The organism is Niastella yeongjuensis (assembly GCF_900110245.1).
In the GTDB taxonomy this organism is placed as follows: domain Bacteria; phylum Bacteroidota; class Bacteroidia; order Chitinophagales; family Chitinophagaceae; genus Niastella; species Niastella yeongjuensis.
In genome coordinates this window covers 57,672-115,342 of the sequence record NZ_FOCZ01000008.1, presented here as the reverse complement: position 1 = coordinate 115,342, position 57,671 = coordinate 57,672, and the positions used below count along the sequence as shown (strand labels likewise).

General features: G+C 41.4%; 37 protein-coding genes and 1 other RNA gene (2 of these 38 cut by a window edge). 15 read left to right on the top strand and 23 right to left on the bottom strand.

Annotated features, from left to right (window positions below):
* The 5 genes from BMX95_RS21740 to BMX95_RS21715 form a co-directional block, all read right to left on the bottom strand.
* A protein-coding gene (locus BMX95_RS21740; RefSeq protein ID WP_081200515.1) for a mechanosensitive ion channel family protein crosses the window boundary here: on the bottom strand, window positions 1-579 show its 5' portion. It extends 1,896 nt beyond the left edge of the window; the window shows 579 of its 2,475 coding nt (coding positions 1-579); it begins with the start codon at window positions 577-579; the stop codon falls past the left edge of the window.
* Between the two features lie 397 nt (window positions 580-976).
* Window positions 977-2,392, bottom strand: coding sequence for an OmpA family protein (locus tag BMX95_RS21730; RefSeq protein WP_081200513.1), 1,416 nt, complete (start codon window positions 2,390-2,392; stop codon window positions 977-979).
* Window positions 2,393-2,768: 376 nt separating this feature from the next.
* Window positions 2,769-2,963 (bottom strand): hypothetical protein, encoded by a 195-nt coding sequence (locus BMX95_RS21725; RefSeq protein ID WP_081200512.1) that lies wholly within the window; start codon window positions 2,961-2,963, stop codon window positions 2,769-2,771.
* A 333-nt stretch (window positions 2,964-3,296) separates the two neighbouring features.
* Entirely contained in the window at window positions 3,297-4,304 is a 1,008-nt protein-coding gene (locus tag BMX95_RS21720) for a DUF481 domain-containing protein (RefSeq protein ID WP_081200511.1), read from the bottom strand.
* 700 nt (window positions 4,305-5,004) lie between these two features.
* Complete coding sequence (locus BMX95_RS21715; protein ID WP_081200510.1) at window positions 5,005-5,574, bottom strand: TetR/AcrR family transcriptional regulator; 570 nt, start codon at window positions 5,572-5,574, stop codon at window positions 5,005-5,007.
* A gap of 201 nt (window positions 5,575-5,775) precedes the next feature.
* Here BMX95_RS21715 and BMX95_RS21710 point away from each other — a divergent pair, with 201 nt between their 5' ends.
* The 4 genes from BMX95_RS21710 (at window position 5,776) to BMX95_RS21690 (ending at window position 11,058) form a co-directional block, all read left to right on the top strand.
* The gene (locus BMX95_RS21710; RefSeq protein WP_207631582.1) at window positions 5,776-6,696 is read left to right on the top strand and encodes an SDR family NAD(P)-dependent oxidoreductase; all 921 of its coding nucleotides are present in this window, start codon (window positions 5,776-5,778) and stop codon (window positions 6,694-6,696) included.
* 72 nt (window positions 6,697-6,768) lie between these two features.
* On the top strand, window positions 6,769-7,587 hold the full coding sequence (locus BMX95_RS21705) for an SDR family NAD(P)-dependent oxidoreductase (protein ID WP_081200509.1): 819 nt from the start codon (window positions 6,769-6,771) through the stop codon (window positions 7,585-7,587).
* Window positions 7,588-7,796: 209 nt separating this feature from the next.
* Entirely contained in the window at window positions 7,797-8,927 is a 1,131-nt protein-coding gene (locus BMX95_RS21695) for an alkene reductase (RefSeq protein WP_081200507.1), read from the top strand.
* A 496-nt stretch (window positions 8,928-9,423) separates the two neighbouring features.
* Window positions 9,424-11,058, top strand: coding sequence for a PDDEXK nuclease domain-containing protein (locus BMX95_RS21690; protein WP_081200506.1), 1,635 nt, complete (start codon window positions 9,424-9,426; stop codon window positions 11,056-11,058).
* Between the two features lie 427 nt (window positions 11,059-11,485).
* Here BMX95_RS21690 and BMX95_RS35025 read toward each other — a convergent pair whose 3' ends face one another.
* From BMX95_RS35025 to BMX95_RS34590, 3 genes are all read right to left on the bottom strand, one after another.
* Window positions 11,486-11,752 (bottom strand): hypothetical protein, encoded by a 267-nt coding sequence (locus tag BMX95_RS35025; RefSeq protein ID WP_177193708.1) that lies wholly within the window; start codon window positions 11,750-11,752, stop codon window positions 11,486-11,488.
* A 175-nt stretch (window positions 11,753-11,927) separates the two neighbouring features.
* The gene (locus tag BMX95_RS21675) at window positions 11,928-13,040 is read right to left on the bottom strand and encodes a hypothetical protein (RefSeq protein ID WP_081200503.1); all 1,113 of its coding nucleotides are present in this window, start codon (window positions 13,038-13,040) and stop codon (window positions 11,928-11,930) included.
* A 96-nt stretch (window positions 13,041-13,136) separates the two neighbouring features.
* Complete coding sequence (locus BMX95_RS34590; RefSeq protein ID WP_081200502.1) at window positions 13,137-13,418, bottom strand: hypothetical protein; 282 nt, start codon at window positions 13,416-13,418, stop codon at window positions 13,137-13,139.
* A gap of 148 nt (window positions 13,419-13,566) precedes the next feature.
* Between BMX95_RS34590 and BMX95_RS21670 the strand changes: the two genes are divergently transcribed.
* Window positions 13,567-16,941 (top strand): DEAD/DEAH box helicase, encoded by a 3,375-nt coding sequence (locus tag BMX95_RS21670; RefSeq protein WP_081200501.1) that lies wholly within the window; start codon window positions 13,567-13,569, stop codon window positions 16,939-16,941.
* Window positions 16,942-17,810: 869 nt separating this feature from the next.
* A complete protein-coding gene (locus BMX95_RS21665; protein WP_081200500.1) occupies window positions 17,811-18,209 on the top strand; it encodes a hypothetical protein in 399 nt (132 codons plus the stop codon).
* Window positions 18,210-18,274: 65 nt separating this feature from the next.
* Here BMX95_RS21665 and BMX95_RS21660 read toward each other — a convergent pair whose 3' ends face one another.
* Complete coding sequence (locus BMX95_RS21660; protein ID WP_081200499.1) at window positions 18,275-20,629, bottom strand: hypothetical protein; 2,355 nt, start codon at window positions 20,627-20,629, stop codon at window positions 18,275-18,277.
* A gap of 11 nt (window positions 20,630-20,640) precedes the next feature.
* The gene (locus BMX95_RS21655; RefSeq protein WP_081200498.1) at window positions 20,641-21,840 is read right to left on the bottom strand and encodes a hypothetical protein; all 1,200 of its coding nucleotides are present in this window, start codon (window positions 21,838-21,840) and stop codon (window positions 20,641-20,643) included.
* Window positions 21,841-22,406: 566 nt separating this feature from the next.
* Here BMX95_RS21655 and BMX95_RS21650 point away from each other — a divergent pair.
* From BMX95_RS21650 to BMX95_RS21640, 3 genes are all read left to right on the top strand, one after another.
* Window positions 22,407-23,408: an AAA family ATPase gene (locus BMX95_RS21650; protein WP_081200497.1), complete on the top strand. Its 1,002-nt coding sequence runs from the start codon at window positions 22,407-22,409 to the stop codon at window positions 23,406-23,408.
* A 1-nt stretch (window position 23,409) separates the two neighbouring features.
* A complete protein-coding gene (locus BMX95_RS21645) occupies window positions 23,410-25,995 on the top strand; it encodes a S8 family peptidase (RefSeq protein WP_081200496.1) in 2,586 nt (861 codons plus the stop codon).
* Between the two features lie 431 nt (window positions 25,996-26,426).
* Window positions 26,427-28,094 (top strand): recombinase family protein, encoded by a 1,668-nt coding sequence (locus tag BMX95_RS21640; RefSeq protein WP_081200495.1) that lies wholly within the window; start codon window positions 26,427-26,429, stop codon window positions 28,092-28,094.
* Between the two features lie 294 nt (window positions 28,095-28,388).
* On the opposite strand, the gene ssrA is transcribed toward BMX95_RS21640, so the two are convergent.
* The 4 genes from ssrA to BMX95_RS21620 all read right to left on the bottom strand — a co-directional run bounded on the left by ssrA (window position 28,389) and on the right by BMX95_RS21620 (window position 33,464).
* Window positions 28,389-28,761, bottom strand: a transfer-messenger RNA (tmRNA) gene (gene ssrA, locus BMX95_RS21635).
* A gap of 453 nt (window positions 28,762-29,214) precedes the next feature.
* The gene (rseP, locus tag BMX95_RS21630) at window positions 29,215-30,573 is read right to left on the bottom strand and encodes an RIP metalloprotease RseP (protein WP_081200494.1); all 1,359 of its coding nucleotides are present in this window, start codon (window positions 30,571-30,573) and stop codon (window positions 29,215-29,217) included.
* 171 nt (window positions 30,574-30,744) lie between these two features.
* Window positions 30,745-31,914, bottom strand: coding sequence for a 1-deoxy-D-xylulose-5-phosphate reductoisomerase (locus BMX95_RS21625; RefSeq protein ID WP_081200493.1), 1,170 nt, complete (start codon window positions 31,912-31,914; stop codon window positions 30,745-30,747).
* 56 nt (window positions 31,915-31,970) lie between these two features.
* Window positions 31,971-33,464 (bottom strand): GH3 auxin-responsive promoter family protein, encoded by a 1,494-nt coding sequence (locus BMX95_RS21620; RefSeq protein ID WP_081200492.1) that lies wholly within the window; start codon window positions 33,462-33,464, stop codon window positions 31,971-31,973.
* 401 nt (window positions 33,465-33,865) lie between these two features.
* On the opposite strand from BMX95_RS21620, the gene rplU reads away from it, so the two are divergent.
* The 5 genes from rplU to BMX95_RS21590 all read left to right on the top strand — a co-directional run bounded on the left by rplU (window position 33,866) and on the right by BMX95_RS21590 (window position 41,128).
* On the top strand, window positions 33,866-34,168 hold the full coding sequence (rplU, locus tag BMX95_RS21615; RefSeq protein ID WP_014216885.1) for a 50S ribosomal protein L21: 303 nt from the start codon (window positions 33,866-33,868) through the stop codon (window positions 34,166-34,168).
* Between the two features lie 143 nt (window positions 34,169-34,311).
* Window positions 34,312-34,569 carry a 50S ribosomal protein L27 gene (gene rpmA, locus BMX95_RS21610; protein ID WP_081200491.1) on the top strand — a complete coding sequence of 86 codons (258 nt, stop codon included), beginning with the start codon at window positions 34,312-34,314 and terminating at the stop codon, window positions 34,567-34,569.
* Window positions 34,570-35,338: 769 nt separating this feature from the next.
* Window positions 35,339-38,767: a pyruvate carboxylase gene (locus BMX95_RS21600; RefSeq protein ID WP_081200490.1), complete on the top strand. Its 3,429-nt coding sequence runs from the start codon at window positions 35,339-35,341 to the stop codon at window positions 38,765-38,767.
* 144 nt (window positions 38,768-38,911) lie between these two features.
* Window positions 38,912-39,271, top strand: coding sequence for a four helix bundle protein (locus BMX95_RS21595; protein ID WP_081200489.1), 360 nt, complete (start codon window positions 38,912-38,914; stop codon window positions 39,269-39,271).
* Between the two features lie 183 nt (window positions 39,272-39,454).
* Window positions 39,455-41,128: a DNA polymerase/3'-5' exonuclease PolX gene (locus BMX95_RS21590; RefSeq protein ID WP_081200488.1), complete on the top strand. Its 1,674-nt coding sequence runs from the start codon at window positions 39,455-39,457 to the stop codon at window positions 41,126-41,128.
* A 90-nt stretch (window positions 41,129-41,218) separates the two neighbouring features.
* Here the strand turns inward: BMX95_RS21590 and BMX95_RS21585 are convergent, their stop codons facing one another.
* The 3 genes from BMX95_RS21585 to BMX95_RS21575 are packed head-to-tail and all read right to left on the bottom strand — an operon-like array spanning window position 41,219 to window position 46,916.
* The gene (locus BMX95_RS21585) at window positions 41,219-45,004 is read right to left on the bottom strand and encodes a sensor histidine kinase (protein WP_081200487.1); all 3,786 of its coding nucleotides are present in this window, start codon (window positions 45,002-45,004) and stop codon (window positions 41,219-41,221) included.
* Complete coding sequence (mazG, locus tag BMX95_RS21580; protein ID WP_081200486.1) at window positions 45,001-45,789, bottom strand: nucleoside triphosphate pyrophosphohydrolase; 789 nt, start codon at window positions 45,787-45,789, stop codon at window positions 45,001-45,003. The genes BMX95_RS21585 and mazG overlap by 4 nt, the downstream gene beginning before the upstream one ends.
* Before the next feature lie 14 nt (window positions 45,790-45,803).
* Window positions 45,804-46,916, bottom strand: coding sequence for a DUF3667 domain-containing protein (locus BMX95_RS21575; RefSeq protein ID WP_081200485.1), 1,113 nt, complete (start codon window positions 46,914-46,916; stop codon window positions 45,804-45,806).
* A gap of 121 nt (window positions 46,917-47,037) precedes the next feature.
* Here BMX95_RS21575 and BMX95_RS21570 point away from each other — a divergent pair, with 121 nt between their 5' ends.
* Entirely contained in the window at window positions 47,038-47,862 is an 825-nt protein-coding gene (locus tag BMX95_RS21570) for a hypothetical protein (RefSeq protein WP_133053910.1), read from the top strand.
* A 107-nt stretch (window positions 47,863-47,969) separates the two neighbouring features.
* Here the strand turns inward: BMX95_RS21570 and BMX95_RS21565 are convergent, their stop codons facing one another.
* From BMX95_RS21565 to BMX95_RS21540, 6 genes are all read right to left on the bottom strand, one after another.
* Entirely contained in the window at window positions 47,970-50,531 is a 2,562-nt protein-coding gene (locus BMX95_RS21565) for a sodium:solute symporter family protein (protein WP_081200483.1), read from the bottom strand.
* 118 nt (window positions 50,532-50,649) lie between these two features.
* A complete protein-coding gene (locus BMX95_RS21560) occupies window positions 50,650-51,591 on the bottom strand; it encodes a dihydrodipicolinate synthase family protein (protein ID WP_081200482.1) in 942 nt (313 codons plus the stop codon).
* Between the two features lie 11 nt (window positions 51,592-51,602).
* Window positions 51,603-52,775, bottom strand: a complete 1,173-nt coding sequence (locus tag BMX95_RS21555) for a sialidase family protein (RefSeq protein ID WP_081200481.1) — start codon at window positions 52,773-52,775, stop codon at window positions 51,603-51,605.
* Entirely contained in the window at window positions 52,763-53,722 is a 960-nt protein-coding gene (locus BMX95_RS21550; RefSeq protein WP_081200480.1) for a dihydrodipicolinate synthase family protein, read from the bottom strand. The genes BMX95_RS21555 and BMX95_RS21550 overlap by 13 nt, the downstream gene beginning before the upstream one ends.
* Before the next feature lie 9 nt (window positions 53,723-53,731).
* Window positions 53,732-55,201, bottom strand: a complete 1,470-nt coding sequence (locus tag BMX95_RS21545) for a RagB/SusD family nutrient uptake outer membrane protein (protein ID WP_081200479.1) — start codon at window positions 55,199-55,201, stop codon at window positions 53,732-53,734.
* Between the two features lie 34 nt (window positions 55,202-55,235).
* A protein-coding gene (locus BMX95_RS21540; protein ID WP_081200478.1) for a SusC/RagA family TonB-linked outer membrane protein crosses the window boundary here: on the bottom strand, window positions 55,236-57,671 show its 3' portion. 897 nt of this gene lie beyond the right edge of the window; the window shows 2,436 of its 3,333 coding nt (coding positions 898-3,333); the start codon falls outside the window, past its right edge; the stop codon is at window positions 55,236-55,238.

Here is a 57,671-nt window from a genome sequence, read left to right as displayed (position 1 = left end):
CGCGGAATCGGAAGAAAACCTGTATAATATTTCTTGTTGATAAAGAGAATCTATTTCATTTCTAAAATTTGCCAAACTTTTATAATAATTATCCAGTGACAATTTCCTTGCTGTGGTCCGGATCAACAATTCCCTTATAATCTTATAAGATGTTTCCAGATTTCGATGGGTTTGTATGGAACCTGTATTGATGAATACTCCGTCGCTTGTAATTTCGTACCACAGCCTGATCCTTTTTAATTCATCAGTCAATCCAGTTGTGTCGATGCCATTCTCCAGATAGCTCTGCGCCTCCAAAGTCAGTTTTTTTATTAATTCAATAGTTTCATCCTGCCTTGTTGCTATGGTATCTTCACTATATTCAAGAAGATTTTTCCTTCGCTCACTGTCGCCAAAAATTTTAATGTAATTAAACAGCCTGTTTGTAGCCGAATCGTGTTTGATTTCTATAGAGTCATAAACTGGCTGTATGGAGTCATACGCTGGTTTTTTCCCGGCTGAATCGTTCTGAGAAAAGCAGGCTTCCCTTACCAATAAAAAAAGAATAATTATTGCAGGATATTTCAAGCTGCTTCGCATAATCTTTTGTTCAATTTTCTCCCTGATAAGGAAAAAGTACGAATTGTTTTAAATAGAAATATGACTTAACAGTTAAACATAATGCGGCACCTGCAAAGCCCTGATAGCAGCTTTACTATATATAGAACAGGATAAAACTGATGAAGAAAGCTGCACAAACTGAATTTACTTAATCGTTCTCTAAAAAAATTATGAGGTTTCGAGTAGATTCGTCGGAGGCAGACAAGGAGGGCAGAAACTGTTCGATGGCTGCAACACTTATAGCCTGGCGGTAATAAAAATGCATACCAACCCATTGAACATTTTCGTAGTAGAAACTCGTTTTATTATAGCCTCCCGTATTTGGTTCTTTGTGCATTTAATAGGAAACGGCTTTTGTATATACCATGTCCCGAAATTACTGAATAGTCACTTCTACTCTTCTGTTTAACGTTTTGCCAGCTTTTGTTTTGTTCGAAGCCACAGGCTCTGATGAACCATGTCCTTCAGTTGCGATCCTTGATTGATCAATACCTTTTGAAACGAGATATGCTTTTGCTGCATCGGCCCTTGCCTGCGAGAGTGGTACGTTTATCTTATCAGAACCGGTGCTGTCCGTATGGCCAACGAGGCTGATCTTCAGTCCTTCCGGCGCACGTTGGATAAAAGCAATGACTATATCCAGTTCCTTTTTACCCTGCGGCGTCAGCACTGATTTGCCAGTAGCAAATGTAACCCTGTTTGCTTCAAATTTTTCTATTGCCTTACAGCCTTTCATTTCAGGAACACCTGGTTCATTAGGGCAACGGTCTTCTTCATCATTAATGCCATCTCCATCACTGTCAGGTATCGGGCAACCCTGGTATTTTTCTAAACCAGCCTGATTTGGACATTTGTCCACATCATCTTTAACACCATCACCATCAGTATCTGGGATCGGGCAACCCTGGTAGTCTGCTACGCCTGCCTGATTGGGACATTTATCCTGTTCATCATTTATACCGTCGCCATCCGTGTCAGGTATAGGACAACCCTGGTACTTGGCCAGCCCCGTCTGGTTTGGACATTTATCCTGCTCATCATTTACACCGTCGCCATCTGTGTCAGGTATAGGACAACCATTGTATCGCGTTAAACCAACTACACCAGGACACTTATCATCTTTGTCTTTAATCCCATCACCATCTGTGTCAGCCAGTATATGCTTTCCGAATAGTTTGAATTTTAACCCAGCTTGCACACCCTGATTATAAAATTCGCCAACCGTATTTGAATTGTCAGCATCGTTCATGTCCGTGAATCCATGAAAATAACGGACATAAACAGAAAACCTTCCATGTGGAAATAATTCTAATCCTGCTGTACCGTTAATGCTTGTGTTCGTGATGTCTTCCTTATCATAGGTATTATTGTCGTCTTCAACTTTGGTTGCGAAATCAAATTCAGGACCTAATAATAATGCCAGGTTGCGCCCAAAATGAAATTTAAAAAGCACGGGCACTGATATATAATCAACGGTGCCATTATTAAAAAATGCAGTCTCATCACTTTTATATTCTAATGATTTATAAGCCACTTGCGGCTCGATGGAAAAATTATTCGATACAGAAAAATTTACCCATAAACCTGCTGCCCATCCTGACCGCCAGTCATACTTCACGTTATCATTATCAGAAACACGCAACTGACTATAATTATAGGCTCCTAACAATCCCCCGGATACAGTATAATGTTCTTTAACCGGAACAGGATTTATAGCAGTATTCTGTGACTGGCCCATGGCAATTGCTGATATCAACACCCAACCTGTAAAACAACTAAATGATTTTTTCATACCTTATAATTTTATATCATGCTGTTGATCAAGAGTTATCGCAAAAAATAGCGATTCCATCCACCCGTATAACAGTTAATAGTACTTTATCAAGTCTTATTTGAATACATATTAGAGACACGACCGACGAGTGCTTCCCACCATTCTGCACATCAAAAAAAAGGATGCTGAATTACAATACTGCATCCCGGTTGAGTTACTTCGAGAGCCTTCAGTCTATTAATAACTCGTTCAATACGAGAGATAGAACATCGGTTAAACTAACCATTGTATCTGAAGACCTCGAAGATGAGGACCTGATGATAATGCTCAACGCGAGCATTATCAACAATAGTAGTTGATGACTGAAAGACAAAAATGTGGGCTCAGATCTTGCCTATATAAGAGTGAATGATATTTCAGCACGGAGTGGAGGGTACATCGGTTGTGCTTTCTGTAAAAACAGTCCTTTAATCAAAGCCGAATTAAATGATTTTTCTCCGTTTCTGACCTTTTCGGCCTGATGCCCTAAAAACGCCAAATATTCGACCAGGTCGAGCCGTTTGACCAACTCACAATTTAATTTTTCCATACTCACAGGTTTAAGTTTGCAATTAGTCACCCATAAACAAAAAAGGCCCGCAAAGCATTGGGTGTTAAACCGCAATCTTTGCTAGCCTAGTTAAGTCACCTAAAAATTTATTGGAAATTGTATCAACGGGGTCACGAAAGAAGTTTCTCGATATTCGGGAAGCTTTTTTTATGCCCGTAGCTCAATTGTATGAGCACTGAAACGGTTTCATTTAGTCGGGCGCTCGAACTCCAAATCCGTAAATTGTCAAATTTTCGGGATATCTCGAACCAATTATTTCCCGCTTCTTTACAATGTCACCGTTTTTGTATAGGCGCTCAACTGGGTGATATTTTACAATTGCCAGCCAATGGTAAATTGAACTACATAGTCAAATTCCTTTCCGGCAACTGCAGGCTCATTGTCATAATTGACAGTCGTTCCGGCTTTAAAGTAAAAGTTTTTTAAGAACGCATATTTGGCATCGAGTTGAAAATCTGAGCGCCATCGCCCGGATTCTGTTAGCGAAGGATATACGTACCAGTTAGATAATAGCGAGAAGTCGCCGATATCAAATAAATTCAGTTCAGTACCAAAATATGCTTCAAGGCTGTTTCTTCCCGTAGTTTCATTTGTGAAGCTTTCGTTGTTAAAAGACAAACCCGTTCCGATACCCCAATATGTTTTATTAGTATGTACAATTAGTTTACCGGCACCTAACTTGCCCGTTGTTCGAAGTTTCAATGCCTGTTCTGTATTGGACAGGAAACTTATAGAGGTTCCAAGGAACCAATCGTGCTGTAGAAAATATTTGTAATAGATAGCCGCATCAGTTCTTTTAGTATCAGTTATGCTATCTTGTTTTGAATTGAGGGTATTAAAATTTGCATCAAGCTGCCAACGATCTGCAAGGTAGCCCACCGCACTACGGCCAGAAAACTGTTTCAAATTATTGGCTTTGGTAAAACTTACACCGATATCTATACTCGCTTTAAATCGACTCCAAAATGCTGATTTCAAACCGGTAAAAGAAACGATATCATCCAATTTTATTGTCAGGTCAGACATTCCTTCATCGCTTATGATTACCTGAGTTCCGTCAGCATTGCTTTGGATTCTGCCATTTATGCGACGGCCATCTTTCAATGTCAACAACAATCTTGTGTTTGACATTATCTTATAAATTTCCAACCACTTGATAGTAAAATCATTTTTCGAATAACCAGTCCGAACTGTAAGAACCCCGTTTTGCAATGATTTCATTTCACCAATCATAGTATTTCCATTCCTGAAAATAATGGAATCATTTTGGGCATTGACTACAAGCGGCATTAGAAACGTTAACAATAAATAATATTTCATAAAACAATTTAGCCCTTGCTGCTGCCAGCTTTACAATCGCATACGCTTTTACTATGTAGCACCCAATTATGACCAGAACAATTCGTCCGTAATAGGTGGCCCATTGGCTTCCGTATTAGACAAATATCAATCGGAGGAACTAAATTGTTTGCTGTTTTATAAGTTAAGTTCTCCCACATTTTAATTGAAATTAATTGTGTATATGCAAGGTTTAATTATTTTATCACGCTATCCAAAATAATAGCAGCTTATATTGCTAAAATTTATAATTTCTAGCAGCCTTTAAGTAAAAGGCGAATGTTTAATAATTAAATTCAGTTTGTCCAGAGCAAGCCAAATACCCGTAGGCAATTAAACAAAAAAGCAACACTACAACAGCTTAACACCTTTGCAGGTGCCGCTAATACATTTAGGATAGCAAACCGACCAAGCTATGATTCCTTATAAAAATGCATACCAACCCATTGAACATTTTCGTAGTAGACGACGATGAAGATGACTCGACCAAAAACGTGAGATATATTTTTGACAATCAAGATATTCCTAAAACAAAAAAAGCAAGTGATCAGACCTGACCATTCGCTTGGGACTTCCATCGAATCCTTTGTTGATTTTTTGTTCTTTATTGAAAATATAAAACAGCCTTAAATTAACATTTTAAGATATATTCTGTGGGTTAACAGATGAAACTACCATAATATTAGCAATCTGAATCTAATGTCATTTTCAGATTTTTTAGTATTTGTCTGAAATACCCAGCCCCACGGATCCGACCGATCTGTATAGCGCCCGTAAGCGTTGCCACCCAAAAATCGGCAAGATCCTTAGCAGTTCCCTTAAATTTAAAATGACCAGATTTACGTCCTGACTCAAATGTAGTGATGAGCCATTTATTTACAAGCTCAAGGTAATCTTTTGCACCTTTCTGTATCTTTTCCGGAATTTCATTGTAGGCAGAACTAAATGTACCTATAATACATATTTTGTTGCCATCGTTAAAGTAATCATAGTAAATCTTAAATAAAGCCTCAATTTTTTCCATTGGGATTTTATCTTCTACACGTTTGTTCATCTGCTCAAAATACTGCTTGTCTTTTTCAATTACTGCAAGGCCCAGATCTTCTTTAGATGGATAATAATGATGTATGGCAGCGTTCTTAATATTAAGCTCAGTGGCAATCTGCTTATAATTAAATTGATGATACCCTCCATGTTGAATAAATCCTCTACCCAGTTCCACTATTTTTTCTTTCGTTGTATTAGCTAACATGCTCCAAAATATTATTCCACAAAGTTACCTACCTACAGGTAAGTAGTCAAATGGATTTGTTTTATAAATGTAAGTATCTACAAATCAAGACACTGCCTTATAAATTATAGATAATATTCTCCCAAAATCAACTTAATATACAATTGCTAATAAAAGTTTAACACAGAAAATAAGTTGCTACTTACATGTAAGTAAGTACATTTGCGCTACCAATTGCTTCCGCATGATTCCAACAAAGCCCTGATCGAACTTATAGATTGTCATCAGTTCGTTCCGGATAAAATTGTATTAAATCTTAAACAAAATAAAATGAAAGAAGGTAAAAATGTGGGTACTGCTGTGGTAACAGGAGCCTCATCAGGATTGGGTGAAGTATTTGCAGCAAGATTGGCAGAAAGAGGTTACGATCTGCAGCTTATTGCCCGCCGGGGTGATCGCCTGGAATCACTTGCAGCAAAAATCCGTAACCAATTTGGTGTGAACGTTACTACAATTATCGCAGATCTCGCATCAGCGGCAGAGTTGGAATCCGTTGCAAACCGGCTGGTTAATGACCTTGACATAACATTGCTGATCAATAACGCGGGCACATCAACAATGAACAGATTTACAGATACGCCAGCTGAAAAACAACTGGCAATGATCGACGTAAACATCGTTGCTTTGACTGTATTGTCTAATGCCGTTCTACCTGGTTTTAAAAGCCGTAATAAAGGGACGTTGATCAATATTGCTTCAGTACTTGGTTATCATACTCTTCCCATAAGTGCTATTTATAGTGGCACAAAAGCCTTTGTTGTACAGTTTACCAATGGCCTGCAACAAGAATTTAAGGATACTAATGTTACTATTCAGTTAGCCCTTCCGGCAAGCACAGCAACCGAGATATGGGAAGTAGGCGGTGTTCCGATATCTTCTCTTAATCCGGAATCTGTAATGACAATTGAAAATTGCGTGGATGCAATACTGGCAGGTCTCGACCTTAAAGAATCGGTAACCTGGCCATCAGTTGAAGATAAGAGACTTTACGAAGTCTATGAGGACGCACGGTTAAAGCTTTTCAGTGCAACACAGACAAAAAAGCCGGCCTCCAGATATGGTGTTCCGGTAACTACTGAATAAAGAATAATTGATATAAGTGCTCTTACTGGTTTCCCAATAATTTCTATGTCGTAAATTTTTAAATTCATTCAAATGTCAAAGACGATTTTTATTACAGGTGCTTCCAAAGGCTTTGGAAAAATCTGGGCAAAAGCCTTATTAGAGCAGGGAAATAAAGTTGCAGCCACTGCAAGAAACCTGGCTGCATTGAAAGATCTAACTGGCGCTTATGGCAACTCTGTTTTACCCATTGAACTTGATGTCAATGATCATGATGCCTGTTTTGCAGCGGTAAAGCAAGCCAAAGAACACTTTGGTTCTATAGATGTTCTTATTAATAATGCAGGTTATGGCTTGTTTGGTACAATTGAAGAAACCACTGAACAAGAGGCACGGGATCAAATTGAAACCAATGTTTTCGGTTTATTGTGGGTGACACAAGCAATCATCCCTATCATGCGGGAGCAAGGTTATGGCCATATTATTCAGGTATCAAGCGTACTGGGAGTTGTATCCCCTCCTGTTCTCGGCTTATATAATGCATCCAAATTTGCGGTTGAAGCCATCAGCGAAAGCTTATCAGCGGAGGTGAAGGGATTTGGAATTAACGTCACGATTATTGAACCTAATACTTTTGGCACCGATTGGAGTGGCGCATCTGCGGTTCATACTAAAGCTAATCCAGTTTATGACGAGCTGAAAAAGGCATTTTTTGGCTCATTAACTGAAGATGCGATTGGAATACCTGAAGCTACGCGCGAAGCAATATTGAAATTAATTGATTCAAAAAACCCGCCACTGCGCTTGACACTTGGTAAAGTCGCTTATCCATGGATAAAGCAGGTCTATGAACAACGGCTGGCTACATGGGAAGAATGGAAAGATGTATCTGCAAAAGCACATGGTAAATAGCAATATAACAGATTTAAGTATCCCCATTTCTGATGGGGATACATTTTAATAACCTATCGTGATCCTAGTTGGTCCGCATCTCTGAAGTTGCCTGTCAGCTTGAATTGAGAATCCCCAAACTTCTCCCGACTTTTTTAAGAAGAGTTGGCTTAGCTCCAACGTGCCATACTTGCCAGCTAACTTAACAGTGATCTTAACATTAAATAAAAATGATTGAACAACCTTTACTGGAAACATTTGATTTAAATGGACTTCAGCTTAAAAACAGGGTCGTAATGGCTCCTATGACACGTACCAGATCGGATAATCCCGGTAACATGGCAACGGAACTTACAGCTAAATATTATGAACAAAGAGCCTCCGCCGGATTGATCATAACAGAGGGAACATATATTAGCAGAGAAGCCATTGGTTTCATCAATGTACCTGGTATTTATACAGACCTACAGGTGGAAGGATGGAAATTGGTTACTGATGCCGTTCACGCAAAGGCCGGTAAAATTTTTGCACAATTGTGGCATGTTGGGCGTATGTCTCATCCAGATCTGCTGGACGGAAACCTGCCTCTGGCCCCATCAGCGCTTAACCCATATGATAAAGCATATGGCGCTAATGGTTTTCTGGATACTTTAACAGCAAGGGAAATGAGTTTCGATGATATTCACAGGACGATTGCTGATTTTAAACAGGGTGCAAAGAATGCGATCGCTGCTGGATTCGATGGTATTGAGTTACATGCCGCTAACGGTTATTTATTACATCAGTTCTTTAATCTGTATTCCAATAAGCGTTCTGATATTTATGGGGGTACTATTGAAAACAGGGCGAGAATCCTTTTTGAAATCTTGGAAGAATTGAAAGAAGTAATCAGTTTGCAAAAAGTAGGTGTAAGGCTTAACCCATCCCTGCATAATGCACAAGGAATGATGCTGGACGAAGAAAGTATCACTGTACACGAATATATCGTTCGCGAACTGAATTCTTATGATTTGGCTTATATTCACTTGACAGAGCCATATACACAAGTAGCAGATCATCCTTTTGCCGTTGCTGAAATTGCAAAACATTTCAGGCCCTTATACAATGGGAACATAATCATTAATAAAGGATTCTCCAGGGAAACCGGTAATGTAGTTATCAAAGATAATCTCGCTGACCTTGTTGCTTTTGGCGCTCCTTTTATCGCAAACCCCGATCTGGTAGAGCGCTTTAAGACGGATGCACCACTCAATGCTCCGGATCCTTCCACATTTTATGGCGTTGGCCCGAAAGGGTATACCGACTATCCATCGCTTAGTGATATAATAGATATAACAAAGGATGATGTAAAAAAGAAGTGAAAAGATCAAACGACTGCACGGTAGCTATTTTATTTAATTCGGTTTACCATTCCATTTATCTTACGGCTTCGTATGCGCTAATATTCAATCAGGTTCGATAGCAAGCCCACTAAAAACTAATAAGCCACTGATTTTCAGTGGCTTATATCCCGTGGAGTCGAGGGGAGTACTATCGAACCCCTACTCGATTTCTTGTCGTTTGTTGAATCAATAAAATTTGTATAATCTTCTCTGTTCGAAAATTTTCGCCTATTGCCAATTTTGGAGTTATCAAGAGATTTAATATCTTTTATATAATTGGATATCATCAAGTTATCCTTCCTTTTATTTATTCCGACGCAAAATACCTTTGCGCTTTTTAGTCAAAAGGTAGTCCTGAATTGTTTCTACTATACGGCCGTATTACAATTTGCATTTTGTCTTGGTACATATTGATGAGACTTTCCCTCTCCTTAATATAGATCTTTAATCGCTCTTATATTAATCACCACAGATTATGGGTATTCAAAAGATTACAGGACCAGAATATAACCAGTGGCTGACCGAACTGAAGGATAAGATCAGAGTCAGACAATTGAATGCTGCTCTAAAAGTTAACTCAGAAATGATTTGTTTGTACTGGGATCTGGGAAAAGCCATCACCGAAAAAGTAGCAAATTCTAATTGGGGAGAAAAAATCATTTCCCAACTGGCGGAAGATTTAAAGTCGGAATTTAGGGCAAATAATGGATTTTCAAGATCTAACCTATTCAATATCTGCAAGTTCTACAAGTTTTATACTAACCATTCTAAATTAGTCCAACAGCCTGTTGGACAACTTGCATCAGATTTGACAACCTCATTTATCCAACAACCTGTTGGACTATCTCCTGCAATGCTGGGATTAATTCCATGGGGACACCATATCCAAATATTTACCAAATGTAAATCCATGGAGGAAGCACTTTTTTATGTTCAACAAACTGCTGCACATAACTGGGCAAGATCATTACTCATTTACCACATGGATACTGATTTATATAACAAGCAAGGCAAGGTTAACAACAATTTCCAAACCGCTTTACCTAAACCTCAATCTGACCTGGCTTCCGATCTATTGAAAAACCCATATAATTTTGGATTTCTGATGTTATCCGAAGATGCGTCAGAAAGAGAACTGGAGAATGCGCTCATAAACAATCTAAAAAAGTTTCTTCAGGAATTAGGTCACGACTTTGGCTTCATTGATCAACAATACCACTTACAAGTTAGTGATCAAGATTATTATATCGATCTATTGTTTTATCATACAGCATTACATTGCTATTTTGTAATCGAGTTAAAGGTTAATTCTTTCAAACCTGAATATGCTGGCAAAATGGAATTCTATATAACTGCAATCGATAAACAATTAAGAAAAGAGGGCGATAATCCAACAATCGGGTTGTTGCTTTGCAAGGATGTAGATAAAATTATCGTTGAATATACATTGCAAAGCAAATCAAAACCAATGGGAGTTGCGAAATACAAATACACACATGTTGTTCCTGATGAGTGGAAAGAATTTTTACCCAATGAGGATACGATTAAAGAAGAATTCAGTAAACAAATAAGCTTACCTGTAAAACCTGTTGATGAAAAAATGAAACGCTTAAAGGGGTTATTGGAAAAAATATCTACAGAAGAAGCTGACTTGTCCAAAAATCGTAACATAATAAGAAATGTCTTTTCAAACATTCTACAGGCATTAATTGAGCTTATTAACGAAAAACTAATTGAACTAGAACCTTTATTCAACGCCATAACTGTTGACACATGGTATAATGGGAAAAGTCATGGAGATAACATGACCGAAACCGATCTTGGAAATTTTCTTTCAAAAGAAGGGGATATATGGTCGCTTGGTGTTCAATTCAATCTGGATGGTTTTAAAAAAGTGGGTATTAAGGCTTTTAATATAGGATATAGATTGGAAATAAATTTAGACAAATACAAATATTCTATCGGGTTAGGAACCGGCAATTTATGGGATGAAAGGGTTTATCGTCAGCTTCATACAACTGAAGAACTTGAAGTGTTTGCAGAAAAATACATTGAAAAAATTTTAGACGACATAAATCAACGAGTTGAGGCATTGGTAAAAAATGTCTGAAAAAAAGCTGCATGGCAGTTTAAAAGCACGATCAAAGTAACCCATGATGCGGGAATAAGATAAAAGTGTCTGCGAACATCAGAAATCCAACAAAAAGGCTACCTATACTATGATGTACCCCCTCAATATCTACCTTCCCATAATGATATAGCAAGATCCCGGTAAAAGCCAGGCAAAAGTTCATTAATCCCACTAAAACATAGATCAACACTTGGTTATTTTTTAACATCTTTACCATTCGCAGCAATAGTAAGATAACTCCACTTCCCAACGCCAGGTAATACGTAAAAATTAATGTTACTGATAAACTATAGAGAATGCCGCCATCCTTATTGTCAGGAACAAATAGGAGGATGTTCAAACTTAAATACCCTATAACTATTAAAAAAGAAAAGAAGAGGTTCTTAAATTTCCGCTGGGCTCTCATTTACTCAATTTTAGGGTTAAATAACTCATCCAGGTCTTTTGTGATCAATTTATGCCATTTCTCACGGTGCTTTTCCAATAATTCATAGTAGCGATTTGAATGGGAGTCATAAAGAAACCCACCATAATTACTGAAGATCACCTTTCGCAATTCATGGTCGGCTGTTTGATAAGTGGCAATGTAAAATCCCTGCCAGGCCGCGTATTTCTCTTTAGGTAGCAGTTTGGCGTGAGAAAGTAGAAAAATGACAGCACTGTCTCCGAGCATTATATGCCTAATTTGCGAAAGTGTATCCACAGAATACGATAGGGCGGCTGATCTATTTAATGCATAAATTTTCCAGTCATGGGTCTGTTTCCAGTTAATCGCCTGTGCTTGGGTCGTAGAGATAAACAGTAGGAACAAAAACAACATTTTTAATCGTCTCATACTTTAAAATATTTTAAACACAACTACCCTGGTTAGGGTGTGACTGATATTTCGTTAGTAAGGTCATATTGGATGTTAATGTTAATTCACGAAGATCTTCTCCAAAATCACCAGGATTTAACCCACTGCCATTTGTCCAATGTCCGGTCGTCCTGGGAAGGATAATATTGCCCTCGCGCAATGCATTGATGATAAAAGTCGTACAGTTATTAGAATTCAAATTATACAGGTATCCTTTGAGGTTAGCCCTTGATAAATAGGATAACACTTGGGTAAACTGATGACTGGTAGTAGTAATCCGTAAAGCAATATTGAATTCATGATAGGAATCATCATTGAGCATTCCCTTTGCAGATGGTCCCAAAGGCCAGACGAAACTGGAAGGATAGAATCCGGCATTTCTGACTACCGTTTTCATCGGCGTCTTTTCGGTTGCCACAAGAAACGTGTGACCCACATCAACTGGATTACCAACCCCTCTAGCAACAAAACCCCAGGGGCTTCGCGTACCAGGCTCCGGTTGCATCACACAAACCAAAAAATCATAAACATGATCACTACTCGGATTATTATCGAAACATTTCAAATAGTCTTTTATATCGCTGATCTTTTCATTTCCATAATTCAGTCCCAAGGTGTTATCAGGCTCCTCCTTTAATACCCTATCAGGTATTAGCGCTGGCTTTGAACTTTCGCTAAACGCAACGTCCGCCATCAAAGCGCCGCAATGCGGGCGCTGCAGGGAATTGACCAACCAGGGATCTGGTATAATGCTTCCTGTGAGTCCAGTTGGGCTATCCGTAAGAAGGATGACCGATTCAGTATTGTATTCTCCTGCCATATTCCTACTAATCATGATTGTTCTATTATAACCCAATTGCGGATATTCACTTCTTGATTGCCCTCTTATCGAATGCGGGTCACGTATAGGGAGTATCACTGCGAGTACTCCAGCGACATTTATTGTATATGCATTAATCCAGTTTTTGGGGTCATTTAATAATTGAATGGCAAGAAAGTTCTTATTTGCAACGCCATAAGCATCTCTGGCATTTTTGGTATAATATTCCTGGCATTCATTGATAAGCCCCCAAAAAGCGCTTATACTTTTAGTGAATTTCCTCATCGAAATAAGGTTTGTGATTATCACGAAGATTACCTCACAATAATCAAGAATTGATCTCTATTAAATTGTGGGTTTGGGGTTAAGAACAGAGCCTGTTCATTCTGATAAATAGCATAGAAGCCTGTAAGGATTCCTGTTTGCTAATTTAATAAAAAAAACTCCTTGTACACTCTTATTAGTTTCTGCGTGAATTTTTAAGAAGCGAGCCTGTTCTTCTTTGACAATTGACCTACTTTCGAATTCTCTTTTAACAGTTGGATTTGAGCCAAAGCCTTGGCAAAGGAGATTTCTGATTGCTGTGCAATGATCTTCTTGCTCTTCAAGGAGAGTTCCGCTAATGATATTTTGAAGTTTTTGCCGGATTTCATCGTCGATCATCTAGACAATAATAAGAAAAATTGCCCAATACAAACAAAACTGCAAGCAAACTACTAATAATCAAACACTTACAAAATAAACAGCACCACATAAGGGCACATTAATAGTTTACATTAAATTTAGCCGAAAAGTATTTACGAACTAAGTAATGATTACACCATCAGCAAATGAATCATTGAATGTTTTCATGTCTCTTTTTAAAGGTAGACAAGATGTGTTTGCCATTCGCTGGGAAAGAGATGGCCGAAGTGGTTATACGCCCGTTTATGATTTGAATTGGGATGAATATGCCACCTATAAAGCGAAAGGCGGTACGCTGAAAGATTTTCCTAACAAGTCCTATTCCTTGTTAACCGAACAAAGATTATTAAATCACCTATCGGGCAAAGAAGTGATTGGTCTTTATCCGCTTTTAGCAGATAATTCTTCCTTTTTCATCGCAGCCGACTTTGATGAAACTGAATCTGGAAAAATAAGCTGGCAGGATGAAGTGAAGTTGTTTATTGATGCCTGTGAAAAATATAAGCTACCGGTATATCTTGAACGCTCTAGAAGCGGACGAGGAGGCCACGTATGGATGTTTTTTGAAAACAGCTATCCTGCCTTTAAAAGCAGGAAGATCATGCTTCACATTCTAGAATCAACAGGCATCATTTCCCCATTCGATAAAAATTCTAATTATGACCGGTTATTCCCTAATCAGGATTCACATTCTGGCAAAGGGCTAGGCAATCTGATCGCATTACCATTGCAAAAGAAATCGCTGGAGAATAATAATTCTTGTTTTGTAGATCCGGATAAGTATATGCCTTATCCAGACCAATGGTCATTTTTGCGAACTATAAAGAAAGTGGGTATCCACCAATTGGAAGAGGTATACAATTCCTTGACAGGCTCAGATCATACTCAAATACAAACGGTTACATCAAATCCAGGAGTCCTCCAAATCACGTTAAACAACATTATTAAAATCCCGCGAGCACAATTAGATTCAGGCCTGATAAATTTTTTAAGAGATAACCTCAATTTCGTTAATTCTGAATATATCATAAAAAAGAAGCTGGGTAAAAATACATTTGGCACAGAGTCCTACTTCAGAATGCTTGAAGAACGTGATGGTTATATTTTTATTCCTAGAGGGTTTGTTAGAGAACTACTTCTTTATTGCAAAGAAAAGCGCATTTCTTATCAATTAAATGACGAACGAAAAAAACTTACAGAATTAAAGTATTCATTTAAAGCATTATTGTATGATTATCAGAAAGCGGCGGTCGATACAGCAATAAAAAAAGAGATGGGAATTATAGTAGCCCCGCCCGGTTCAGGAAAAACCATTATTGGCCTATCAATTATAGCTCAAAAAAAGCAACCTGCACTGATAATTGTACATCGCAAGCAGCTTTTTGATCAATGGATTGAGCGTATTCAGTCATTTCTGGGAATTGCAGAACCCTTCATTGGCAAAATTGTACAAGGGCAACAAAAAATAGGCGCACATATAACCGTTGCTATGATTCAAAGCGTTGCAGGTATAAATGCGTCCAATGATATTTTTAACTCCTTTGGCGCCATTATTATCGACGAATGCCATCATGTACCTGCGAAAACATTCAGACAAGTAATATCAAATTTCCACTGCTATTACTTGTATGGATTAACAGCTACGCCCATCAGAAAGAATAATGATGAGAAGTTAATATTCATTCATATTGGGGAGGTAATTCATGAAATGAAATTACCCACCCAAAACAACACGCCTGTCAAAAAAGTTTCGATAATAATTCGGGAAACGGAATTATTGGTTCCATTTGATTACAAGACTGATAAAGCAGAAACATTGCTCCAGATACTTATTCACGATTCATCAAGGAATCGCCTTATCATAGATGATATCATAAGCGAATTAAATACCGGAAAGAAAGTCCTGGTATTAACCGAACGGAAAGCACATATCAATACACTCCACCAATACCTTAAAAATAAATTCGAGGTCATTACTATTTCAGGTGAAGATCCCGAATCGGCAAAGAAAACCAAGTTCAGCCAAATCAACTCCGGAAATTTTCAGGTACTAATTTCCACCGGACAATTTTTGGGTGAAGGAGCAGATATACCAAACCTGGGTTGTTTAGTGTTAGCATATCCATTTTCATTTGAGGGAAAAATGATTCAATATCTTGGCAGGGTTCAACGCACAGAAGCTACTCCGATTATTTATGATTACAGGGACAAACATGTGGATTACTTAGAAAAGTTATTCAGGAATAGAAGCCGGTATTATCAAAGACTTTTACATACCGGCCAAATACAGCGGTTGGATGAATTGATGCTGGTTTTCAATGAGGATAAAGTTTTCATAAATACGGATGCAACTATATTACAGATAGATCAACTTGATCTCCCTATACAAGTAGAAAAGTTTAAAACAGAGGTCGCATGGAAAATAAGAGTGCTGAATTATGATGAGGAAAATGGTGAGATCAAGGCAGAAATAATAGACTATGCCGCCAATCCGGAAATCAACACCGGCAATCAAATTTCCCTGCAATTCCAGCCTATCGATAAAATAAGATTTCGATCTATTGATACAGCCAGGCTATTAACTGGTGTTGAACTTAAGAGATTTACTACAACACCTAAAATATCTGAAGAACCCAGCGACGATGTTCCACATCAAGTTTTTAAACCAGTAACAAAACCAGCTGAATGGGTAATTAAGAAAATCATGAAAGTACCCTTTCTAAAGATTCAATTCTCAAATGCCTGTGTAGTTTTTAATATATTTATTGAAGAACTAAGGCAGGATATCTTATTTGAAGTTGAAAATCCGGATATACGACCCGAGTTTGAAGCGGTCAAAGACTACTTTATAAAAATTCTGAAGAAAAAATTGATCACCACTGAAATTGAAATTCGTTACAACGAACATCAGATATTATCTGCAACGGCATCCTCCGAGGACATCAACAAAATAAATAGTAGTATTATCGATAGCGTTCGTTTTGAATTTGTAAAAAAGAAAATCCTGCCATTTAAAGGGTACAACGATGAAAGCCCAATCCTAAATACGAGCGACACATTGCTAGATCACCCCTCATTAAAAGGAATGTTTAAATCTGACAAGGATTTACTTGATGATATCTTAAATGTAAAAGACTCTAAACATTACCACCATCTTAAATTCCTCGCTACACAACACCTTTCATCGGTATTAAAAATAAGATTTGTATTGCAGCCTTTTTCATTCTTGTTTCTATTGCAGGGTGACAAGAAATATCACATTGTATGGGAAACGCTAAATAGTGAAGAAGCTACTTATATATGGCATTTTGAAAAAACAATGGATGCATTGCGAAACGGATTGAAGGATATTGAGGATGTGTTAACTGAGATGAGGAACACAGGCAAACAGAGCTACCTCAGAAAAGATCACCTGAATTTCAGCAGAATTATTCATGATTATTCCAGCGCCAAACAAGGATTTACAGCATGGAAAGGTTTATTGGAGCAAAGATTAGTATAGTGTCATTATCATAAAATATTAATGAAGTTCAATATGAGGCAAAACGAACCGAGGAAACAACCCATAATAAACAAAAAAAGCGAATGATCAGATCTGACCATTCGCTTACGTGGAGGTGACCAGAGTCCCATCGAACCCCTTACCGACTTTCTTAATTTTATTAAATTTATTGAATCTGCTTAGAATCAATATTTTAAGTTGATAAATCTATAAAATCGCATATACAAACTTTTTATAACATCATTTTGGCGATTGCGAGGCCAAATACAGTAGCAAATCCATCCTCCTCACAATAGCTACGAGAACCTGACAAAATTTGTAACCTGATTAATAGCCGGTAATACAAGAATTCATATATACCCAAAATGAAAATAATTTATTTGGAAAATTCATATCCCATTGATGTTATCGGAAGTTTTCGCTCCCTGCCCTATCTTATCATCTTCGCTTTACTCACCCATCTAGACTTTCCATATTTAGTTACATATCAATAATTTTACACATTATACTGGCATTTTTAAGGAAGAAAGAACCAATTTAGAAATGACTCAACCATTAAAACACCCTAAGTCGCGCAGCACACTATTATACTTCGCATATTACCCATCATTAGATTATTGATTTAAATCAATCATAAAACAACAATTTAGGTCACAATTTGTGAACAATTAGCGCATCTATGTAACAGAGAGAGGTTACTTTCATAGTTAGGCTGATACAGTAAGTCAAAACTCACTAGTCACCCCTTTTGTGCATAATTATATTAATAGATGCAGGAAATTAGAAGTATATGAGCTATCCAAATTACAACCTACTTATTTCAACAATCTTTTTTAATAAAATCAAAAGCCCTATACTTGCAGACCGATATGGACAAAACTAATCAAACCCAAAAATCTAATATTGTCCCAATTAACGACGATAGGCCAACTGTGCCAATTAAACCTAAAAAGGAAGAAAAACATATTGTGATTAGCATTGGAACTTTTCTTGCAATTCTTGCAATTATAGGTTCGTCAATTGCGGGCGCCTATGCTTTCGGTAAAGAAATCGGCTATAATAAATTCGATTCAGAAAAGAACAGCATGCATGATTCACTAAATGTTCTCAATCAACAGTTGAAAAAAGCAAATACTCGGTTTGCTGATTATAAAGATTCGTTAGAAAATGACGAAGTAATAAAACAAATAGATGAAGCTGTTACTCATCAGGCGATACCTGCGTGGGAGAAATTAAAGAAAAATTTGCATAAAAAACATGAATATTAAATAGTAATATTTTTAATAGTTATTTTTTAAAATCAATCCTACTAAGAGCTGAAGAAATTATTTCGTTATAAAAGATCATAGTTGACTTTATAATTTTTTACCGCTTCTGGGTCTTTTTCTACTTGGATTAAACTAATATAGGCACAAAGAACCATGACAATTTTATTATCCTTGCATTGTTCTCTAACAAAAGCCAAAAGTTCTTTTAAAACTTCTTGCTCAAGCCGTAGTTTCCTAATGCAGATAGCATACAAAAATTCAAGCAAGGCTTCGCCATAATGATCCCTTGCGTGTAATACAATCGGCCTAAAAATGTTTAAAAATTTTTTACTTATCTCTTTATCGATTTCGTAAGCAAGTTCCGAAGGCCTCGCAGCACGAAGGATACAAGCTTGGATAATGCCGTCATTAAAGCGTGAAAAATTCTCAGGATCAATCAGATTTCGAACATATTCCGTTTGATGTAAGCGGTGGGAAGGATCTTTAGAGTGTCTTAGCTTATTAATTATAGTTGATATTGTAAAGTAGATATCCGCCTGGCTAACCTGTTGATCATAACCTGTAAACTTGTAGAACGCGAAATTTTTATTAATTCGCAAAGGATTTCCATGGTAAGCATTTGCGTAAAAAAGGCCATCAGGAAGCCCTCTTTTATCCAGCCTTTTAGACTCAGCAAGAATACTTAGCCTCTTCTTAAAATGATCAATAACATATGCTTTATCATCACCTCCATAAGTTTCACTAAAAAGTAAAAAACTTCTTATAAAATCCTCTTCAATTATCCAAGAAGTATTCCTGTAGTCATTGTTGCAATGAATAATTTCGACGCTGTAAAAGGAGTTTGTATCAGTTCCTCGTTCCCCCTGTGTCAAATTCTTTTTGATAAACGAAAAGTAGTCTTCACTTTCAGTACGGGAGAAACCGATAAGATAGATCAAAGATAATTTATCATACTTGCGCATTTCTTTGCTTACAAATATCAAATTACCGCCAGACACCATTGAAGAGCAAATAATTAATGCAGCACCTTCTTTATTCTCATCCATTTTACCAATTTCACTCATCGGCACCAGCTCAGGAATAAATTCATCTTTAACGACACTTCCTATTTTCTCTTTCAAGTAACGAGCGAATAGCTCTGACCCTGTATCATTTAGATGAATAAGATATCGCGTATTCGAGGGCACATATTGGTGTATATACCGATCCAACTTATCTTTAAATCCACTGTACATTTTCCCACCTTTAGCAAGATCCTCAAACACGGCCTGAATGTCAAAAAAAACTTCATACCCAAACTGCACAGATCCGCTGCTACTAACAGAACTCTCAAAGTAGTTGGCCTTAATAAAATGGACACCGAACGTATTCTTATGGTGGTAGGTCTCCATAAATTCTGATAAATTCCTTGGAGCATCATTAGTTCTAAAAATCACTTTATTTACTAAAGGTTTTTCTAACAGGAAAACATCTCCTTGAATGGCTACAGGCATTGACCCAGAATCACACAATTCACATTTCTCATTAAATCCATAAGATTTAAATGGTTCAATGCCTTGTTGATTAATTTGATCTTTTTGAAGATCACACATCACCAATTTTTCATACTTTTTAGGAGCAAGGCAAAACACCAAAACAATCCTATCCTCATCCACATATCTATCTTTCAACCTATCAATAATATTTGCAGATGTTGAAGAAGAAATTAAGAAAAGTGCTTTATGTCTATCGACAAACTCACTCTCCTCAAACCCTTTATAAGAACCATAACTTTCAATATGTGGGCATACAAAATTATTACTTAACCTCCGCTTAAGTTCAACAAGAGCAAATGCCAATGAATTAATGGATGAAGTATCACAATAAATGATACTGTATTCATTTTTATATTTATTCAATAGATTAAATGCGATAAAATAGATGTCTTGGCTTTTTATCAAAACATTACCGGTCCTTAAAAATTTGTCACAATGTTTACCAGAAGGAAATACAAAATGATGGGATTCCTGTGCGCTTATAAGTCCACCTTTATTGAATATCTGGGTTAACCCAATCCTAAATAAATTTGAAAAAAGCCTGCCATCCTTTACTTTATATCCATTAAATAATCTCAATTCGCCAAACTCGTTAAACAAATAAATGCCTACAAATTTTGTAAACATATTATCCTGGTGATAACGCGTAGGAATGATATCTTTTAACGCCTGTTCTTCTTTTATAAATTCAATAAATTGATCGCGGGTATTTTCCCCAGCAATAATTAAAACGTGATCCGGAATTATATGCTCTTGAAGATAAATTTTTAAGTCGTTCAAAACCTTATCAAAAGCAATCTTCTGATGTGGTATGAAGACTAAAGTGTAGTTTTTAATAGCTGATCCATTTGGCAAAGCGGCGCTGTACATTAAAAGCTCGGACATGAAGCAAGGGTTTATTTATTATAGCTTACAGCATCTAGGGGTAGGATTATCGTAATAACACTTCCCTTTGTATTATAATATGGGGTAAATTGATTATCAAGCAAGGTTTTCCAATCATAAAGCTTAATAGTCCCGGCATCAGAACTGGCCACATATTGGTCCTGTACCATATCTCTAAACACGTGTACTTTATTTGTCCTGATTCTTAAAAATCCACGCTCATTAATAGTTTGGAGTACCCTATCAAGGCCCATTCCTTTTATAATACCTTTTTTACCGTCTTCCTTGGTCTGATATTTGGTTAAACAGCGCTTAACAATATCAACCTCTTCATCAATTGATGTATTTTCTGTATAATTTTCACCAAGCCACCTCCCAATAAAACCATCACCACTATCAAATATTGAAATCTCAATAAAGGATATCTTATTTTCCTCATCGGCCTTATAAATAGGATGCATAAAATACCGGTTCAGGGAAGCATTTTTCTCTGAATACTCTTCTATTTTATCTATATAATTTTTATAGTAACGAAAATAAAGCCCTCGTACGCTTGGTTCAATTGGATTACCAAATCTGTCCTTTGTAGCCCAGTCATCCGTATTTTTGAATAATTCATAAATAATGGCATTTAGTGGTTTCAATAATGGATGTAGCTGCCCGATTACTTGTCGGTTAATTTTAGTAGCAAGATTGACAATGATCTGGTTTACATATTGCTCCACCATAACTTCGTCAACCATCATGAAACTTGATGGTTGATAGAACATTTTTACCAAGCCCACATTCCTGGGAAGATGGTCAAAACAAGTCAACATAAATGAATGGCCAATAGGTTTGTAGTTTCTCATTAACTCATTGACTTGCCTGTTTACATCCCGTACATCATCTTTTACTGATTCGCCATTAAGATATTCAAACCTATTCAGCCAGTGCAGGCAGGCACATACGTACCACAAGTATGATTTTGCCGCATCCATAAGTCCCTGCTTTTCCTCATCATTTTTAAATCGCGTCTTTAAGACTTCTAACTTATGATCTCGAATAACAGTTGCGATAAATTGAATTAATGAGGGTAAAACGCCAATGGTTTCTTCCTGGAAATCATTGGGTAATTGAATATCAACAAGGTTTTTAGCACTTTCGTTTCCATATTGCTCATACAACCCTTCGATATCTGCCAAATCCATTTTTTTTTGGATGACTATCATTCCCTGACTAGTGTTTAATTTCTGTAATTTAAAAAAGGTATATTAATAAAGGAATACAAAATGACGACTCCAACAACTAACTCTGGGTTGTTATGCACAAATTCACAATATAGCGTTTATATTCATTAAAGTCAATTCAAAATCAATATTATACCCATTATTCGCGCCGGTGATTCTCAGGCTTTCACTTATGAATCGATACATCGCATAAATTACGTAAATTTCAATGCAAGGGCTTTTTGGAGAAGATAAAAGTCGTCTAAACTTTTCTTCTCCAATAATTTTCCCCAGGCCGAGGGGAGAAAAAACTAATGTTAAATCTGCTGGAAAGACGAAACATGTTAATTTGAAATGTCACTCACCAATGCCCGAAGAACTACCAGTAACTGTACTTTAAACACATTAAATAAAATAAAATATTACTATATGAATGACCAAGAATTGAATACCATGCCACGATTAGAACTCTTTCCCTTTAAAAAATGTCTCCGAAAACCATGGAAATCTTTATTTTGCAAATAAAGATGCTTTTGCAAGATTTTTGAACTCCTTTATTAAATTTTAGCATGAATCAAGAATTATTAGTAAGACTTTTCCGATCCATTGAGGGAGAGCCAACAGAAGATATAGTTCTTGTTGCTGAAAAGATCATTGAAGATGAAACAAAAAAAGGGCATATCAAACTGGCCAATAAGCTAAGTGAAATACTAAAAAAGAATATCAAGAATTACACCTCTTTTAGGAGTGAATTGAAGACCTTGTTACCCCAAGGAATTTCTATTCCGAAGGACAAAAGGTATAATATACCGCTGGCTACCCATGTCGATAGAGATTCACTTAGGCACTATATGGTACTTCCCTTGGACGTAGAAGGAAAAATTCAAAGAATTGAGAAGGAGTTTGCAGCCAAAGATAGATTGGGGCACTATGGTTTATCACCTAAACAAAAAATATTATTATATGGCGCACCTGGCTGCGGTAAAAGCATGGCTGCCGAACGGATTGCATGGACTATAGGGCTTCCTTTTTTGAAGGTGAGATTTGAAGCAATTATATCATCATATCTTGGGGAATCAGCTTCAAACCTTAACCAACTGTTTGAATCAATAAAGTCATTTCCATGTGTGTTATTACTCGATGAATTTGATTTCATTGCTAAAGCAAGATCAACCACCGGGCAGGATGTCGGCGAAATGCACAGGCTTGTAAACCTACTTCTTAATTTATTGGAAGACTATAAGGCTCCTGGGATATTGGTGGCTACAACAAATTTTGAAGGAATAATAGACCATGCTTTATTCCGCCGGTTTGATGAAATAATAGAAATGCCAAAACCTAGCGAAGATCAGATATCAAAGATCCTAATTCAGACACTTTCAGCGGTCTCCCTCTCGAAACACATAAACTGGCATAACATCATAAATTCTTTAATTGGTGCATCAGCAGCCACAGTTGTCAAAATTGCAAACGATGCCGCAAAATTCGCAATAATAAAAGGCGAAAAAGTGGTGGAAGAAGAATATCTGATCACCGCTTTAAGGGAGAATGCTATTTTAATTAAGAAATAATATGCCTGAGTTTCAACACCTAAACCTGGTTCAGGTTGTAGAAAAAAAGCCTTTCATTGGATTTGGAGGGGGCCCCAAAAAGGCCCAGCAAACACAATATAATATTGAGCATCGACAGGAACATTTTGATAAACTGACTGCACAGTTACAATCTGTAAAAGAATCTTGGGAGCTAAATCTTCAAGAAAGAGAGGAAAGCGGCCTACCTGAGATTTCTGATAAAAAAACAATTCCGATTTTTCTTCATATAGATTTAGCAAAAGACGTAGAATCACTAAAAAGTTTTGGAATTGAAGTTATTTCAGAAGAAGAAGAAGGTTTTATACTTGGAGCGAATAGTGACGACCTCAAGACATTTTCTGATCGCCTAGAACAGTTTTTGAACCAAAGCAATAAAAAGTTTAAAGATTCCGCTGCAGGCATATTTGACTTGATAACCGAACCCACTGAAAGGTTAAAGAGAATATTGTCCGCTAATCTATTGGCCAAATGGGAGAGATTACAAGAGGAAAGGGAAATAGTAGTATACATCGCAATATCGAGTTACCTAAAAATTCCTGATTATCCAACACAGGGGGGTAACCAACCAGACGACTCATATAACTCGTCAGTGGCGCGTTGGAAAGACCGAAATCAAGAATGGCAGGTTGCAAAAGACGAATTGTGCATGGAAAGACAGACGGCCTTCGAAAATTTCATCAGGCCCCATAATGGAGTTTTTGTTAGCCTGGTAAGCCAGTATGCCGAATTTGACGATGGCTTTGGATGTAAAATACGTATAAGTGGTGTTGGCTTGAAAGACTTAGCCTTAAATTTTCCGTTCATATTTAACATATTGGAGCATGATCCCCTATTAAGTTTTCAAGGGACTACTGAGCTTGAAAGACTACTTGAAATAGAAGTAGCAGCCCCCGATGAGAATTTTCCGAAAGTTTGTGTTATTGATAGCGGTATTCAAGAAGGTCACCGATTACTAGCTCCCGCTATTGATGGAACTTTATCTATCTCATATGTACCCAATGATCTAGACACGTTTGATAAGGTTTCAAACGGTGGCCATGGAACAAGAGTTGCAGGAGCTGTGTTGTTTCCAATTGGATTACCGTCAAATGGTACCCATGTAAAAGCACCCTTCTGGATACAAAACGCGAGAATTTTAGATGATGAAAATCTGTTGAGCAGCAGCCTTAATGAATCGGATTTAATGAAAATGATTGTTGACCGATTCAAGCCTACAAGGATATTTAATCTTTCTGTTTCCAATGGCCGACCGGAAAACTACATTCATATGCCGCTGTGGTCTGCTACAATAGACAAGTTAATTTGGGAAAATGATATCCTTTTTTGCATAGCCGCGGGCAATATTTCTCAACACTCGAATAATCCTGAAATTCCCGGTGTATTAAATTATTTAACAGATGGTGTTGTATATCCTGCATTTTTGAAACATGGGAAGAGCAAGATAACAAATCCGGGATATAGTTGCTTTGCATTAACCGTAGGATCAATTTCTGATTCAGAGTTTGAAGATGAAGTTTTTAAATGCATTGGTTCTCGAGATTTACCTTCTGCTTTTTCTAGATCAGGACTTGGCTTATGGGGAATGATTAAACCCGACGTTGTTGAATATGGAGGCGATTTTGTAATAAACAAACCCACCGGGGACAACGTAATTGCCCATACCGAATCATCTCCGAATCTAATAAGGTCAACCCGGGATAACGGTCCAGCAGTTGGACGAGATGTCGTTGGGACATCATTTACAACTCCTAAGGTCACTCATATAGTAGCATCTTTACAAAACTTATATCCGCATGAGACAACTTTATTGTACCGGGCATTGGTTGTTCAATCAGCTCGAATACCTTCTGCAGCAGAAAAAATTGAGGAATTTATCAGCCACTACGGCTATGGCATACCAAACATTGAAAGAGCAATTTCCAATTCCACAAGGAGAGTTACTCTTTATGCATCCGGACTTGTAAATCCGAAAAATTCTGATTTATACCTTGTAAAACTTCCTAACGAAATTACCAGACCCGGCTATGATTATGATGTATTAATAGAAATAACACTTTCCTTTAAAGCAGAGCCCCGCATTACTAGACGTAAGACCAATTCTTATCTTTCCGCGTGGCTTGATTGGGAAACCTCGCGAAAAGGAGAAACACAAAAAACTTTTTCCGAAAGAATACTCGCAGCAAATAACGAGACTCAAGAAGACTTTGAAGAACCGAATCTTGATGAAGAAAATACAGATAATGTTGATGATCTCAAACCAGAATCATTTAAGTGGACTATTGGATCAAAAGGCAAAGACGGAGAGTTAAAAGGTGTCAAACGCCAAGATAGCACTGTTCAAAAAGACTGGTGCATTGAAAAATCCAATCAACTTCCAAAAGAATTTCTTATAGCTGTAAAAGGGCATAAAGGCTGGGAAAAAAATTTAGATAAAGAAATTCCCTATTCTATAGTTGTAAGTTTTGAAGTTCTTAATACAGAAATTGAAGTTGACATCTACAACCTTGTGAGAATTGAAAATCAGGTAGAAGTTGAATCGCAGCAAGAAATTCAAATAACCACATAAACGGAATTCCTAAGTTGAGTATATCTGCAGCCGCAATTGGCTACCATACATGAGTCATGAAATTTTCGCGTTTTTCCAATATCGCCCGGCATCTTTTTCAGCAACCCAATCTTTTCGCTTTTGGACTTTTACAATTAATGCCTCGTAAAACTTTTCATTTTTTCTAAAACTTCAACATATTTATCTATTAAATTGAAACATAACCTTAGTAATCGAAAGTTCTGTCGATTTTCATCATAATATCTCCACTGATTCATTTCAGCAGTTATCGCCAAGAATTTTGTTAACACATGCAATAATACTACCCCAAAATTTGTCTAATAAATAATAGCACTACGATTCAGAAACAGCAGTTACTCAAAAAAGGTGGCCACGTATTTAACAAAGTGCTGTTTTGATTAAAATGTCTTTCCTCACTATAAATCTGTATAATGACAAAAATTGCAGATTTATATATTAGAGTTAGCACCAAGGAACAAAAACTAACTGGTTTTTCTCAGGGTTATCAGGAGGATGTGTTAAAAACCTACTGTACTATCAACTCCTTAGAAATAGGCAAAATTGTCTTCGAGGATTATTCAGCAAAAACTTTTAATAGACCAGCCTGGAACAGACTATTTGCAGAATATAAAAGTAAAAAACTCACCACACCAAGGCTCTTATTGGTAACCAAATGGGATCGTTTCAGCAGAAACACAGGTGATGCCTATTATATGATCAGACAATTGGCCCTTCTTTGCATTGAGGTCCTGGCTATTGAACAGCCTTTGGATACAAGAATTCCGGAAAGCAAAATTATGATGGCTTTTTTCTTGGCATTGCCTCAGGTGGAAAACGAAAGAAGGGGATTAAATATCAAACAAGGACTTGAAAAAGGAATTAAGGAAGGCAGATGGATGGGACTTGCACCTGTAGGCTATATTAATAAAATAACTAAAGAGGGATCCAAATATATTGAACCTATTGAGCCCTATGCAACCTTAATGAAGATGGCGTTCAATGAAATTGCAAAGGGTATTCTCCCTGTTTCACAGATATATCAAACATTAACAAAGTCAGGTTTTACTAAGGGTTCTAATTGCTTCTGGCGTGCTATCCGAAACCCGGTATATTGTGGGAAGATTTTGTTAAAGCAGAAAGGTGCTGCAAAACCGGTTTATATATTGGGGCAACATCGCGCTATCATTTCGGAGTCGTTATTTTTAAGGGTGCAACAAGTTTTGGTATTAAGAAAAAAACACCAGAGAAATAGTAGCGGTAATGATCATTTTCCACTGCGTGGTTTCTTAGGATGCCCTATATGCAGTAAGTTCATGACAGGAAGTGGATCTACTGGTAAGAGAAAGATTGTATACTATTATTATCATTGCCAAACAAGCCGACATCCAAGAATTCGAATAGAGCAAGTGCATCAGCAATTCAAATCCTTTTTGGAACAGCTTATCCCTATAGATTATTTTGACAAGATTTACCAAAAAGTGCTTGCCGAAGTAGTTAGCAATATCCTTAAGGAAGCGTGGAATAAAAAAGTGAAATTGACCAGCAAGATTGAAATTCTATCTTATAAGATTGATAAAATCAAATCTCTTCTCTTATCAGATAGTATAGACGTTGCGGATTATAGGTCTATGAAAAATGAATGTGATGTGCAAAAGACAATATTAGAAGAGGCTCTTATAACTACAAATAATGCGATCAATAGAATTATGGATACGGTAAAGCATGGAATATTTAATATATCCAAAATAAGTGAATTATATGAGATGCTTTCCACTAACGAAAAAAAGGAGATAATAAATTACTTGTTTCCTCACGGTATCATATACGACGAATCGTGCTTCAGCCTTACAAATATTTCCTCAAGCCTTCAATTAATCTACACAGAGCCCGATCCGTTTGACCGCCAACTTCAGACGCTTGCTCCATCAAAAAAACAAATACCAGAATCAGCGCTTATAGATGAAGTACCCTTCTTCAAAGAACTAATAACCTTCATCATTAGCGATAATCTTTTTATCACATTCAAACAAGCCAAAGAAATTATAAACTTTTTCAACAGAATTGCAGAACTCTCTTTACGTGTCATTGACATCTATTAAACATTAGATCGGTGGATTATGCTTTTTAATGGGTTCGATGTACGTGATTTTGTGTTCGAATACTCCATAAAAGGGGTTCGATGTCTGTTCAGCTATAGCCAACTTTTTGTCACATGAATTTTAATTACAATGCATAACTATACTCAATGAGGACTGATGCTTTTATATACCCACGAAATAGCCATGTGCTATCTGCAATGATTATCAATATGATGGATAATATAACATAGATTGGAAGAAACAAAAAATGGATAACCTTTCGCAAAGTTATCCATTAATATAATTACACATTCGAAGTGGAGTCGAGGGGACTCGAACCCCTGTCCAAACATATCCTCCAAAAGCTTTCTACATGTTTATTCCGGCATTACTTGTCGGGAAACAACAGGAGACGGACGAACCAATTGCTTCCTTAGCTGGATAGTCTTTTGTAACCGGCACAGCCTACGGTCACAGCATTCTGTATTTGTTTTGAGTCGGCGGCGGGGATTGGTAACAGAACAACCTTCCCGGCGGCCCTAATGACTACTTAATCACTGATTAGGCAGCCATGGCAAATTGTGTATTGCCATTTGAGTTTTGAATATTCAGATTAACGTGCTAATTATCCAACGCACGACATGCTTACACCTTCAAAGATCTACGCTGTCAAAACCAAAGCGACCCCATGATTAAACAACGAACCACAAATTTATAATTTTTCCCCGTCATTACCAATCATTTACCACTATTGATCCAGCAATATGGTGCCGGAATGGAGGGTAATGGCGTGGGTATAGCCTGAGAATGGCCTAACCATTGCCTGGGCATTGCCTTACAGCTAAGGGGAGTTCCAGGGAGACCGCAGGCAGTCCCCAGGCAATATCCAGGCCATCTGACTACCATTCCAGTACCATTACGGTACCATTCGAATGCTTATTATATGGCTGGCGCCCGGGATACCCAAACCAAACAGCAACATTACCCGGACCTAATCCGGATAAACTCCCTTCCTGGTCCCTGTTTGGTCCCTGTCATGTCCTTGTGAGGTCCTTGTCAGGTGATTTTCAAACTGGAATATGGGCCATAAAAAAAGCCCCGACTGTACCGTCGGGGCTTTTTTATCAATATCTTATAAATGCTAGTGTTTGAACAAATAGCGCCAGAAGTCGAGGCCCAGCGCGTAGGCCATAACGCCCAGCAACAGGATCATACCCGCCATTTGCGCATATTCCATGAATTTATCGCTTGGCTTGCGGCCGGTGATCATTTCGTACAGGGTAAACAGTACGTGACCGCCATCCAGGGCCGGAATAGGTAGAATGTTCATGAACGCCAGCACAATGCTTAACAGGGCTGTCATCGTCCAGAAGCGTTCCCAATCCCATTGGGCCCCAAACATGTTACCGATGGTCAAAAAGCTACCCAGCGATTCGCTGGCTTTTACTTCCTTGCTGGTGAACAGCAGTTTGAAGTTCTGCACGTTCATCACCAGGGTATTCCAGCCTTTTTTCACCCCTGCCGGCAGGGAAGCCAGGAAGGAATATTTTTTTGTTTCAAATTTCAGGAACTTATCGGGCGGACGTGGATAAAAACCAATGCTGGCATCGGCTGCCAGTGTCACCTTTACGGCCACTGTATCGGCGCCACGCAGTACGGTCAATGCAATTTCTTTATCCTTATAGTTCTTTTTTATATCGCTCAGCTCATAAAACGAACCAATAGGCTGGTCGTTGAATGCGATGATCTGATCGTCTTTCTGTAAAGCTCCTGCCGTGAATTTAGCGCTGTTGTTAACGCTGTCTACCACTGCCGGGAACCGGGGATAGGCAAGCGGATCGCCTTTACGTTTGATCAGTGCACTGATGGTGCCCTCAGGTATGGATAAATCCATATTCTGTCCATCGCGTACGATCTGAATGGTTTTTGCTTCATTCAGGATGATATCGGTGCTCAAACGGCTGAAGTTCTCGATCTCCTTTCCGTTCACCGCCATGATCTTGTCGCCATCCTTCAAACCAATGCTTTTACCCAGGCTATCTACATATACACCATAAGTTACATTTTTAGCGGGCAGGTATTCTTCTCCATAATGCCAAAGGATCATGGCAAACAAAAAGAAACCGAGTATAAGGTTAACCGTAACACCACCGATCATGATTATCAAACGCTGCCAGGGTTTCTTACTGCGGAACTCATAAGGCTCTGGTGGCAGCTTCATCTGCTCTTTATCCATGCTTTCGTCGATCATCCCGGAGATCTTTACATAACCGCCGAGGGGCAACCAACCTATTCCATATACTGTTTCTCCTACCTGCTTTTTAAACAGGGAAAACCAGGGATCAAAGAACAGATAAAATTTTTCTACCCTGCATTTAAACCATTTGGCGGGCAAAAAGTGGCCCATCTCATGCAAGATGACCAGTATGGATAAGCATAATATTAATTGTCCGGCTTTAATACCTACTACAGCCCAGTCTATTGCTAACAATGTGATCATATGATTGCTAAAACGCGGTGTGTTTATTTTAAATTACGCTCAAAATATTGAATTATCCCGCAAATCCCTTAACCGCTTAAAAAAATTAACTGAAAAACAGCTATCAGCTTATGCTTTAAGCAGTAAGCGGCACTGTATGAACAACACGTAAAACGCCTTCCGGTTCAATATTTACAGCTTAATAAGAGAGGCGGCAAAATTACGGGCCTCCCCATCGCTTTCAAAATATTCTTCCAGTGTGGGTTTTTCTATAACCGGCACGTATTGCAGGGTTCGTTCTATGAGGTCGGTCATATCCAAAAAGCCGATACGATTGCGTAAGAATGCAAATACGGCAATTTCATTGGCGGCATTCAGCACACAGGGCTGGTTTCCACCCCTGAACAGGGCATCGGTGGCCAGTTGCAGGTTGCGGAATGTTTTGGTATCGGGTTCCTCAAATGTAAGCTGGGCGGGATTTCTGAAATTGTACCGCGGGAACTGGTTGGGTATACGGTGTGGGAAAGCCAGGGCATACTGAATAGGCAGCTTCATATCGGGTAAACCCATCTGAGCTTTAATGCTGCCGTCTTCAAATTGCACCAGGCTGTGTACAATACTTTGGGGGTGAACAAGTACCTGTACCTGATCGGGCTCCAGGTCAAACAGCCACTTGGCTTCAATCATTTCAAGCCCTTTGTTCATTAAAGTAGCGGAGTCGATGGTGATCTTGGCGCCCATTTGCCAGTTGGGATGCTGCAGCGCATGATCGCGCTTTACATTCACCAGGTAATTAGGTTTTTTGCCAAGAAATGGTCCGCCGCTCGCCGTTAAGATCACTTTTTCGATCTTGTTACGGGTTTCGCCTACCAGGCACTGAAATATAGCGGAGTGTTCTGAATCCACAGGGATCACAGGTACTCTTTTTTCGATGGCCTTCTGCATCACAATATCACCTGCCACTACCAGTGTTTCTTTATTGGCCAGAGCCACAGCCTTTCCTGCCTCCAGCGCGCATAGCGTAGGGCGTAAGCCGGCAAAGCCAACAATAGCTGCCAGCATCATATCGTAACAATCCATACCGGCTACATCTTCCAGTGCTTTTTCACCGGCAAATACTTTTATATCGGTATTGGAAAGGGCTTCTTTTACTATTTTATATTTGTGCTCGTCACCTATTACTACAATATTGGGATTGAAATGCAAGGCCTGTTTAATCAACAACTCTTCATTACTAAAAGCAGTCAATACTTCGGCGGTGAATTTGTCGGGATTGGAAGCGATCACTTCCAACGCCTGACTACCCACTGAGCCTGTTGAGCCGAATATTGCTATGCGTCTTTGTGGAAAACTGTTCGACATGTTCCGGTTTCAATAAGTTTTTTAGTAAGCTAAATCAGACAGCCTTAACGTTAAAACTACTCTACATATTTTTCAAGTGCCGTTGCAATATTGCGGTCATTGCTTAACCGGGGCACTTTATTCTGACCGCCTAATTTACCTATGGATTTCATGTAATCGATAAACCCATGCTTTTTAACCGGGCGAATTTGCAATGGTAACAATATATTGCCGGCGATAAGATCGTCGTAATAGATGTTCTTTTTGCGCAGGTTCTCATTTACTTTTTCAGCAAACCTGTCTAAATTGGAAGGCCTGTTCTCAAACTCAATGAACCACTCGTGGTATGATTTTCCTTTACCCTGCGCAATCATAGGCGCTACCGTAAATTCGGTAATGTGCACGCCTTCTTCCTCTGCGGCCTTGATCAGGCTGTGTTCCACTTCTTCCCCTATAACGTGTTCGCCAAATGCCGAAATAAAATGTTTAATGCGGCCTGTTACTACCAGTCTGTACGGATTGGTGGAAACAAATTTAACGGTATCTCCAATATTATACCCCCACAAACCTGCATTGTTGTTTATGATCAATGCATAGTTCTCCCCTACTTTCACATCTTTAAGTGTAAGGCGGGTTGGGTTGGCGTTGAATATTTCTCCGGCAGGAATAAACTCGAAGAATATTCCGCTGTTTGTATTTAATAATAAGCCTTCGGCATCCTGTGAATCCTGGAAAGCCATAAAGCCTTCCGATGCAGGAAATGTTTCAATAGTAGCTACTTTGCCACCGATGCTTTCCATCAGTTTGTTGCGATAGGGCTCAAAGTTTACGCCGCCATGTACCAGCACAGAGAAGTTGGGAAATATTTCCTTGATCTTCTTTCCGGTTTTTTCCTGCAGCCTGTCGAAATACATTTGCGCCCATGGTGGTATGCCACTGATCAGGGTCATATCCTGGTTAATGGTTTCGGCTACTATTTTATCGAGCTTGGTTTCCCAGTCCTCGATGCAATTGGTTTCGTACGAAGGCAGTTGGTTGGCGCGCAGATAGCTGGGCACATGGTGATTCACTATACCGCTTAACCGACCTGTAGGGATGCCGCCTATGCGTTCCAGTTCGGGCGAACCTGATAAAAAGATCATTTTACCCTCGGTAAAGTTGGTATTACCCGATTCGGCAATATAACACAACAGGGCATTGCGGGCCGTGTTGATGTGGTTGTCGATGCTTTCTTTACTTATGGGAATATACTTTACACCACTGGTGGTGCCGGAGGTTTTAGCCAGGTAAATAGGCAGTCCTTTCCAGAGAACGTTGTGTTTACCTTCCTTTATTTTTTCGATATAAGGCTTGAACTGTTCGTAGTCACGCACCGGCACGGCCTGAACGTATTCTTCATGCACATTTATATCCTGCAAATGGTGTTCTTTACCAAATTCAGTTGCCTTACCTATTTTAAGCAGCTCTTTCAGGATGGCTTCCTGATCAGCTACTGCGGTGGTCATGCCCTTTTTTACGCCTTTATATATGTAGTGGGCAAAAGGTTTTGCCAGAAATGATTTTATTTTCATTGAATCCCGTATTCCATCAGTTAGGAAAAACAAACCTACATCAATTAGTGAAATACGCAAAGACTGATTTGCAGTAATTCACGCAAAGCTATTATTAACTGGTTCAATGTCTGATTGTTCGGAATGGAACTGTTAAAAAACCATTAGACACCGTTGCCAGTTACGGGTTTCCGGTTTCCCGGTTACCGGTGTCTGGTAACCGGAAATCAGCTACATATATAATATATTATATCCTATTCAAGGTTGTTGGGGCATTCTTGTAAATGGCTAATAATCAGTATTTCTTCTTAATTTGCAGAAATAGCGGCCATTTTCGCCCTGAAAATCGTAAAAAAAATCGCTTTAAAGCCTTCGCAATCTGCTTCAAACCCTTACCTTTGCACTCCTAATTTTGGAAACCTATGTTTGCAATAGTTAAAATCGCGGGTCAGCAATTTAAGGTTCAAAAGGACCAAACTTTATATGTACCGCGTGTAGACGGTAAAGCCGGAGACAAAGTTGAATTTTCAGAGATCCTGTTGTTAGATGACGCAGGAAAACTGTCAGTAGGCAGTGCAGTAAAAGGTACTGTTAAAGCTGAAATCCTTGATCAGGTTCAGGGCGATAAAGTAATCGCTTTTAAAATGAAAAGAAGAAAGGGTTTCCGCAAGAAACACGGCCACCGCACGCACTACACAAAGATTCAGGTAACAGCAATCGCTTAATACATTCCAATAAACAAATCGCAAGCTCCAAATTTGTTGAGCAAGTGCATTTGAGTTATCCGGACATGAATTTGGTTTTTGTTATTTGAATGTTGGTTCTGTTGAATAAGACATTATTTTAAAAAATTTTCAAACAATCTACCATGGCACATAAAAAAGGGGAAGGTAGCGTAAAGAACGGTCGCGACTCACAAAGTAAGCGCTTAGGCGTTAAAATTTACGGTGGTCAATCAGCTATTGCTGGTAACATCATCGTTCGTCAACGCGGCACCGTTTACCATCCTGGTAAAAACGTTGGTCTTGGAAGAGACTACACCATTTTCGCATTGACTGATGGTGTTGTTGAATTCAGAAAGACAAAGAACGACAAGACTATCATCAGCGTAGTAACAGTAGCGTAATTCATTATTCGTAAAGTTGCCTGCATAGGGATTTTTTCACATTTAGTGAAAAAATTTTTGGCGGTTTGGAAATAGTTTATATTTTTACATCTGTTAAATTCTATTTACTAACCGTTAAATTCACGTAAACATGGCAACTAAAAAGAAAGCCGCTAAAAAAGCTGCAAAGAAAGCTGTAAAAAAAGCTGCTCCTAAAAAGAAAGCTGCTAAGAAGAAAGCTGCGAAAAAAGCTTCTAAGTAATTAGACCGCTTCTTTGAAAGCAAAAAATATCAAAGTCCTCCCGGTTCCGGGGGGACTTTTTTATTGTACTTGTTCTACTTCGCTCAATGCTTAGGTATATCTCCTGAAACCCGCTACCAGAGCGAGTTTCAGCGTTACAAGTTCAAAGTTTTAAGTTGAAAGTATTAAGTTTAAAGTTCAAGGAGGTACGGCGCGCAACGGTGTATTGCTTAAAGCTTATTGCTTACAGCTTGAAACTTAAAGCCTCTTCTCAATTAAATAACCTTTCCACTATCACCAATCATAACCTTTCCCTTCTTATTTTTACACCGGCTTTATCAGTAACCTCATTCCTGTTTATACAAGCCTATATAAAACCACTTATCTCCTTCTACCCTGGTATTGTTTTTTAAGTCTCCTATGAAATCATCAACATGGTTTCGTGTATCCGTCCCACAGTCCCAACCCAACCCTGTTGATGCATCGCCAAACAACATCGCTTTTCAGGATTCCTTTATCGATCAATAACAAAAACTACAACTGCCTGTCATGTTTAAAAAAATCCTTGTTGCCAACCGCGGCGAAATTGCCATTCGGGTATTGCGTGCTGCTACAGAGTTAAACATTAAGACCATTGCCGTTTACACGTTCGAAGACCGGTATTCCCTCCATCGTTACAAAGCCGATGAAGCCTATCAGATCGGGAAAAATGATGATCCGCTAAAACCTTACCTCGATATTGAAGCCATCATCAGCGTTGCCAAACACGAAAAAGCCGATGCCATCCATCCCGGTTATGGCTTCCTGTCAGAGAACGCCCGCTTTGCGCAAAGATGTGCCGAAGAAAACATTGTGTTTGTTGGCCCCACTGCGCATATCATGGACCAACTGGGCGATAAGATCGCTGCCAAAAAAGTAGCCAAACAGGCCGGCGTACCCATGATCGAAGACAGCCAGGCCGATATTCAATCAGCCGATATTGCTTTACAGGAAGCCCGCCGTATCGGTTACCCCATTATCATCAAAGCTGCTGCAGGTGGCGGTGGGCGCGGCATGCGGGTGGTTCGCCATGAAGAAGACCTGGAAAAAACCATGCTGGAAGCACGCAATGAAGCCAAAACTGCTTTTGGTAACGATACCGTGTTCTTTGAAAAGTTTATTGAATCACCCAAACATATAGAAGTACAGATCCTCGGCGATCAACATGGCAATATCATTCATTTGTTTGAAAGGGATTGCTCCGTGCAACGCCGCTTTCAAAAAGTAGTGGAAGTAGCACCTGCCATCTCACTGAAAACCGAAACGCGTCAAAAACTACACGACTATGCCATTCGTATTTGCAAACAGGTAGGGTATAACAATGCCGGCACTGTCGAGTTCCTGGTAGATAAAGCCGAGCACATCTATTTTATTGAAGTAAATCCCCGCATCCAGGTTGAACATACGGTTACCGAAGAAATAACCGGAATAGATATTGTTAAAAGCCAGATCCTGGTAGCACAGGGATATGCGCTTACCGATGCCCCCATCAACATTGCTTCGCAAGACCAATTACAGATCTCCGGCGTGGCCATTCAATGCCGCGTTACCACCGAAGACCCTTCCAATAACTTTAAACCCGACTTCGGTACGCTCATCGCCTATCGCAATGCGGGCGGTCCGGGTATCCGGTTAGATGAAGGCAGCTCCTACCCCGGCGTTAGTATCTCCCCTTTCTTCGATTCCTTACTGGTAAAGATCACCGCCAGTGGCCGCAACCTCGCAGAAACCTGTGACCGGTTGGTGCGTACGCTAAAAGAGTTTCGTATACGCGGTGTAAAGACCAACATTGCGTTCCTGGAGAACGTGCTACAAAATACTACCTTTCAAAATGGGCTCGCTACCGTTGATTTTATCGACAACCATCCGGAGTTGTTTCATTTTGAACCGCGCATGGACCGCGGCACCAAGGCCCTGCAATACCTGGCTGAAATTATTGTGAACGGTCATCCTGATGTGCCGGCTGTGAATCCAGCCATCACCTTTCGCACCCCGGTAGTACCCGATACCGTACAACCAGCCATCACCAAAGGTTCCAAAGACCGGCTTACCGAAATGGGCCGGGAGAAATTTCTGGACTGGTTAAAAAACAATCCCGCCATTCAGTATACCGATACCACTTTCCGCGATGCACACCAGTCGCTGCTGGCTACCCGGGTACGCACTACCGATATGCTGAAGGTGGCTGAAACCGTGGCTAAAAACCATCCGGAGATCTTTTCACTGGAAATGTGGGGCGGCGCCACCTTCGATGTAGCCCTTCGCTTTTTGCACGAATGCCCCTGGCAGCGCCTGCAACTGATGCGCGAACGCATTCCCAACATCCTGTTCCAGATGCTGATCCGCGGTTCTAACGCCGTAGGCTATACCGCCTACCCCGATAACCTGGTTGAAACCTTTATCGAGGAATCCTGGAAGAATGGCATCGACATCTTCCGCATTTTCGATTCACTGAACTGGCTCGAAGGCATGCAGGTAAGCATCAATGCCGTTCGCGAAAGAACCGGTGGACTGGCAGAAGCCTGTATTTGTTATACCGGCGATTTCCTGGACCCGAAACGCAATCAAAAATTCAACCTGCAATACTACATCGACCTGGCCAAACGCCTGGAAGATGCCGGCGCTCACATCCTGGGCATAAAAGATATGGCCGGTCTGCTAAAACCAATACAGGCAGGCATACTGGTGAGTGAGTTGAAAAAATCGATCAACATTCCCATTCACCTGCATACCCACGACACCTCCTCTATTCAGTCTGCCACTTATTTAAAAGCTATTGAAGCCGGCGTTGATGTGATCGATGTGGCGCTTGCCTCCATGTCGGGCTTGACCTCACAACCCAATTTCAATTCTATTGTGGCCATGATGCAGGGCCATCCCCGCGAACAATCCATGAACCTGCATAAACTGAATGAGCTTTCCAACTACTGGGAAGATGTGCGTGAATTTTATTATCCGTTCGAATCGCAATTAAAGGCCGGGACCGCCGAAGTATTCGATCATGAAATCCCCGGCGGACAATACTCCAATTTACGGCCGCAGGCGCGTTCATTGGGACTGGAAAACCAGTTTACCGAGATCAAGAAGAACTATGTAGTAGTGAATAAACTGTTTGGCGATATTGTAAAAGTAACGCCCTCCTCAAAAGTAGTCGGCGATATGGCCCTGTTCATGACAGCTAATGAATACACCGAGCAGGATATCTTCGATAAAGGCGAAACCCTTTCCTTCCCCGATTCAGTGATCGGTTTGTTCCGCGGTGACCTGGGACAAACACCGGGCGGTTTTCCGCAAACCCTGCAGAAGCTGATCCTCAAAAATGAGCAGCCCTTCACCGACCGGCCCAACGCCCATTTACAACCGCTGAACCTGGTAAAAGAAAAACAACAATTCGAAACCAAATATGGCAAACAGTATTCGAATCTCGATCTGCTAAGCGCCCTGTTCTATCCCAAAGTATTCGACGAATACCATCAGTTTAAATTGTCGTTCGGGGAAGTATACTATGTCCCCTCTCCCAATTTCTTTTATGGCCTCAAGCCCAATGAAGAAACGCTCATTGAACTGGCCCCGGGCAAAAGCATTCTCATAAAATTTTTACATATGAGCCAGGTAGATGAGAATGGGTATAAACAGGTGTTCTTCAAACTGAACGGACAAACCCGTTCTATATTCATAAAAGACAAAAGCTTTACTGCCGTAAAACCCACGCATAAAAAAGTGAGTGCACCCAATGAGATCGGTGCTCCCTTGCAAGGCAAGCTGTCGAAAATACTGGTTAAAACCGGCGATGCGGTGCAAAAGAATACGCCCCTGTTTGTTATCGAGGCTATGAAAATGGAAAGCACTATTGTGGCACCGAGTGCGTCGGTTGTTCAGCGGGTTGTGTTATCGGAAGGGGTGTTTGTGGAACAGGATGATGTGGTTATAGAACTGTAAGGTGAGTGGTGAGTTGTCAGTAGTGAGTGAGCTGCAAGTGAGTGGTCAGTGGTCAGTGGTGAGTGGGTTTCCGATTTTTCAGATCTCCGAAAATTTGCGAACTTCACTCACTACTCGTCATTCCATTAAACTTAAATCCGTTCTATGTTTTTACAGCTTGCTCATACCCAATTGGATGTCTTTCAATATTCACAGGATCTGGCCATGGAATGCTATAGGATAACAAGAACTTTTCCAGCCGATGAAAAGTTCGCCATGGTGCAGCAAATAAGAAGAGCCGCCTTGTCGGTACACTTGAATATAGCAGAGGGTTGTTCCCGGAAATCAAAAGCTGAAAGAAAACGATTTTTTGAAATTGCCAGAGGCTCCGTTATTGAAATTGACAGTGCAATTGGAATTGCTCATAAACTCGCCTATGCTTCTTTAGAACAATTACAACCCCTTGGTGACTCCATTTTAAATAATTTCAAAGCATTAAGCGGAATGATTACCCAATGTGGATAGTCAGTTGTCAATAATGGGTGAGGCGCCTGATTTTTCAGAAATCTTTAAAATTCGCGAGCCCACTCACTACTGACAACTCACCACTCACTACTGACAACTCACCACTCACTTGCATCTCTCACCATTCACTTGCATTTCCTCACCAATTAGCCTTAATTTAGCAGCAGTTCAACTTATCACCTTATGATCGACAACTACTTCATAGCCGACCAATTTTCCCTGCTGGCCAAATTAATGGATATGCATGGGGAGAATTCGTTCCGGTCGAAAACCTATTCCAGTGCCGCTTTTGCTATTGAAAAAGTAACAAACCCACTTGCAGAGATGCCTGAAGATAAACTGACCTCCATAAAAGGCATTGGTGAATCTGTAGCTAAAAAAGTAATTGAAATAGTACGCACCGGCAAACTGGGCGCCCTGGAAGATATTATCTCGAAAACCCCGCCCGGACTGCTCGAAATGATGAACATCAAAGGGCTGGGACCGAAAAAAATAGCTACCATCTGGAAAGAGATGGGAATTGAATCAGTAGGTGAATTGTTATATGCCTGCAATGAAAACCGGTTAACCCTCTTCAAAGGTTTTGGTGAGAAAACACAAAAGAATGTGCAGGATTCCATCGAGTTCTATATGAAGAACCAGGGCAGCCACCTGTATGCCGAAACGGAAGTGTATGCCATTGCCATTGACACCACCTTAAAGAAACAATTCCCCCAACAACAATTTGCCCTTACCGGACAATTCAGACGTCAGGTAGAGATCATTGACCGGCTGGAATGGGTAACCACCGCCACCAATGAGGAACTGTTGGCCTTCCTCGGCGACAATAATTACACTACCCAGGAAACACTGGAAGACATCTTTAGCGTACTTGGCCCCGAGAACGTATTGCTGAAGTTTTACCGGGCAACTCCCGAAACATTCAACAGCGTGCTGTTCCAAACCAGCGGCAGCGAAGATTTTATTGCTGCCTGTCAGGCCTTACCGGGCTGGAAACCTACTGCTTCCTATCAATCGGAAGAAGAAATATTTTCCGCCCTGCAATTACCGGTTATTGCACCCGCCTTACGGGAAAAAGCAACCGCGCTGACCTCAAAAAACAGTCAGGCTACCTTAATACAACCCGGCGATATCAGAGGCATTATTCACAGCCACAGCCAGTGGAGCGATGGTGTGCATACGGTGGAAGATATGGCCAAAGCCTGCATCGATCAGGGCTATGAATACCTGGTGATCAGCGATCACAGTAAAAGCGCCGCCTATGCCAATGGGTTAACGGAAGAACGTATTCGCGAACAACACCGCTACATCGATGAGCTGAATGAAAAATTCAAGCCATTCAAAATATTCAAAAGTATAGAGTGCGATATTTTAGGCGATGGCGCCCTGGATTATTCCAACAATGTGCTTGCTACTTTCGACCTGGTGATCGCCTCGGTGCATTCCAACTTAAAAATGACCGAAGACAAAGCCATGATGCGGTTACTGAACGCCATCCGTAACCCCTTCACGACCATCCTGGGTCACATGACGGGCCGTTTATTGCTCAGTCGCCCCGGCTACCCTGTTGATCATGTAACCATCATCGATGCCTGTTTGGAGAACCAGGTGGTGATTGAATTGAATGCACACCCCCGCCGGCTGGATATGGACTGGCGCTGGATTGATTATGCCATCGAAAAAGGCGTATTGATCTCCATCGATCCCGATGCACACTCTATTGACGGGTACGATTGCCGGTATGGCGTTTTGGCTGCGCAGAAAGGCGGCTTAACAAAACAACAGAATCTTAGTAGTTACTCGCTTCAACAATTTGAAGAATATTTAGCTAATAGGAAGAAGGCTAAAAATATATAGAATACAGTTCAAAGTTGAAAGTTTAAAGTTCAATACAAGGACCTTAAACTTTCAACTTCGAACTTTCAACTTTAAACTTAAAACTTTTTACTAGTTCGCTCTTAATAACGGGATCTTCACATAGAACGTAGTGCCTGCTCCTTCTTTGGTAACAAACCAGATCTCGCCTTTGGCCTGCTCCACAATCCCTTTACTCATGGCCAGGCCTAATCCCGTACCGGAAGTTTTGGTAGTGAAATTGGGTGTGAAGATGCGCGATTGCGTTTGTTCCGGAATGCCTTCGCCATTATCTGTTACGCTTACGGTAATGAATTCTCCGTTCAGGTGTTCATTCATTCTAATAACCCGGTGATCGCGGTTGGCGCACGCTTCCACTGCATTCTGCAGCAGGTTGGTGAACAGGCGATTCAACTGGGTGCGGTCGGCAAAGAGTAGCACCCGTTGTTCAACCGGTGACCATTTAAAATCGAGGTTACCACCGGTATTGTATAGAGAAGCCAATGACTGCAGCATTTCATGCAGGTCAAATACTTCATTCTTCGGGTTACCGATGTTCGCAAACTGCGAGAAGTCGGAAGCGATCTTCGACAGGTGATCGATTTGCTCCACCAGGGTTTTGGCTACGTTGGTAGTAAGCGCTTTTACATCTGTCTGATTATTGGCTATCGCTTTTTGTAAATATTGTATACTTAGCTTCATGGGCGTAAGCGGGTTCTTGATCTCATGCGCTACCTGCCGGGCCATTTGCCGCCAGGCGCCCTCGCGCTCACTTTTGGCTAATGCTTCGGCACTGTCTTCCAGTTTGGTCACCATCTTATTGTACTCCCGCACCAATACCCCTATTTCATCGTCGCGTTTCCATTCAATGGCTTCGTTCTCTTTACCCAGGTTCACTTCCCGCATCTTCTGACTGATGATGGTAAACGACTGGGTAATGCGGTTTGTGATCAACAGGGCAATACCACCCGCTATCAAAAAGATAAAAGCTATCAGGTTGATCACCGTTACCACGAAGTTGGAGATCTCCTGCTTCAACTCTGCCTGGCTACTGTATGATGGAATATTTAAAAAAGCTACTGCATGTCCCAACTCGTTTCGGATGGGTGAATAAATACTCAGGTAATCGAGCTTGCCCACCTGTTCGTTGGTTACGGTTTGGATCTGTTGCAAATGATACAAACGGTAATACGCCAGCGGGTTCATTTTGGTACTCAATACACCGCTGGAATAGATATTCATATCCTGGTTACTGGTAACCCGCAAACCACCAACGGTGTCGTACAGGTTCACATCCATGCCATGCACGTCTGAGATCTCCTGGATCAACCGCTCCATTCCTTCACTGAAAACCGGTTCATAAAAAATCGTGTCCCTGAGGTCCTGGGGGTGTTGTGAATTAATATGGGTTTGAACCTGGTTCACCATGATCTGCATGGCCCTGGTAAGGCGGTCCTGGTTATTTCGCTGGTACCGGTTTATAAAGAAAAGAATGGTAGCCACCCCAATTACACAAAACGACAGCAGACTCACCATCAGGATAGTACTGTGGATCTGCGACCGGATGCTCAACTGCAGGGTCTGGCGCAATGCCGACCAGTGGAACCGGCTTTTTATGATGAGTGAGCTGAACTGGTAAAAGGCCAGCAAAAACAAAAAGGTACTGAACAGATAAGCGAACAAGGTAATGGCCTCGATGAACGTATTGCTTTTACGGGCAATGATCACTACTTTATCTGACGAAGGCCGGTACCACAATTCTTCAAATGAATTATTGCGACGGCGTTCAAATTCACTCTGTGGTATAAGCGAGTTAGCCAAATGTGTAGGGAAGGCATAATCGTTGAAATTCAGGATCAGGTCACGATTGTTGTCGTAAATGGCGTAAGAATACACAGACGAATACTGCTCGGGCAGCAACGGGTTGTTTGACCGGAACAGCTCGGGTGTTAGCGCCTCATATTTATACCTGCGGGGATCGGCCAGCACAAACAGCGTTCCGAGCTTTGTAGTATCCCGGTAGGCATCACGCCGGTAGATATAACCAAATTTATCGAACGACTGTTCAAAATACCGCATGCCCGGGATAGCCGTTTTTTTACCCTGGATCTGAAAGATCGTATTCAGGGTATCGTACGAAGCCTGCTCATCGTTGAACAGCGGCGCATCGGTAGAGTCGAAAGTGAATAATCGCAGGTTATATTTGAAATTTACATCCCTGTTTTTATTGACGATGCTGTCTTTAAGAAATGCATTGGTTTGTGATTTTCGAAACCTGTCCATATTCTGCACCACGAAATTGCTATCGAGGTAAGTCAGCGAAAAGCTAAGGATGTGCTCACTCATGGGGTCTGATTGTAATGCCAGCTTTTCGGCAAAATGCCTGCGGTCTTCCAGTTCTATTTTTCCATTCTCAAAAATGATCACAGCCGACATGGAACCGGAGAATACAAACAACCAGAACAATACTTCCGACACATTCAGCCTGAAGTTCAACCCCGCAAAAATACGTTGCTGCATCAGCCACATAAACGCAAACAGCCAGGGCAACACATACAAACACAACTCTACAATGCTGTTGTTGCTGGTGAAGGTGAGGATCAGTAAGCCAATAGCACCCACAATGATGAACATAAAGTAATTGCGGTCGCCTACCATTTTCCCTGCCACCGTTAACAAGATCTGTGACATGAAAAAATAGCTGAGGGCCAGCGTTGCCAGTACTATAAAGCCAATAAAACTATAGGGCGTAGCTATTAAACTGAAGAAGTTGGTAACGTTAAAAGAGATCTTCGCATCCGACACCATGGTTTGCAAAATGGCGGCAAACATAAATGTCACAATTACCAGCGCACTTACCGAAGCTATTAATGCCGCCCAGTTTTTCCAGGGATCACGGTACGGGCGGATAGAGGAGATATTGATCCGCCGGTTTATAAAGGTGATCACCCAGCACAAGAGCAGGGCATTGATCAACAGATCGCCCAGTGAGCTTAGGATAAAGCTTGACCCATAAATAGCCGGATCGAATAACTCGAACTGTCGTAAAGCCAGAATATTGGGAAAGCCATACACGATCAACCGCATGGCCATTACCACGCCGGCGAGTAAGGAAATCCCATACCAGATGCCATAGGTACGGCTAACAATATCCGCCACCTGGTGCAGAAAGAGGAACAACAGGAAGAAGCCGAGTATGGTGGTTAAGATCACCCAGGTATTGTGCGGCTTACCAAACAGGGTATTCTGCTTCAGGTAGAACAGCACTTCTCCCGAAATGTTTTTTACCGGAAAATCGGTTACCGTATTGGAGATATCAACCTGCCGGGTAGCGCCCTTCAGGTCAACAAATTCTTTTTGCAGGTTCTCCGTTTCCACATTGTACTGCCATTTGCGCATTACTGGTATCAATGCTTCGGCAATAAGCCGGCGATCGTTTCGCAGATACAGAATGCGGGCAGTGTGTACATAGATCCCATTCGACAGCCGTTCTATCCGGCTGCTCATGCTGTCTTCCGATAAATGTTTTACCGGTTGTATCAGTTGTGTATTCCAGAAGAGCAATGCGGGCGGTACATCAAATTCGGTTTCATCATAAATGTATAAACCGTATCCCTTCTTGTTATCGAGCAGTTTTTGCAGCGTGGCTTCACTATACGTTTGATCTACCAGCGAGCCCATTAAAGCCGTGTCGGCTGCGAGCTTTTGAAAGTCCTGTTCCTTTTGCTGGATCCTGTTTTGAATTAACCGGGCAAAGTACCGGGGTGAAGTAACATCGGTCACATACCTGTTCAAAATATAGGCTAGTGTAAACAGGCCAATGGCAGCCAATAGTGTATAGGTATACCTGTTAAATAGTTTTTGCTGCAAATGATTCAAGTATCGGGGTTTTGTTTTTTGATCGTGTTCCAGATGGCATCCATTTCAGCCAGGGTCATATCAGCCAGGGGTTTGCCCTGTTGCAATGCCAGTTGTTCCATTTGGGTGAACCGCGAAATAAACTTTTTATTGGTTCTTTCCAATGCGTTCTCCGCATCTATCTGCAAAAATCGTGCATAATTGATGAGGGAAAAAAGCAGATCGCCAAACTCTTCTTCTATTTTATCGGGTTCATTGGCCGCGACTGCTTCGTGCAGTTCTTCGGTTTCTTCGGTTACTTTATCCCAAACCTGTTCCCGGTTATCCCATTCAAAACCTACCTGGCGGGCTTTTTCCTGCAAGCGGGTTGCCTTTACCACGGCAGGAAGCGAAACAGGCACACCGCTCAACACCGATTTCTTGCCTTCTTTTAATTTCAGCTTTTCCCAGTTCTGTTTTACTTCTTCCTCGTCTTTTACCTGTACATCGCCATAAATATGCGGATGGCGATGAATCAGTTTTTCGCAAACGCCATGGATGGCTTCTTCGAGGGTAAACTGTTGTTGCTCAGCACCAATCTTTGCATAGAAGATCAAATGCAGCATCAGGTCACCCATCTCTTCCTTAATACCTTTCCAGTCCTTATCGGTGATGGCATCGGCCAGTTCATACATTTCTTCAATAGTCAGGGGCCGCAGCGTTTGTATCGTTTGTTTTTTATCCCAGGGACATTTCTCCCGTAAATCGTCCATAATACCTACCAGGCGCATGAATGCATCCGCCACCGCTTGTTGTTGTTGTGCCATATATCACCAAATTGTTAAAATTTAAACACTGCAAATAAAAAGAAACCCGTGAACAGGATAATGATCGAACAGAAAGCTAAGGTATTCAGGATAAAAAACTTGAGCAGTGTTTTACCCGTGCCCTGCCCATAAAATTTTCGCATGGCTTTGTAGGCATACCATACTCCATATAATAATACAGCCGCCTCTATCCAGCCCATCCAACCCCAGTCCATTGATTCGTGTATCTGGTTCAATCCAAAGTACACCAACAGGTCAATGAAGGTAAAGATATACAGATATATCAAAAATATACCGTGTGTTACATACAGGAACTGTTTGCGGCGATAGTATAATAGTCTCAGGTAGAGGGCATACAACGGCAACGAAATGAACAACAGATAAGGAAAGGTATGAACGAATTTCTCCAGCAGATCGCGCCACATTGCTTTTTGATCGCCGTTGTACCGGGCGTTCAATTCAATTTCGCGGTGTTTGGCATGGCGTTCTATCCAATTATCCTTTTCGTTTTTCGGCAGCGCTTTCTGTATGGAATCATACTCCTTAATTGAAGCATATCGTTGATCGGGATTGGTCATGTTTACAATAAACCGCTCCTTCCTGAACTTTTTTGAATAGACGCGCGCAGTGTCTGATTTTTTTATTTCCGGTGTTCGCATATAGGGCCGGGCCAGATCAAGGGCCCGCTCCACCACGATAGAGTCTTCCCTGTCCTTTGCATTCACCAGGGCCCTGGCTTTAACAGAATCGGGTATCGATGCAATGATGTCGCTTTTTTTGTCCTTTTTCTCCCCTCCTTCTTCCCCATGAAAATGGAAAACTGAGTACAGACAGAGAAAGAATAATGCAGAAGAAAAAACATACATCCTGATGGGGTGCAGATATCGGGCCCGCCGGCCTTCAATATATTCCTTTGGTAAAAAGCCAGGGCGGGTGATCAGGTACCGGGTAGTACTAAAAAACTTACCGTCGAAATGGGTAATGTCGTAAAAAAAATGGCTTACAAGGCCCCAGACTGTCTCTTTTGGCTCAATATTTTCCTGTCCACACACATGACAAAATCTTCCATGCAGCGCAGCATTACAGTTTAGGCAAATTTTCTCGTGACGTTCTTTACTGTGTGACAAAGGTGGAAATTTTAACTAAAAATAAGGAAACAGGTTATTTTACAGAAAAATTCACTGTTCCGTTGTATTATTGGACGAAATTATTCGTTACTAAAGCGCAAAAAATTAAGCTGTTTATAATATGATCAGAATTTTGGGACTATCTCTTCTCATTAGTTTTATTGCTCATACCGCCTATAGTCAGCACTATTACAATGACCTGGTAATGACCAATGAAATTGTCAAAAAAAGAGCGGTATTCCAGGCCAATAAAGTAAAATCGGTAAAAATGACCAGTTTCGATGGCAATAATCAGCCCATTGAAGGTTTTGGCGGCACCCAGGCTATTTCAGCCAGCTCCATTACTACCGAAACTTCTACCAGCCTGAGTGGAAAAGACGAGATCACGCATTATTTTAATGAGAAAGGTCTGTTGACCCAAAGCATCGATACTACCGATGGCAATAAGGTGATCATTCAGTACGCTTACGATGCCAACAATCTTATTACAGGTATTACCAATATGTCGTTTTCCCCTGGCGGTTACTCCACCCGGGAACAACACCTGTATTTTTATAAAGATGGCAAACCCGAAAAGATGCTGAAAATAAAAAACAGCACAGATACTACGGTAGTTACCTTCAAACTCGATGAAAAAGACAATGTAGGGGAAGAAAGAAGCGTACACGGGGGCACTGAATTGCCTGTAGTGTATTACTACTACGACGATAAAAACCGGTTAACCGATGTAGTAAGATATAACAACCGCGCCAAAAGACTGATGCCTGATTACATTTTTGAATACAATGAAGCTGGCAACCTAAGCATGATGCTGGTAACTACTGCCGGCGGAGCCGATTATCAAAAATGGTATTACAGATACAATGATCAGGGGCTGAAACAAAGAGATGAGTGTTTTGCAAAGAACAAGATGATGATTGGGAAGATTGAGTACTCCTACCAATAGGCAAGAAAAAACATTTGAACGCAATAAAAATCCCCCGACGTACCGTCGGGGGATTTTTATTGCGTTACCTTCTGGCTGGCCCGCCGAAGCCTCCCATTGCCTATTGCCTATTGCCTATTGGTTTTCATGCTGGCAAGGTAGGCTACCAGCACACAGATCAGGACGGCGGCGGCGGGGTACAGGAAGAAGTTGATGATATTGGCTGCCTGAATAAAATATAAACAAACAGCGCTTACCACAAACCCAATAAAAATACCCTTGCTGGTAATGCGCGGGAAAAAGATCCCCGCTACAAACATCCCGGCCAGGCAACCACCAAACAGACCGATTATTTTAATGTACTGGTCCCAGATAGAAGCATTGCGCAGATACACCATATAAATAGCGATCAAACAACCCAGCGCTCCCAATAACACGGTTACCCAGCGGGCAAATACAAAACGTTGTTTGTCTGTACTGGCCGGTCTGGCACTTTGGTAAAAATCGGTGGTGATCACTGTAGCAATAGAGTTCATACTGCTGCTGATGGTTGACATGGTAGCGGCAAACAAACCGGCAATTACCAATCCCGCCAAACCCGATGGCAACTCGTTGCTTATATACCACGGAAACACATCATCGGTACGGCCATGCGGGTTCAATGCAGCAGGATGGTGCCGGTAATACACCCACAACGCCGTGCCCACGCTAAAGAAAATCAGCGAGGCCGGTATTACCAGTATTGCATTCGTATAAATAGATTTCTTAGCTTCTTTTTCGGTAGAAGTAGTAAGGTAACGCTGCACCACTACCTGGTCGCTCGAATAGGTAACCAATTGCGTTAGGAAACCGCCTACAAACACCACCCACAATACAGGTTCGGTGATCGTCCAGTCGGGAATGGCCAGCCGGAATTTATCGTGGCCCATGGCTTCGGTGAACAACTGGCCAAAACCACCATGTAACGAACCGGCAATAAAGAACAACGTAGCCAAAGCACCACCGAGCAACACCCCCACCTGCATCACTTCTGTCCAAACCACGGCTTCGATACCACCCGATACACTGTATGCTGTGGTTATTAAACTGGTGCCGACGATACAAATAAAGATATTGATGCCCGTAACAGCGCTTAACACCAATGCGGGCAAATAAATTACAATACCCAGCCGGCTTACCTGAAACAATACGAAGGTTAAACTGCCCAGCCATTTTACCTGCCGGTTGAACCGGATGTTCAGGTATTCGTATACACTGGTGAGTTTTAATTTGCGGAAGTATTGCAGATAGAAATATACTACTATGGGAGCCACTACCACAATCATTACATTGTTCAACAGGTACACCCAATCGGTGGCATAGGCTTTTGCCGGAATGGCAATAAAAGTAAGCGCACTCAGTTTGGAACCGAAGATGCTTAACCCTGCTGCCCACCAGGGAATTTTACCACCTCCCAAAAAGAAACCGCTGGTTGTACGTTGCATATTGCGCGATACAATAACACTGATACCGATCACCAGCAAAAAGTAAATGCCAACGATGGTCCAGTCGAGCAGGCGGAAACCACCGGGTGGCTGCACCGGGGTGGCCATTAATACCCGGTTGGTACGGGTGCCAGGCCGCACTTCACCACCTGGCAGCACCAGGTTACCATTCCAGACAACCGCTGTAGTGGTAACTGGCGCCCAGGTACTGTTAAGGGGATTCTGCTCAGCATCTGCTCTATGATCTGTAAAAACATTTCCTATGGTGCTCCAGGAGTCGGTTATAGAATTATACATCCACACTTCGTTTGAAAAGCCGGGATGTTTTTGTTGCAGTGTTGCGTTCCGATCAAAATATTGTCCGTTATCGCCACCAAACACCAGCAAATGGGTTTGCCCTGTAGTGAATGCCGGCGATGGCGCCGCGGCTACCGATTGCGGCAGATCGGTAATGCGACTCCAGCCCTTGCCGGGCATGTATTTGTAAGCATCTTTTAAAAAGGTACGATGCACCGTGCTATCACCTGGTTGTTTGTTAATGGCAGCACCGCTTAATATATAAAAAGCACCCTCTTGCGTAGCGGCTACGGCCAGCATTCTTCCCGGTCCGGGCCAGGGTGTTTCCACTTTCCAGGCGCGCCGGGCAGCAGGTTGCGCCAGGTCCAGCACCCAGAAATTTGTTGCGGCCTGGGCAGCATTGGGCCCTGAAGTTCCTCCCGCGATGTACAAGGTTGAACCTATTACAATTCCGCACGCATTGGCAATTGGTGCAGGCAGCGCAGGCAGATTCTCGGTTTCTATAACTCCATTTTTATAACGCAGCATAAACACTTCGTTATAATGCATGCTTGCATCGCTGCCACCGGCGACAATTACACCATCCTGCCAGGTTACCGAAACGCCATAAGCAAGCGGATGTGGTAACCTGCCTGCTTCTTTCCATTTACCATTAGGTTGTTCAAGTACAAAGACTTTATCGGACCAGGTTTTCGCAGCACCATTCCAGGGTGTGCCGCCAATGCCAAAATTAGATCCACCCGCTACCAGCAACGCCCCGTTCGATACACCGGCAAATGAACCGGCAAAACCTACCTGATCGGGAATTGCCGGTAGCTGTGTCCATTGGAGGTAGGGCTTGGGGATGTCATTCGCCTTGCTGTTGAGGGTAATGAAGAAGAGAAATATGTAGCAAAAATATTTTTTCATTTAGCATTCGTTATTGTGAGTTGTGAATAGTGAGTGGTGAGTAGGCTCGCTATTGTTCAGATGAATGATTAATCGCGAACTCACTCACCACTGACCACTCACAACTGACATATTCTACTTAAGAGGCAACAGCCTCCTTCGACTTGCTAACCCAGTTAAAAAAGCCAATAGCCTTTAAATCGGTTTCCAGTAATTTGTATTCATTTTCTTTAAATGGATTCAAGGGATAACGAACATTGCCACAATCCAGACCAATCAGTTTCATCATGGCTTTTTGTGCCCGCAGTCCGCCATGTTTTACGATCACACGTACCATTTCCACTGAAATATATTGCAATCGCTGGGCTTCTGACAAATTACCTTTTTTAAATTCTTCTATCAGGGCATTGTACAGGGGCGCTACAAAATTATACGTGCTGCCAATAAAACCTTTGGCGCCGGTTGCCAGGGCACCCAGCAACATTTCATCGGTGCCATATAAAATATCGTATTTGTTCTTGTCGAAGTTAACACAGGCCTGGTAGTCGTGGATCAGAGGCGCTGTATATTTAATACCAGCGAATGTAGGGATGGACTGTCCTGCTTTTTCGAGCAGCTTCACCATATCGAGACTGATCCCTGTTAATGCCGGAATATTGTAATAATATAGGGGTAAGGAGGGCGCCCCTTTTGCAATTTCCTGCAGGCACTGTACCAGCAGGTCAATGGAATCTACTTTGAAATAGGTAGAAGGCGTAGCGGAAATATAATCGGCGCCAATTTGCTGCGCATGAGCCGCCAGTTGCCGGGCTTCTGTGATACTGTTATGCCCCACATGCACAAAAACCAGTAATCTTTTATTTGCCGCTTTTACAAATGCGGCTGCCAGTTCTTTTCTTTCCTCTGTAGTCAGGGACGGGCCTTCACCAGTGCTGCCACAAACAAACATGCCCTTTACCTTATTTTCGATCAACAGGTTCACTACATCGGGCACTTTACTAAAATTGATGGTTCCATCTGGGTTCATTGGTGTAAAGGGTGCAGATATCAGTCCGCTAAGATGACTCATGTGTGTGCTCATTAGTTTTTATTTTACTTATTCAACAGTTCTTTGGCGATCAGTTTTTGAAAAATGATTGTTTCATAGGGATTCTTATTCCCCGCTTCGTATAAACAGTTTATTGTTCCATTGGGTAACAGGGTCATACAGGAGTAAGCCGAGGGACCTGTATATAGGGTACGGATAACCGGCCAGGTTTGTCCTTCATCATAACTTGCCCTGACGGTCATGTTCATTCGTTTGGCAGATGCCGGGTTCAGGAACAGCATGATACTTTTTGTTTTTTTATTAGGCCATGCATACCGGAATATACTTGCCTGGCAAACCGGTTCCACCAGTGCAGGCACATCAACCGGGGCCGTCCAGGTAATGCCGCCATCATAACTGAGGGCCTGTGCGCGGCAGTTGCGCTGGAAGTACGAGCGCATGTTCATCAGTAAAGTACCATTGCCATCTGCCACTTCTATTACCTGGCATTCATTCATCTTAGGAGTTATACTGCCGCCCAGCTTCCAGGTAGTACCATGGTCGTCACTATAAATACTATGTGAACCCATGGACGCATGGCCTGCTGCAGGAATGGTGGTTGAATCGTCGTAACTGAAATCACACGGTATTACCAGCCGGCCTTTGTGCGGGCCCTGTTTTATTTGTATGCCTATACCCGGACCAGTAGCATACCACCCCCACTCTTTCTTTTTGGTGGTAGCGGTAATATCTTCGGGTTCAGACCAGGTCAATCCATCGTCGTTGCTTCTGGTGATCCATACCGTGCGGGTACTGCGACTTAATTTCTTTATTATATCGCCTTCTTTATCATCGCCCAGGTTATGTGTGCTCAATAAACAAATGGTACCGGTTGTTTCATCTACTACCGGACAGGGATTGCCACATGTATTGGTGCTATCGTTCCAGATAACCTGTTGTTGGCTCCAGGTACGACCGCCATCGGTAGAGCGCTTTAATAACAGATCGATGTCACCGGCATCGGCCGCATTGTTCTTCCGGCCTTCGCAAAAAGCCAACAGCGTGCCTTTGGTAGTAGTGACTATAGCTGGGATGCGATAACTTTTATATCCATTTGTGCCAGACACAAACAGCGACAGGGTATCGGGTTTTGTTTCCGTCTGGCCACAAACGGAATTGGGTAACCATATAAGCGTAACCAAAACAAGGAGGCAGCAATAATTTATTATTTGTTGCATAGTGTGTTTTCATTATTCAAAGCAAAGAACTCCGACATCATCTCGTAAGCGATGGGGCGTAGTTTATTAACCTCGCCTTCATCGATGCCATTGTAGGGCCAGCGTAAACGCGTGCCCACATTTGCCCAGCCGCCAATGGCGGCCAGCAGTTTATCTGCAGCCTGATTGCTGTAACCACGGGTACTGATCAATGGCTGAATATACTGGCTCATAAAAAGCTGAATGCCTTTTTCTATCTGCAATGCCTGCGGCAGATCGGTTAACATCAGGTTGTACCATTGTTGTGCAGCTGCCGGGTGTATGCAGGCCACATTTGAATATGCACCATGTGCGCCTAAACTTACTCCGGTGGCCAGATGATGTCCGGGAACAAACAAGGATAGTTCCGGTGCCCATTTTTTCATGGCGGCATACCATTGTGCATCGCCCCCTACTGTTTTACAACCAGCCAGGTTAATACCGGCTTCTTTCAACTGAAAGAATTCCTCCGGGCTCAACCGCTTTTTTGCATGGGGCGGATTGTACAGTACCAATGGCACCGGCGCTGCTGCTTCGGTTAGTACCCGCAGGTAGTTGATCACTTCCGGCATGGAAGGGGCCGACCAATCGGGCAGTATAACCTGAATAGCGCCTGGCTGCAAGGCCGCGGCCCGTTTCACCCGCTCACGCGCCATTACCGGACTGGTGTGGCAGGCACCAATTTGAAACGGCATACCGGCTGCATTGCATTTGTGGGCCAGTAACCGGCTGATGGTATCGAACTCTTCTTCCGTCTGGTTATAAAACTCACCGGCTGTTCCGTTTGAATAAATCCCATTCACCTGCATGGTGATCAATGTATCGATCTCTGCTGACAGGTGCTGGTAATTGATGCTGTCATCGTTATTAATGGGTATTAATAAGGTGGCCCAATTGCCCCTGATGACTGCTGCGTTTAATGGTTCCATTTCTTTTAATTAATATCCATCTGTTTGTCTTAACTGACCATTATTAGCCAGTACATTGGCGGCCAGTGGCCAGAACAAAGGCGTTGTTTTTCCAACCAGGTTGGGTACATAGGTATATACATCGATGGTACCACCTTTGTGAAAACGAACCAGGTCGAACCAGCGCTTGTTCTCGAAGAAAAACTCACGGCCACGCTCATTCAGGATCTCTTTTTCCACGCTTAATTTATCGGTACCACCGGTATAGTCACCAATGCCGGCGCGGTTACGGGTCTTATTCAGGTACTCGATCGCTTTTGTGGTATTGCTGATACCGGCATAGGCTTCGGCTTCCATCAAATAGATCTCAGCCAGGCGGTAAACGATCACATCATTATCAGATACGCGGTCATCGAAATATTTGTTACCGGGCAGTTTGGTGATCCAGGAGATCTTTAAGGTAGTTCCCTGGCGCTCGGTGATCCAGGTGTATGGAATGCGTTTGTCACCACTGGCAAACAGCGCTTTTGATTTAGGGCTGATCTGGTAAGCACCCTGCCCGTTGGTAGTAGTGACGCAAAACGGAATGCTGTCGATATTGGAAGCGCCTGTAATACCGGTTTGATAAGGCAGGGCATTGAGGCCATAGTTAGCGAAACTTTCATCGCGGTTGAAATAAGCAGACAGCAGCACTTCTGAATTGGCGCGTGTGGTTGTTATCTGGCCAAAATCATTACGCAGGGTAAGACCTGCTTTCTCCACTTCTGCCAATGCAGTGATGGCGTCATTGAAATCGGCCGATCCGCCTTCCAGTACTTTGGCACTCCATAATTTGGCATCGGCTTTTAATGCCTGCGCGGCCGGATAAGAGAACCGGTATTTACTGGTAATCGTTTTGTCGGGGAATTGCGAAATAGCCTGGTCCAGATCGGCAATGATCTGTGTCATTACTTCTTTTGCCGGTGAACGGGGTAACTGGGGCACATTTTCACTGCTGATACTTTCCAGCATCAACGGGGCATCGCCAATGATGCGGATGAGGCTGAAATAAAAATAAGCGCGCAAACAACAGGCTTCTGCTACCACTCGTTTTTTGGTAGCCTCATTGGTAAACTTGAAATTTTCGATCTTTGACAACAGTAAATTACAGTTGCCAATGGCTTTGTACCAGGTAGCGTAATCGAATGCACCTGTTGTTGGCGTGATGTTCTGCGTCCATGCCTGTGAAAACCGGGCGTTTAGCGCAGATACCAGCTCTTCACTGCGTTCGGTACCGTAGGTAATGTTATTGGCTATACCAGTGATGTTTTGAGGGCCGGTTCTGGCCGATCCCCGAATAAACATATAGATCCCCGTAACATACGGTTCAAAATCATTTTCACTTTGAAAGTAGTCCGCTTCAGTAATAACTGATTCTGATTTAGATTCGAGCAATTTATCACAGCTGGTTGTCAACAACAACAGGGAGCAGCCTATAATGGTCAGCAATAATTTGTTCATATTTTGTAATTACAATCGTTATCAATAGGTTGTACTAAAACCGTGCAGTGGCGCCGAGTGAAAACTGACGTGGACGCGGGTAACCGATCGCATCGAACCCACTGTATGTTTCCGGATTTACCCCTTTGTATTTGGTGAGATAACCTATATTATAAATGCTGCCGAAAACATTTATCCCACTGAGGCGCGTTTTCTTCACCAGCTCTTTTGGAAATTCGTAACCCAGGTATATTTCACGGAAGGCCAGGAAGTCGCCTTTTTCGAACATGGTGCTTACATCAACGCCGTAGGAGTTATTGGTACCCACCGAGGTAACCTGACGGATGTAATTGCGTTGTCCAAAATCGTAATCAGCAAAAGAAAAGCGGGCGTATTTCTTGCCTACATCACCTGATTGTTTCCAGATGTCATTGCCCAGCGCCTCAGCGGGAGCACCTTCATTGTATGCCCGGCCCTGACCTAACGAACGGGCCAAAGCGCCATTGCTTATCACATGCCCCAGTGCATAATCCATGGCAAAACGTAAAGTGAGGCTTTTGTAAGTGAAGGTATTTTGCATACCGCCAATCTTGTCGGGTGCCCGGTAGCCCATGAATACCATGTCGCGGGTGTCGATGACGTTATCACCATTGAGATCAGCCCAAATGTAATCACCGGCATGTTTGCCAGTTTTTTGGCCATCAGGAGAAGCCATCATATCTTTTTTACCCCAGGCAGCTGCTTCTGCGTCCGTTGAAAAAACGCCATCTACCTTGAATGCATACAGGCTGTACGGCCGCTCCCCTTCGGCAATACCGCCTACTTCAATTTCACCTTTTGATGCAGGATCATAAATGGTACCACCATTCTGGCGGTTTTTAGCCCGTCCATTGTTTGGCAGATCAACTACTATTGTTCTATTAAATGCAAAGGAGAAATTGGTTTTCCAGGTGAATGCCTGATATTTTAAAACAGTGGCTGATAACTCTACTTCTACCCCCCTGTTTCGCAATGTTCCGTTGTTGTATTTTATAGCAGTAAAGGGCCCTTCATAAGGCAGCGGTTTTGAGGCAAGCCTGTTTTTGGTCAACTTGTTATAATAATCTACCGTCAGCATGATCCTGTTTTGCAGGAAACCGGCATCAATAGCCAGGTCAGTGGTTTGGGTTGTTTCCCACACCAGCATGGGGTTGGCGAGGTTATCGCGTACTATACCGGAACTTTGGCCATAAGTAGTGCCTAAATAGCTGCCATAGGTGTCCGTTACATCGAGGTCGTTTAAACCGGCGCCGCCCCAACTCGCCCTCAGCTTTAATGCGCTTACATATTTACTGTTCCAGAAGGATTCATTATGCACGTTCCAGCCTGCTGATAAAGAAGGAAACATTGCATATTTTTTGCCGGGGGCAAAATAGGAGAAGCCATCGTAACGAAGTGAGCCGCCTAAAAGATACCTGTTATCATAGTCATAACTGAACTGACCAAAGTAACTGGCCGAACGTTGATCCAGTATACTGGTTCTCAGATCAGTTACGTTTGTTACGGTTTGCCCGTTTATGCTGGTAGTGGTCGGTTCTTCTATGGTATATACATAATCGTTGGTGGCCCGTTGCGACCCTATCCTTACCGTATCGCGTCGTACACGGGTATAGTTGAATCCCGCCAGTACACTCAGGTTATGATTGCCGAAGGAATGATCGTATTGTAAGATCTGGTCAACCATCAGCTGACGCATATTAGCAGTGTTCTCATATTTCTGCCGGGTGGTTGACAGCTGCACCGAACCGGGATATGCTTTTCTGAATAAACTATACCGGTAGTCTTCCAATACATAAGAGACAGCCGGTCTGTAGTGCAAACCTTTTGCAATGGTAATATCACTGGCCAACCGGGAGATGATGCGTTCTGTATTTACCCGGGTATCGTCGTATTTGAGGGTGTGAAAACGGTTGCGGGTAGTGGTTACTTCACCAAACGTGGGCGTACCATCATCCCGGAAGGTGCGGATCAGGGGGGTGATACGCGTAGCCCGCACCAGGTCGTTGGTATAAGACTCTACATAATTGGGAACCACGTTCTGGTAATTCATGGAAGCCTCCAGTTTAAAATTTTTGGAGACTTTGAAACCAAAATTTCCCAGGACATTGTACCGTTTGTAATTGGTACCCACAAAAATACCACCCTGGTTTATATAGCCCAGTGATACGTTATAATTGGCACTCTCAGTGCCACCATTCACACTGGCATTATAGTTATCGGTCTGGCCGGTATTCCACAGCATATCCTGATAATTATTGTCGGCATACAATAACCGGGTACCAGGGTTAATAGGATCATCCATTACCTGCCAGCCCTTGCTCAACAGATTGTCTACATAATCCTGTCCTTCCACAGCAACAATATTATCGTATAAAGCGGTTAAGTTGATGGAATTACTATATTCCCCTTTTGCAGTAAAAACCTTTGTACCGGCCGAGAAATTACCATTGTT

What these genes read in the sequence shown, in the direction of transcription:
- BMX95_RS35025 (WP_177193708.1), bottom strand. Translation starts at nt 11,752, where the DNA reads ATGCTCGGAGACAGTGCTGTCATTTTTCTACTTTCTCACGCCAAACTG.
- BMX95_RS21600 (WP_081200490.1), top strand. Translation starts at nt 35,339, where the DNA reads ATGTTTAAAAAAATCCTTGTTGCCAACCGCGGCGAAATTGCCATTCGG.
- BMX95_RS21565 (WP_081200483.1), bottom strand. Translation starts at nt 50,531, where the DNA reads ATGAAAAAATATTTTTGCTACATATTTCTCTTCTTCATTACCCTCAAC.
- BMX95_RS21730 (WP_081200513.1), bottom strand. Translation starts at nt 2,392, where the DNA reads ATGAAAAAATCATTTAGTTGTTTTACAGGTTGGGTGTTGATATCAGCA.
- BMX95_RS21720 (WP_081200511.1), bottom strand. Translation starts at nt 4,304, where the DNA reads ATGAAATATTATTTATTGTTAACGTTTCTAATGCCGCTTGTAGTCAAT.
- BMX95_RS21655 (WP_081200498.1), bottom strand. Translation starts at nt 21,840, where the DNA reads ATGATAGTCATCCAAAAAAAAATGGATTTGGCAGATATCGAAGGGTTG.
- BMX95_RS21670 (WP_081200501.1), top strand. Translation starts at nt 13,567, where the DNA reads ATGATTACACCATCAGCAAATGAATCATTGAATGTTTTCATGTCTCTT.
- BMX95_RS21715 (WP_081200510.1), bottom strand. Translation starts at nt 5,574, where the DNA reads ATGTTAGCTAATACAACGAAAGAAAAAATAGTGGAACTGGGTAGAGGA.
- rpmA (WP_081200491.1), top strand. Translation starts at nt 34,312, where the DNA reads ATGGCACATAAAAAAGGGGAAGGTAGCGTAAAGAACGGTCGCGACTCA.
- BMX95_RS21590 (WP_081200488.1), top strand. Translation starts at nt 39,455, where the DNA reads ATGATCGACAACTACTTCATAGCCGACCAATTTTCCCTGCTGGCCAAA.
- BMX95_RS21550 (WP_081200480.1), bottom strand. Translation starts at nt 53,722, where the DNA reads ATGGAACCATTAAACGCAGCAGTCATCAGGGGCAATTGGGCCACCTTA.
- BMX95_RS34590 (WP_081200502.1), bottom strand. Translation starts at nt 13,418, where the DNA reads ATGATCGACGATGAAATCCGGCAAAAACTTCAAAATATCATTAGCGGA.
- BMX95_RS21545 (WP_081200479.1), bottom strand. Translation starts at nt 55,201, where the DNA reads ATGAACAAATTATTGCTGACCATTATAGGCTGCTCCCTGTTGTTGTTG.
- BMX95_RS21625 (WP_081200493.1), bottom strand. Translation starts at nt 31,914, where the DNA reads ATGTCGAACAGTTTTCCACAAAGACGCATAGCAATATTCGGCTCAACA.
- BMX95_RS21705 (WP_081200509.1), top strand. Translation starts at nt 6,769, where the DNA reads ATGTCAAAGACGATTTTTATTACAGGTGCTTCCAAAGGCTTTGGAAAA.
- BMX95_RS21560 (WP_081200482.1), bottom strand. Translation starts at nt 51,591, where the DNA reads ATGAGCACACACATGAGTCATCTTAGCGGACTGATATCTGCACCCTTT.
- BMX95_RS21695 (WP_081200507.1), top strand. Translation starts at nt 7,797, where the DNA reads ATGATTGAACAACCTTTACTGGAAACATTTGATTTAAATGGACTTCAG.
- BMX95_RS21595 (WP_081200489.1), top strand. Translation starts at nt 38,912, where the DNA reads ATGTTTTTACAGCTTGCTCATACCCAATTGGATGTCTTTCAATATTCA.
- rseP (WP_081200494.1), bottom strand. Translation starts at nt 30,573, where the DNA reads ATGATCACATTGTTAGCAATAGACTGGGCTGTAGTAGGTATTAAAGCC.
- BMX95_RS21620 (WP_081200492.1), bottom strand. Translation starts at nt 33,464, where the DNA reads ATGAAAATAAAATCATTTCTGGCAAAACCTTTTGCCCACTACATATAT.
- BMX95_RS21660 (WP_081200499.1), bottom strand. Translation starts at nt 20,629, where the DNA reads ATGTCCGAGCTTTTAATGTACAGCGCCGCTTTGCCAAATGGATCAGCT.
- BMX95_RS21645 (WP_081200496.1), top strand. Translation starts at nt 23,410, where the DNA reads ATGCCTGAGTTTCAACACCTAAACCTGGTTCAGGTTGTAGAAAAAAAG.
- BMX95_RS21650 (WP_081200497.1), top strand. Translation starts at nt 22,407, where the DNA reads ATGAATCAAGAATTATTAGTAAGACTTTTCCGATCCATTGAGGGAGAG.
- BMX95_RS21665 (WP_081200500.1), top strand. Translation starts at nt 17,811, where the DNA reads ATGGACAAAACTAATCAAACCCAAAAATCTAATATTGTCCCAATTAAC.
- BMX95_RS21640 (WP_081200495.1), top strand. Translation starts at nt 26,427, where the DNA reads ATGACAAAAATTGCAGATTTATATATTAGAGTTAGCACCAAGGAACAA.
- BMX95_RS21570 (WP_133053910.1), top strand. Translation starts at nt 47,038, where the DNA reads ATGATCAGAATTTTGGGACTATCTCTTCTCATTAGTTTTATTGCTCAT.
- rplU (WP_014216885.1), top strand. Translation starts at nt 33,866, where the DNA reads ATGTTTGCAATAGTTAAAATCGCGGGTCAGCAATTTAAGGTTCAAAAG.
- BMX95_RS21675 (WP_081200503.1), bottom strand. Translation starts at nt 13,040, where the DNA reads ATGAGGAAATTCACTAAAAGTATAAGCGCTTTTTGGGGGCTTATCAAT.
- BMX95_RS21725 (WP_081200512.1), bottom strand. Translation starts at nt 2,963, where the DNA reads ATGGAAAAATTAAATTGTGAGTTGGTCAAACGGCTCGACCTGGTCGAA.
- BMX95_RS21555 (WP_081200481.1), bottom strand. Translation starts at nt 52,775, where the DNA reads ATGCAACAAATAATAAATTATTGCTGCCTCCTTGTTTTGGTTACGCTT.
- mazG (WP_081200486.1), bottom strand. Translation starts at nt 45,789, where the DNA reads ATGGCACAACAACAACAAGCGGTGGCGGATGCATTCATGCGCCTGGTA.
- BMX95_RS21690 (WP_081200506.1), top strand. Translation starts at nt 9,424, where the DNA reads ATGGGTATTCAAAAGATTACAGGACCAGAATATAACCAGTGGCTGACC.